This window comes from Roseovarius tibetensis, from assembly GCF_050896375.1.
Lineage (GTDB): Bacteria > Pseudomonadota > Alphaproteobacteria > Rhodobacterales > Rhodobacteraceae > Roseovarius > Roseovarius tibetensis.
Map to the genome: position 1 here is coordinate 170,653 of NZ_JBPBBB010000003.1, position 52,710 is coordinate 223,362.

The following is a 52,710-nucleotide window of genomic DNA, read 5'->3' on the forward strand; positions in this document are numbered from 1 at the left end:
GATCACGTCCAACGCTGTTTTCGTGTTGAGGTCATCGGCCAGTGCGGCGACCAATTCGTCAGGCGGAGCTGTTTCCTCAACATCTCCGCTAGCAAGAATGTACCACCGCTTCAGCCGCGTCTCCGCCTCTCTCGCCTTCTCGGCCGTCCAGTCCATGGGCTTGCGGTAATGCGTGCTCAGGAACACGAACCGGATCACCTCGCCCGGTATCCCCTGATCAAGCAGATCCCGCACCGTAAAGAAATTGCCCAGGCTCTTGGACATCTTCTTGCCCTCGACCTGCAGCATCTCGTTATGCATCCAGACCCGCGCGAACTCGCCCTCGGGATGGGCGCAGCAGCTTTGCGCGATCTCGTTCTCGTGGTGCGGGAACATCAGGTCATTGCCGCCACCATGGATATCGAAACTCTCTCCCAGCAATTCGTAGGCCATCGCCGAGCATTCGATGTGCCAGCCGGGCCGTCCGCGCCCCCATGGGCTGTCCCAGCCGGGTTGATCCGTGTCCGACGGTTTCCACAGCACGAAATCCATCGGGTTGCGTTTATACGGAGCCACCTCGACCCGCGCGCCTGCGATCATGTCATCGACCGTGCGGCCCGAGAGCGCGCCGTAGTTCTCGCGCCAGCTATCCACGGCGAAAAGCACATGGCCCTCGGCCTCGTAGGCGTGACCCGTCTCGATCAGCCCCGCGATCATCGTCACCATCTGCGGGACATACCGGGTTGCGCGCGGCATGTGGTCGGGTTCGAGCGCGCCCAATTCCCCCATGTCATCGAGAAACCATTGCGTCGTCTCTGCGGTGATGTCGCCGATGGCGCGGCCCGTCTCGGCCGCGCGCGTGTTGATCTTGTCATCCACATCGGTGAAGTTGCGCACATAGGTGACGTGATCCGGCCCGTAGACATGCCGCAACAGCCGGTAAAGGACATCAAACACCACCACGGGCCGCGCGTTGCCAAGATGCGCCCGGTCATAGACGGTCGGGCCGCAGACATACATCCGCACGTCATCGCGTTCGAGCGGCGTGAACTCCTCCTTGCGACGGGTCTTGGTGTTGTGCAGCCTGATGGTGGTCATTCTCGCCTCGCGCGCCTTGGTGTTGCGGACCTAGCAACTTCGGCGATCCTTGAAAATACGCAATCCAGACCGCGTGGACCTTCGGGGTCAAGGCGCGATCAGGATCCGCCCGACAGGCTCCAGCCCGTCATCCGTGCGCCGTGTGACGATGATCTCGCCGGACCGGACGAACCCGCCCGTCAGCGCGCTGATGTTCACCTGATGCGTCACGATGAGAACACTGGCCCCGGATGGAAGCGCGTCGAGAAGGCGCCGGGTGGCGGCGGTCTGGCGCGCGCGATCTCCGCGACCGGCGAAAAACGAATTGAGCGGCGGCTTTTCGACGACCTCTCCCATATCCATCAATTCGGCGGTCTCGCGCGTCCGGCACCATTGACTGGTCCAGACATGATCGAACGTGACACCCGCCTTGCGCAACGCCCGCCCCGTGCGGCGGGCCTGATCGCGGCCACGGTCGTCAAGATTGCGCTGCGTACTGCACGCGCCAAGCTCGAACGACGCCGGGTCGCCTGTCCCGGGCGCAAGGGCGTGGCGCATCAGTGCGACGGTGCCTTTTTCCTTGAGCATAGCTAGGTCATTGGCAGTCGCGAACGTGGCGTGCACCACGAACAAGGCTACCAGCAGAACGCGCATCGTGATGATCCCTTCCAATCCGGATGACAAGGGCCGCGCAGAGACGGCTCAGTCAGACGTTTCCACGATCACGAGATCACGCTCTGACGCGCCGCGCGCATGATCAAGCGCCTGTTGATAATCCGGGCTGCGATAGCAGGTTTCGGCCGCCTCGACGCTTGGAAATCGCGCGACGACATGGCGCGCGCGCTCTGTCCCCTCAAGCTGGACGTAGCGCCCGCCGCGCGCGACGAAGGCACCGCCGTGCTTTGCTATGGCAGGCCCGGCCAGGGCGGCATAGCGCCCATAGGCCTCGTCATTCGTCACGGTCACATGGGCGATCCATAGGGCTGGCATCGGCTGTCTCCTGTCTGATCAGATATCGTCGACGATGACGACGTCACGCTCGCTTGCCGACTGTGCCAGCGGCAAGATCCGGCGATATGCGTCGGACTTGTACCAGTCGATCGCGGTTTGACGGTCGGGGAATTCGATTATCACATGCCGCTCGGGCGCGTTGCCCTCGATAACGGTCTGCGGGCCGCCCTTGACCAGAAACCGCCCGCCGAATTCCTCGGCCAACGCCACGGTCTGGCGCGCATAGGCCTGATAGACCTCGGGGTCGGTCACGGTGATCCGCCCGATCAGATACGCGCTCATTCAGGCCTCCTCTCGGGTCAGGACCGCTTCAGCGGCCTTGATCGCGGCGTCCGCGGCACCGATGTCACTGCCGCCTCCCTGGGCCATGTCGGGCCGACCGCCACCGCCCTTGCCACCAAGCTCGGGCACGGCAGCCCGAACGAGATCGACCGCCGACATTCGTGGCGTCAGATCATCGGTCACGCCGGCCGCGACCGCCACCTTGCCGCCGGTATCGGCGATGAGAAGGATGGCACCGCTGCCGATCCGCGCCTTCATCTCGTCGATGAGCGGCGGCAGATCGCGTCCCTGAACGCCGGAAAGCACCTGTGACAGGAAAGGTATTCCGCCGATCTCACGAGGCTGGCCGCCATCACCCTGCCCCGCACCACCGGCCATGGCCAGTTCGCGGCGCAGTTGCGCAACCTCGTTGGCGAGGTCGCGACGCTCGTCCATCAGGGATTTTACCCGCTGGGGCACATCCTCGGGCCTGATCTTGAGATCGCTGGCGACCTGACCAAGACGCGCTGTCTGACCGCTGAGATACTCAAACGCGGTCGCGCCGGTCAGCGCCTCGATCCGCCGGACACCCGCGCTGGACGCCGAGTCGGCAAGCACGACGAACACACCGATATCGCCGGTCTGGCGCACATGCGTGCCACCGCAAAGCTCGATCGAATAGGTCCGTCCGTCGGTTCCCTTGCCCGACCCCTCCAGCGTGCCCATGGAGACGACGCGCACCTCGTCCCCGTATTTCTCGCCGAAAAGCGCCTGCGCACCGAGATCACGGGCGTCGTCGGGTGCCATGATCCGCGTCTCGACCGGCGCGTTCTGACGGATATAGGCGTTCACCTCGGCCTCGACGCGGGTCATTTCCTCGGCGCTCAGGGGTTTGGCATGGCTGAAATCGAAGCGCAGACGGTCCGGCGCGTTGAGCGAGCCGCGCTGCGCGACATGCTCGCCAAGGGTGCGGCGCAGCGCCTCGTGGACGAGATGCGTGGCCGAGTGATTGGCGCGGATCGCGGTGCGGCGATCGTGATCCACGGACAGTCTGGCCGCCTGTCCGGTCTTGATCTCACCCTCGGTGACCTCGGCGACATGAATAAAGACCCCGGCGACCTTTCTGGTGTCGGTGATGCGCGCGCGGCCAGTATCCGTCGAGAGCGTCCCGGTGTCGCCCACCTGCCCGCCCGCCTCGGCATAGAAAGGCGTCTGGTTGAGAACGATCGCGCAAGAGACACCCTGCGCCACATCTCGCGTCACGGTCCCATCCATGACAATCGCCGCGACTTCCCCTTCGGCCGTTTCCGTGTCGTATCCCAGAAAATCCGTCGTGCCCGTGTCCTCGGCGATGTCGAACCAGACCGCCTGATCAGCCGTCTCGCCGGACCCGGCCCAGGCCGCCCGCGCCTTGGCCTTCTGCTCGGCCATGGCGGCGTCGAACCCGTCGGTATCGACCGTAAGCCCACGCTCGCGCAGCGCATCCTGCGTGAGATCAAGCGGAAACCCATACGTGTCGTACAACTTGAACGCCGCCCGACCCGGCAACGCGGAGCCGTCCGGCAACGTATCAAGCTCTTCATCCAGAAGCCGCAACCCGCGGTCGAGCGTCTGCTTGAACCGCGTTTCCTCGATTCGCAGCGTTTCCTCGATCAGCGGCTGTGCACGACCAAGCTCGGCAAAGGCCTGGCCCATCTGCCCGACAAGCGCGGGCACCAGCCGATGCATGACCGGGTCCTTTGCGCCCAGCATGTGCGCATGACGCATCGCCCGGCGCATGATCCGGCGCAGCACGTAGCCGCGCCCCTCGTTGGACGGCATCACACCATCGGCGATCAGGAACGAGGTCGCGCGCAGATGGTCGGCGATCACCCGGTGATGCACCTTGCCGGGACCGTCGGGATCGGCACTGGTGGCGTGCGCGCTCGCCTCGATGAGGTGGCGCATCAGGTCCGTGTCGTAGTTGTCGTGCTTGCCCTGCAACAGCGCACCGATCCGCTCCAGCCCCATGCCAGTATCGATCGACTGCATGTCGAGATCCCGCTGCGTGCCGTCCGCGAACCGTTCGTTCTGCATGAAGACGAGGTTCCAGATCTCGATGAAACGGTCGCCATCCTCGTCCGCGCTGCCGGGGGGGCCACCCCGGACTTCGGGCCCGTGATCGTAGAATATCTCGGTACACGGTCCGCACGGGCCGGTCGGGCCCATCGACCAGAAATTGTCGTCCGTCGCGATGCGGATGATCCGATCGTCGGGCAGGCCCGCGTATTTCTTCCAGATGTCGGCGGCCTCGTCATCGGTGTGGTAGACCGTGACCAGCAACCTGGACGGATCGAGCCCGAAGTCGCGGGTCAGCAGATCCCACGCATACGGAATTGCCTGTTCCTTGAAATAATCCCCAAAGCTGAAATTTCCGAGCATCTCGAAAAAGGTGTGGTGACGCGCGGTATATCCCACATTGTCGAGGTCGTTGTGCTTTCCGCCCGCCCGCACGCATTTCTGGCTGGTGGCCGCGCGGGTATATCCCGGATGCTCGACCCCGGTGAAGCAGTTCTTGAACTGCACCATGCCCGAGTTGGTGAACATCAGGGTCGGATCGTTTCTTGGCACCAAGGGCGAACTGTCGACGATGGTGTGATCGTGTCGCTCGAAGAAATCGAGAAAGGTGGAGCGAATGTCATTCAGCGTGGGCATGGGGAACTCTTTATCGGGGCATGTGTCTGTCCTGCGTCAGGTCAGACTTAGCCGCGGCAAGAGAACATGTCCACCGCCACGACCGAGGCCCCGCCGCAGCGCGGGCCTCGGTCGCGGGGCCGGACGCTTCAGCCTTCGAGAATGTCGCTGTCACCGCCCTTTGTCTCTTCGGGCATATCGAAGTCCAACCCGTGGGCGGCGCGTATCTTGTCCTCGATCGCCAGCGCCACGTTCGCATGGTCCCTGAGATATTTCTTGGCATTCTCGCGGCCTTGACCGATCCTCTCGTCGCCGTAACTGAACCAGCTGCCGGACTTGTCGACCACGCCTGCCTTGACACCCATGTCGAGCAGCTCTCCGGTCTTCGAGATCCCCTCGCCATACATGATGTCAAATTCCACCTGCTTGAACGGCGGGGCGACCTTGTTCTTGACGACCTTGACCCGGGTCGAGTTGCCGACAACCTCGTCCCGGTCCTTGATCGATCCGATACGTCGAATGTCGAGCCGTACAGAGCTGTAGAACTTGAGCGCATTGCCGCCCGTCGTCGTTTCGGGGCTGCCGAACATCACACCGATCTTCATGCGGATCTGGTTGATGAAGACAACCGTGCATTTGGTTCGGCTTATGGATCCGGTGAGCTTTCGCATGGCCTGGCTCATGAGGCGGGCATGAACGCCGACGCTGCTGTCGCCCATTTCGCCCTCAAGCTCGGACTTCGGGGTCAACGCCGCGACCGAATCGACCACGACCATGCTGACCGCCCCCGAACGTACCAGCGTATCCACGATTTCAAGCGCCTGCTCGCCGGTATCGGGCTGCGAGATCAGCAACTCGTCAAGATCGACACCCAGCTTGCGCGCATAGATCGGGTCAAGCGCGTGTTCCGCATCGACAAAGGCGCAAACGCCGCCTTTTTTCTGTTCCTCGGCGACGCAGTGCAGCGTCAGCGTCGTCTTGCCCGAGCTTTCCGGGCCATAGACCTCGACCACGCGGCCCTTGGGAATACCACCAATGCCAAGCGCGATATCAAGGCCGATCGATCCCGTCGAGGTGGCCTCGATGTCGGCGATGACATTGTCACCGCCCATTCTCATGATTGACCCCTTGCCAAACTGGCGTTCGATCTGGGCCAGAGCGCTGTCGAGCGCCTTTTGCTTGTCCGCGTTCTTCTTGTTATCCATGGAAAGTAAATCTGCCGTTGCCATTCATTCGCCTCCTTATTCCACATCCGCTCAAACGCGGCAATGATTGCGGACGTTCACGCCTTGTTCTACCCGTTATGGGGGTGTTCCCGGGACAGATCAAGGAAATTGTCGATACTGGCAGTTTTCCCGTTAAGGGTTAATAACTCGTGTAATTCATTGGCGAGACAGATGATTCAGACTGACGGAGCGAGATCATGCTAGTATTCGCAAAGCAGAAACTTGTCCTGTTGGCGGTTCCGAAGACAGGCAGCACGGCCTACGAGACCGCTCTCGCGCCACTGGCATCGATGGTCGTCAGTGCCCCCCCCGAGTTGAAGCACGCACCGGTTTTCCGCTACCATAGGTTCTTCCGGTCCATGATCACACGTTTCCTGGGCGAGAATGTGGACGTGGTGGCCGTGATGCGCGAGCCGGTCGACTGGCTGGGCAGCTGGTACCGGTACCGCCGGCGTGCAGCCCTCGACGGTGCGGCCAACAGCACGCAGGGCATCAGCTTCGATGAGTTCGTCTCGGCGTATTGCACGGGACGGCCGCCGGCATACGCCAGGGTGGGCTCCCAGGCGAAATTCCTCGAACCGCACCGCAATGGCACACGGGTGACGCATCTATTTCGGTACGAGGATCAGGCCGGTTTCAGAGCTTTTCTCGAGGAACGGTTGGGGACCACGATCACTACCGCGGCCGAGAACATCTCGCCGGAGATGCCGTTGTCGCTGACAGCGAGGACCAAGGCTCGACTGCGCGAGACGCACGCAGAAGATTTCGCGTTGTGGGAGAATATTGCCCGGCACGGGATCTACCGCCCATCACGGCAAGCGCCCGGACGGCACGACGCCGGGTAGGCGGTGACCGGTGCCTTCGCCCTGTGTCATCTATTACGCCGTCTGGCGTTGAACTGTATCCGTCAACTCCTTGAGGGAAAACGGTTTCGGCAGAAAGACCGAATTTGGAATGCTGACTTGTACCTCGCCGAAGGTCTCTTCGGCATATCCCGACATGAAGACCACCTTGGCCTTCGGTCGGCTGACCAGCGCCCGTTGCACCCAGCTTGGCCCGTCCATACCCGGCATCACCACATCCGTCACGAAGACATCGACGTGTAGCGCCTCGTCTTCGAGCAGGGCAAGCGCATCTTCGGCCGATTCGGCCTCGTGGACCGTGAACCCCTTCAACTGCAGGGCCCGACTGGCGAACGCCCGCACCGGCGCCTCGTCTTCGACCAGAAGAACCACGCCGCTGGCAAGTCCGGCCTGTGACACGTCCTCGGCATCGGTCTGCTCGACCGGCTCCGGCCGGTCATGAGCCGGGAAAAGCAATTGGAACACGGTGCCTTGCTGCGGCACGCTATCGAGAAAGATGAAGCCGCCAGTCTGCTTGATAATGCCGTAGGCCGTGGACAACCCAAGGCCGGTTCCTTCGCCGGCGCGCTTCGTCGTGAAGAAAGGCTCGAACACTTTCTGGGCCTTGTCCGGCGGGATGCCAACCCCCTCGTCGATGATCCTGACCGACACGTATCGCCCCGGCGCCACCACGGCCCTGTCCCGGCGCAAAGGCTTCGCCAGCGTCACGTTTTCGGTCAGGATACGAATGTCACCGCCCCTTGGCATCGCGTCCCGCGCGTTGACGACAAGGTTCATGATCACCTGTTCCAGCTGTCGCTTGTCCGCGCGAATGGCCGAAAGGGCGGGATCATGCTTCAGTCCGAGGGTCACCTTTTCCCCGACCAGACGGTTCAGAAGGTGGGTCAGGTCCGCAAGTGTCTCGCGCAGGTCGATCAGTTGCGGGCGCAGGGTCTGCTTGCGCGAGTAAGCCAAGAGCTGACTGACAAGGGCCGCCGCGCGATTTGCGTTCTGGTTGATCTGCATGAGATCGGCATAATCCGGGTCGCCCTGGTCGTGGCGCAACAGCAGCAGGTCGCAGTGCCCCGTGATCGCGGTCAGCAGGTTGTTGAAATCATGGGCCACGCCCCCGGCAAGCTGCCCGATCGCCTGCATTTTCTGGCTTTGAACGAACTGCGCCTCAAGCGATTTCAATTCCGTCGCATCATTCATCACCGCAATGAGGACGATCTTGCCATCTTCCATCGCACGATTGAGCGTGACCTGGACGAAAACCTCGCGATCGTCGCGGCGCACGCGCAGAAATTCGGCATGGACCGTACCACGTTCCGACGCGGCGTCGTCGATCCAGTCCTTGATCGAGCGGCCAAGCCCTTCGAGGGTATCACCCAGACGCATGTCATGCGTGCTGTCGACACCAAGAAGGGCACGCGCCGGCCGGTTCGACTGTACGAGCATGCCGTCCTGTTCGACCTTGAGCAGCGGCACCGGCAGTTCTTCGAACAACGCCCAGCCGTCAACGCCGAGATCGGCCGCGCGCGGGGTCGGGATCAGGTGGACCGCGCGCTGACCACTCGCCCCCTCACGTTCGATCAGCAAACAGTTGACCGGACCGTCCGGCGTCGCGACCACACAGGGATCACCCGAGCGCGATGATCGCTGCGGGCACACGTCGTCAAGGGTGGGCACATCATCGCCAAGCATACCGCGTGCCGCCGGGTTCAATCCCAGCACGGAATTGTCACGCCCCACGGTCAGCATCGGGAAGGCATCATGTTCGGCCTCGCCCTCGGGCAGGGACGCGGACGGACCCTGTTGGAACCGCCAGAGAAAACGTCCCTCACCGACACGATGCACACCGATCCGCAAAAAACCTTCACATACCGGAAGATGCCTGACGGCAGCCCCTTCGATGCGCGCGTCCCTTTCCATCTCGCGCAGGATCCGGCACGGATTTGCAAAGGTTTCGCACAAGGCGACGTCCACCGTCGGAACCTGCGCGACCGGGAAGGCCCGCCGCGCGGACGGGTTCGCCCGCAGGACCGTTCCCTCGGTATCCGCAAGAATGACAGGCACCGGATCATCCTCGATCATCGCAGCCACCTGCAGGACATGGTCATCGGCGCGCAGGGACATATGGCGGCGCATGATCACCAGCCAGAACGCGCAGAACAGCAGGATCGCGCCTATTGCGGCAAACAGGGTCTGTAGGCGGGAATCGGTTACGATGACCGCCGCCCCGGAAAAGAGCAGCGCAATCAGGACAATAAGCCCGGATCTCGGTCCAAAGCGTCTTGCGGCGTGATATGCCGGGCGAGAGAAACTTCCTGCGAGCGCCAATGACGTGCCTTTCACCACATGGGAACACGTCGTCAGATGACGCAAAATCCTTAATCAGGATTTAATGCCGCCGGGAAAAACCCGTCAAGGTTGAACTGCATCGCTATCGGCCCGCCGCATCCGCGCCAGGAAAAAGCCATCCCCGGTCGGCGATATCGGCCAATGGCGCGTCTCGGTGACGGCCCACGCGGGATGCGTCTGGCAAAATCTGTCGATGATAGCCCGATTTTCCGCATCCAGCACCGAGCATGTCGTGTAGACAAGACAGCCGTCCGGCGCCACGAACCCGGCGGCATGTTCCAGAATGTCCGGCTGGATCCGGGTCAGCTCTGCCAGGCGCTCTGGCGTCAGGCGCCACTTGGCGTCGGGGGTGCGCCGCCATGTCCCGCTGCCCGAGCAGGGAACGTCACACAGCACCAGATCGAATGGCGCCGCCCCGGCCAGTTCGGCTGTCTCCAGCTGGCTAACCCGGACCCCGGCGCGGCGGGCGCGTGCGCGCAAATCCTTCATGCGGTGCGGGGCGCTGTCATGGGCGATCCATGTGCCATCGACGCGGGCCGCCATGGCGAGTGTCTTGCCCCCGCCCCCGGCACAGTAGTCGAGCACCCGCGAGGCTGGTGCGATCCCGAGATGCTCCATTGCGGCCTGACTGCTGCCGTCCTGAAGCTCGACAAGACCCTGCGCATAGGCCGCTGACTGGGCAATCTTTCGTTCCCCGTCGGTGACCTGAAGGGCGTTTCTGGCAATGTCGACCCGAACCGTGACGATACCGTCGCGCGCAAGATGCGCCTGCGCGTCCTCGACGCTGGCGAATCTTGCGTTGACACGAAGCGTCACCGGGGCGCGGTGTCGCAACGCCTCTGCCGACGCCGCCGCCATATCTCCGAGCGATGTCTCGAAATGCGGCCACAGCCAATCGGGCAGATCAAGCATCTCGGGGCCCGATGCGGCATTTCCGGTGCGCAGCTCTGCCTCGCTCAATGGCGCGGGCGCGTGGCCATCGCCGGTGAACAGCGTCGAAGGGTCCGTGCCCTGCATGCGCAGCGCCCCGATCATCCGGCACCGCCCGGTCATGCCACCCCCGAGGGCGGCACTGGATCGCCATCTGCGACGCACATCGAAGACATGATCGCGCACCGCCGCACGGTCCTTCGATCCGGCATAACGCGCGCCGCGCGCCCATGTCTGCAGGGCCTTTTCGGCGACTGTCCCCGTGCCGATCGCGTCAAGCACCTCTATCGCCGCCGCGACCCGCGCCCCCGGTGTCACGTCGCCCCCAGACATACCGGGGGCATGGCCGCCCAATCCTGTGCGAAACTGCAGCGTGTCATGTTCAATGTGATCTCCATGCGGCATGTCCTGCCCCGCGCGGGCGCTGTGCCGCGATAACCAGCCGGCGGCCACTGCGTCAATCGGTCCGTGCCGCATCGACGGTGGAAACAGCAGGAAACGGATTTTCCGTTCGGACACCGTCAGAGACGTGTCTTTGCCTTGCACCGGGACGGCCCGCGCTCTACTGGGCTGGCGTATGACACAGATATCCCATGACCGTCTTCTGATCGTCGACTTCGGCAGCCAGGTAACCCAGCTGATCGCGCGACGGCTGCGTGAACTGAACGTCTATTGCGACATTCATCCGTATCAGAACGTCACCGAGACGCTGCTGCAAGACATGTCGCCCAAGGCCGTGATCTTTTCCGGCGGACCCGACAGCGTCACCCGCGACGGCAGCCCGCGCCCGCCACGCGCCATCTATGATCTCGGCGTGCCGATCCTTGGCATCTGCTATGGTCAGCAGGTGATGATGCAGGATCTTGGCGGAAAGGTGGAGGCCGGAGAAACGGCCACGGCAGAGTTCGGGCGCGCCTTCGTCACGCCATCGGGGCTGGACAGCGAATTGCTGGAGGGCTGGTTCGCCGATGGCGCCGGCCGCGCACAGGTCTGGATGAGCCATGGCGATCACGTATCCGAAATCGCGCCGGGGTTCGAGATACTGGGCACGTCGCCCGGCGCGCCCTTTGCCATGACCGCGGATCGCGACCGACGCTTTTACGCGGTGCAGTTTCACCCCGAGGTGCATCACACGCCGGACGGCAAACGGCTGTTCGAGAACTTCGTGCGGCTTGCAGGGTTCACCGGCGACTGGACCATGGACGCCTACCGCGACGAGGCGATCGCCAAGATCCGCGCGCAGGTCGGCGACAAACGGGTGATCTGCGGCCTCTCGGGCGGGGTCGACTCGTCGGTCGCGGCCGTCCTTCTGCACGAGGCCATCGGCGATCAATTGACCTGTGTCTTCGTGGATCACGGCCTGCTGCGCCAGAACGAGGCCGTGGAAGTCGTGTCGATGTTCCGCGATCACTATAACATACCGCTGATCCACGCCGACGAGGCCGAACTTTTCCTGGGTGAGCTTGACGGCGTAAGTGACCCCGAGCAAAAGAGAAAAATCATCGGACGCCTGTTCATCGACGTGTTCCAGAGACACGCCGGCGACATCGAGGGGGCAGAGTTTCTCGCCCAGGGCACGCTCTACCCGGACGTGATCGAAAGCGTCAGCTTCTCCGGCGGGCCGTCGGTCACGATCAAGTCGCATCACAATGTCGGCGGCCTGCCCGAAAAGATGGGCCTGAAACTGGTCGAGCCGCTGCGCGAGCTGTTCAAGGACGAGGTCCGCGCCCTTGGCCGCGAACTGGGCCTGCCGGATCATTTCATCGGGCGCCACCCGTTTCCCGGCCCGGGACTTGCGATCCGCTGTCCCGGCGAGATCACCCGCGAAAAACTGGACATACTGCGCAAGGCCGATGCCGTCTATATCGACCAGATCCGCAAGCACGGCCTTTACGACGAGATCTGGCAGGCCTTCGTGGCGATCCTGCCCGTGCGCACCGTCGGCGTGATGGGCGACGGGCGCACCTACGATTTTGCCTGCGCCCTGCGCGCGGTGACCAGCGTGGACGGGATGACGGCGGACTATTATCCGTTCAGCCATGACTTTCTGGGCGAGACCGCGACACGGATCATCAACGAGGTCAGGGGCATCAACCGCGTTACCTATGACGTGACCTCGAAACCGCCGGGAACGATCGAGTGGGAGTGACCCATCCGACTCGAGCGGACCCGAGGTCGCGTGGGTTCGACGTGAGCAAATCCGCACCGGCTGACATGTCCGGGTTCGGTCGGTACGCGGCTCGCACCGGCTTGGAAACGCCCCGTGCCCGTGAGGGCGGGTTGTGGTCAAACCCGCTATCCGCCGCCCGTAATGTCAAGATCAGCAATGATTTGACCGCGCGCCCATCGGACCCGATCATGTGAACAGTGAAAGCGCGGGGCGCCCATGACCCTCAAGGACTGGATCATCAGCCGAAAAAAGGCCAAGGCCGCGCGTGATTTCGCGCGCGGAAAGATCGTGCAACGGAGTGTCGCCGATCACGCAGTGCAGACATTCGCCGCCGAGATGCGCGCCAGCATCGCGCCTGTGCCCCTGATCCGGGTCGGTGGAGACGGTGACGGGGGCTACCTGCTGGCAGATGACATGGACGGCGTGCGGCACTGCTTTTCGCCGGGCGTCTCGGTCACTGCCGATTTCGAAGCCGACATCGCGCGGACCTACGGGATAAGGTCCTTTCTGGCGGATGCCAGCGTGGACAATCCGCCGATCGACAATCCACTCTTCGACTTCGACAAGAGATTTCTTGGCGCCTTTTGCGATCAAACCTTTACCACGCTTGACGCTTGGGTCGGTGACAAGCTTGGCGACACGGCCGACGATGACCTGCTGTTGCAGATGGATATCGAGGGCGGGGAATTCGACGTGCTGATCGAAAGCGACTCTACGCTGCTGCGTCGCTTCCGGATGATGGTGATCGAGTTTCACGGCATGGAGCGCATCTTTGAGCACCACAGCCTGCCGTTGCTGCGCGCTCTCTTTGCGAAGCTGCATCATGATTTTGCCATCGTGCACATGCATGCCAACAATTGTTGTGGTCTTGCACGGTGCCGGGATGTTGCCATTCCACGCGTATTCGAGATCACCTATTTGCGGCGTGACCGGGTGGCGCGGTTCGCGAAAGACGGGCGCATCACCATTCCGCATCCGCTGGACCGCAGGAACGTGGCCGAATACGACGACCTCGAGATGCCGCGGGTCTGGTGGCACAGCTGAATGACGCAGGCGCCCGCCCCCCGCGTGGTGATCCGGCGGCGGTCCTGCGGGCCGCGCTGTGGATGCTGGGCGCGGTAGTGTCGTTTTCCTCGATGGCGGTGGCGGGGCGCGCTGTCAGCTTCGAACTCGATACCTTCGAGATCATGATGTATCGCAGCGTAGTCGGGTTCATCCTCGTGCTGGCGGTGTCGCGGATCACCGGCCATGCGCGCGGTATCACGATGCGGTCGCCTGGCCTGCACCTGATCCGCAATCTCAGCCATTTCACCGGGCAGAACCTTTGGTTCTACGCCATCACGATGATTCCGCTGGCGCAGGTCTTCGCGCTGGAATTCACCTCGCCGCTGTGGGTGCTGGTGCTGTCGCCACTGATCTTGGGCGAGCGGATGACGCGGGTGCGCGCCATTGCCGCCGTCATCGGCTTTTCCGGCATCCTGATCGTCGCGCGCCCCGGCCCCGAAACAATCAATGCAGGCACGCTGGCCGCGGCGGCGGCGGCGCTCGGCTTTGCCGGGTCGATCCTTGCCACCAAACGGCTGACGCGGACCGAGACACTGACCTGCATCCTGTTCTGGATGACGCTAACACAGATCGTGTTCGGCCTCGTCTGCGCGGGCCTTGACGGCGACATCGCCCTGCCCTCGGCCGTCTCGATCCCGTGGCTGTTCGTGATCGGCTGTGCCGGGCTGATGGCGCATGTCTGCCTGACCACCGCGCTGTCCATCGCGCCCGCCACGTTGATCACCCCGGTGGATTTCCTGCGTCTGCCGCTGATCGCGGTGATCGGCCTGCTGGTGTACGGCGAGGCGATCGACGCGCTGGTCCTGATCGGCGCCGCGGTGATCTTCGGGGCCAATTACCTCAACCTCTGGCACGAGACACGACACCGGGGATGAGTCCCCTGTCATTACCGCTGTCACTACCGCGGAAAGTGTGTCCGTTACGCCACCGTCAAACGTCATGCTGTCCGTGACGCGGCGTCAAAGATTGACCCCGAGAGATGTCACCGTAGGCTGCACTGACGTTTTCCGGAGGAGAGACCCCATGAAGCAACTCGCACTCGTCGCCACGGCAATCGCGGCAGCAAGCGGCACCGCGCACGCCGGCGGCCTGGATCGCAGCGGAACCCCGATCGGTATCATTTTCGAGACGGGCAACTACGCAGAGTTGTCCTACGGATACACCGATCCGTCGCTGACCGGCATTGATGCAATTGGCACGCCGATCCGGAACATCGCCAGTACCTTCGGCATCGTCGGTGCGGGCCTGAAGCTTGACGTCAGCGAGACGGTCTCGCTTGCCTTCATCCTCGACCAACCCTACGGTGTGGATGTGGAATACGGTCCGGAAACCCCTGTGCTGGGGGGCACGCTTGCGGATGCCGAAAGTTACGGGCTGACCACGCTGGTGCGCTACAAGGCGACGGACCGGATATCGGTCTATGGCGGGCCGCGCTTTGTGCGGGCCGAAGGCCAGGTCAACCTCGGGGGCCTCGCTTATGGTCCAGCTAACGGCTATCGATCGAATTACGCCTCGGATACCGGCACCGGCTACGTGATCGGCGCCGCCTACGAGATCCCCGATATCGCCTTTCGCGCGGCGCTGACGTACCATTCTGAAATCGACCTTGCATTCAACACCACGGAAACATTTCCGAACGGTTTTACCCCACCTAGCGGCATCACCAACACCACGCTGCCGCAGACGATCAAGCTTGCCGTGCAGTCGGGCATCGCGGAAGACACGCTCGCCTTCGGCTCCATTCGATGGGCCGACCACTCGGAATTTTCGCTCGTGCCCCCAGTATTTCAGACCAACCTCGCCGATCTGGACAACACCACGACCTACGAGCTTGGCGTCGGACGGCGGTTCACCGAACGGTTCTCGGCGCGGACGTCGGTGATCTACGAAGATGGCGGATCGGATGATCTGGTCTCGCCGCTTGCCCCCACAAACGGGTTCACCGCGCTGACCGTTGGCGGGCAGTATCAGGTGACCGAGGCGGTCGATATCTCGGGCGGGATACGCTACACTTGGCTCAAGGACGCGCGGCCGCAGACCGGCGGCGCGCCGCGCGGCTCATTTCGCAACAACGATGCGCTGAGCCTCGGTGTCAAACTGGGCGTGAGGTTCTGAAACACCGCCCCCGGAAATCGCGACCCTGTTCCCGAAAGGGGGCAGGGTTTTTTCGTGTCGCGCCGGGTTTGGTGTTTGACGCCCTCGTGCGGGGTTTGTAGCACCACCGCAAAAGGGGACACACGATGATCTATGACACCGCGCAGGAATGGCGCGAGGCGGCCCAAAAGCGTGTGCTGTTCTACGGCATGTCCGGTCTTGGCAAGACGCATCTTGCGACCTTGCTGCGGGATCAGGGGGATTGGTTCCATTATTCCATCGATTACCGTATCGGCACCCGCTACATGGGCGAGCTGATCGTCGACAACGCCAAGGCGCATGCCATGCAGGTGCCGTTCCTGCGCGAGCTGCTGCTGTCGGATTCGATCTATATCGGCTCCAACATCTCGTTTCACAATCTCGCACCCGTTTCGACCTATCTGGGCAAGCCTGGCGACCCGGCCAAGGGCGGCATGCCGATCGACGAATACCGCCGCCGGCAGGACCAGTTCCGCCGCGCCGAGATCAACGCGCTTAGGGATACCGGCTATTTCATCGAGCGCAGCCAACGGCTTTACGGCTATCCGCATTTCGTCTGCGATACCGGCGGGTCGATCTGCGAGTGGGTGGACGGTGACGATCCTGACGACCCGATCCTGACGGAGTTGTCGGCGCACTGCCTGCTGGTGCATATCGAAGGCTCCGAGGCACACACGGCCGAGCTGATCCGCCGCTTTGACCGCGCGCCCAAGCCGATGGCCTATCAGCCGGAATTCCTCGATGCCGCCTGGGACGAATATCTGCGCGAAAACAACTGCGCCGCCGACGAGGTCGATCCCGACAGCTTCATCAGGGCGACGTACGCGCGGGCATTGGCGCACCGGCACCCGCGATACCGCGCAATGGTGCCCTGGGGCGTCAGCATCACCGCCGACGAGGTGGCGTCGGTCCACACAAAAGCCGATTTTGAACACTTGATCGCCATTGCCCTCGAGCGTCGCCAACCGATATCTAGCTGACGCCGTCGCGCCAAGGATACACGCCCCATGCCGATCAAGATGCCTGCCAACCTGCCCGCCTATGACGTGCTGACGCGCGAGGGCGTGATGGTCATGGACCCCGATCAGGCCGCGCGGCAGGATATCCGGCCGCTGCGCATCGGCCTGCTCAACCTGATGCCGAAAAAGATCCAGACGGAAAACCAGTTCGCCCGCCTGATCGGGGCCACGCCGTTGCAGATCGAATTCGACCTCATCCGCATGTCAGAGCATCAGACCCGCAACACCGCCGCCGAACACATGGAAAGCTTCTACCGCCCGTTCGAGGACATCGCGGCGACCGGCAACAAGTATGACGGGCTCATCATTACCGGCGCCCCGATCGAGCATCTTGCGTTCGACGCCGTCACCTACTGGGACGAGTTGCGCCGCGTCTTCGAGTGGACGCAAACCCATGTGCATTCGACGTTCGGCGTCTGTTGGGGCGGAATGGCGATGATCAATCATTTTCATGGCGTGCAAAAGCACATGCTGGACCATAAGGCCTTTGGCTGTTTCCGGCATCGCAACATGGCCCCGGCGTCGCCCTATCTGCGCGGCTTTTCGGATGATTGCGTGATCCCCGTCAGCCGCTGGACCGAGATGCGGCGCCCCGAGATCGAGACCGTGCCGGGCCTGCGCATCCTTCTGGACAGCACCGAGGTCGGGCCCTGCCTCGTCGAGGACCCGAAGCATCGCGCGATCTACATATTCAATCACTTCGAATATGACACCGATACGCTGAAGCAGGAATACGACCGCGACGTCACCGCCGACGCAGAGATCACGCTACCGTTGAACTACTACCCCGACGACGACCCTGCCCGCCCCCCTCAGAACCGGTGGCGCAGCCATGCGCATCTGCTCTACGGCAACTGGATCAACCAGATCTACCAGACCACACCGTTCGACATGCATGCCATTGGCCTTTAAGTCCTTGACCCTTCTCGTCCTCGTCGCGGCTTGTGTCTGGGGCTGGACGCAGCATCGCGCGCGACTGCACGAGGCGCGGGCCGAGGCGGCCTATCCCCCCGAGGGCCGTATCGTGACCGTGGACGGCCACAGGGTGCACGGTGTCGTCATGGGCGGGGACGCGGGCGACGTCCCCGATCTGGTGCTCATCCACGGGGCATCGGGCAACACGCGCGACATGACCTTTTCTCTGGCGCCACGGCTGGCCGGGGATTTCCGGGTGATCGTGCTGGACCGACCCGGTCTCGGCTATACCGACAGGATCAATCGCACCGGTGCCACGGTGGTCCAGCAGGCAGAGCTGTTGCAAAAGGCGGCCGCGCAACTGGGCGCCGACAGGCCCATCGTCCTTGGCCACAGTTACGGCGGCGCGGTCGCGCTTGCCTGGGCGGTAACGCGCCCCGATCACATCGCGGCCCTCGTGGACGTCTCCGGTGCCGCCAAACCGTGGGAGGGCGGGATTTCGACCTATTATCGCGTGCTGTCGAACCCGATCCTCGGCCCGCTGGTGATCCCGTTCATAACCGCCTACGTCGATGACCGCCGCGTCGAAGAGGCCGTGGGCCGCATCTTTACCCCGCAAGACCCGCCCGAGGGCTATCTTGACCATGTCGGCGCGGGATTGACCCTGCGGCGGGACAGCCTGCGCGCGAACGCCCTGCAGCGCGCCAACCTGCTGGGCGAGATCGAGGCGCTGCACACCCGCTACGGCGAAATATCCGTCCCCGTGGAAATCCTCCACGGCACCGAGGATACGACGGTGGGTTTGTCGATCCACTCGATCCCGCTGGCCGATCAGATCGCGGGCGCACATCTGACGCCGCTCGACGGGATCGGCCACATGCCACAGCACGCGGACGAGGACGCGGTTGTCGCCGCCATCCAGCGCGCCGCGGCCCGCGCCGGATTGCGCGACGCCGACTGACCGGCCATACTGCCCTGTGAACGGTGAAGGTGTACGGCATGGAATTGCCTTTTGACGGCGCGATCAGCGCCTACTTCCAGACCGAAGCCCCCGCCGAGGTGCGCGACGCCATACGTCGCGCCGAACGGGACGATGTGCTGAACCCGGCCTTTCCTTATTCCAGCCTCATGTCCAAGAAGATCTATCAGCAGGATCTGCACGCGTTGCAGATCGAACTTGTCAAGCTGCGGCACTGGGCGCGGCAAACCGGCACCCGGATCGCAATCCTGTTCGAAGGCCGCGACGCCGCCGGGAAAGGCGGGACCATCGACCGGTTCCGCGCGCATCTCAACCCGCGCGGCGCGCGGGTCGTCGCGCTGCCAAGACCTTCGGACGTCGAAGCGACGCAATGGTATTTCCAGCGATATATCAACCACCTGCCCGCAAGCGGCGAGATCGTGTTCTATGATCGCAGCTGGTACAACCGGGGCGTGGTCGAACATGTCTTCGACTTCTGCACCCCCGACGAGCGCGAGCATCTTTTCGCACAGGTCCCCGATTTCGAGCGGATGCTGGTGCATGAGGGGATCATCCTGTTCAAGTTCTGGCTTGATGTCGGACGGGCCGAACAGTTGCGCCGTTTTCTCGACCGCGAGAGAGATCCGCTCAAGCAGTGGAAGCTTAGCTGGATCGACGTCGAGGGCCTGCGCAGATGGCAGGCCTACAGCACCGCGATAGGCGAGACGCTGATGCGCAGCCAGTCCGATCACGCGCCCTGGACCGTCATCCGGTCCGATGACAAGCGTCGCGCAAGGCTGGCCGCGATCCGCCAGGTTCTCGCCTGCATGGACTACACAAGGAAAGACGTGCGCGCGATCGGTCCCTTGGACAGATCCATCGCGGCCGGCCCGGAGATCTGGACCGGTTGATCGTCAAGACCCCGCAAAGGGGTCCGGGGCGTAGACGACGCCCGCGAGGTACAGCCCGTGCGGCGGGGCGACCGGACCGCACGCGGTACGATCGCGCGCGCGCAACGCCACGCCGACCTGCTCGGGCGACCACGCGCCCGTGCCCACACGTTCCAGTGTGCCGACGAAACTGCGCACCTGGCTGTGCAGAAAAGAGCGCGCGGCGAGATGAAAATGGATCTCGGGACCGGTCGAGGTTTCGACCGGCGTGATCTCCAGCCGGTCAAGCGTCTTCATCGGGCTGGCGGCCTGACAGATCGACGCGCGAAAGGTGGTGAAATCGTGATGGCCCAGCAAATGCGCGGCACCCGCCCGCATCGCCGCGACATCAAGATCGCGCTTTACCTGCCAGACGCGGCCGGCCTCGATGGTCGGTGGCGCGCGGCGGGTTGTCACGCGAAAGAGATAGCGCCGCCCCGTGGCCGAGAACCGCGCGTGCCAGTCATCCGCCACCCTTGCACAAGCGGTGATCGCCACCGGATCGGGTTTGAGATGGTAATTCAGCGCTTCGGCAAGGCGGTAGGGCTGCCATTCGCGCAGCAGGTCGCAATGCGCCACCTGCGCCAGCGCATGAACCCCCGCATCGGTGCGGCCCGCCGCCGCGATGCGGTGTGGCCCCGCCTCCAACCGGGCGAGCGCCGCCTCGATGGCCCCCTGCACCGACGGATGATCGGTCTGCCGTTGCCAGCCGGAAAAGGGTGCGCCGTTATATTCGACCTGAAGGGCGTAGCGGGGCATGGGGCCTGCCGGTAGGTTGTCTGCGGCTCCTTATTCACGGATCGGATGGGCCGGGGCAAGCCGAAACCGTGCGCGGCTTTTCCTTTGTGACGGCGCAGTGTAAGCCGACGCGTATTCAAACGCGGAGCATACGCATGGCCATTCCCCTTCCCGACACCACCCTCTTGCTGCAGATGCTGGGCTTGCTTCTGGTCATCGGCGCCGTCGCCGGGGTTCTCGCGGGCCTGCTTGGCGTCGGCGGCGGAATCGTTCTGGTCCCGGCCTTCTTCTACGCCTTCCAGACGCTCGGCTATGACGGGCCGCAACTCATGCAGATGTGCCTTGCGACCTCGCTGGCCACGATCATCGTGACCTCCGTGCGATCGGTTCTGAGCCATCATCGCAAGGGGGCCGTGGACTGGGCGATCCTGCGCGGATGGGCGCCGGGAATCGCGGTCGGGGCGATCCTTGGCGTGTTGGTGGCGGCCAGCCTGCGATCAACCACGCTTCAAGGGCTTTTCGGCGTCCTCGGGTTGGTCATCGGGCTGTATCTGGGTTTTGGCCGTGCGCATTGGCGGCTTGGCGCCGAGATGCCGAAGGGCGCGACCCGCGCGCTGGTATCGCCCTTCATGGGCTTTCTGTCGGTGCTAATGGGGATCGGCGGCGGCAGTTTCGGCGTCCCCCTGATGAGCCTTTATGCCGTGCCGATCCACCGTGCGGTGGCCACGGCGGCGGGCTTTGGCCTGACGATTGCGGTGCCGTCGGTGGCGGGGTTCCTGTTTCTCGAGATAGCGCCCGAAAACCGCCCGCCGCTCACCTTCGGCGCGGTCAACCTCGTGGCATTCACCGTGGTCATCGCGATGACCCTCGTCACCGCGCCATGGGGCGTGCGACTGGCGCATGCGATGGACCCGAAGCCGCTGAAACGCGTGTTCGCGCTGTTCATCACGGCGGTGGCGCTCAATATGCTGCGCAAGTCGGTCGGATGGTAGCGGACCTGCTGCAAAAAGGCTGGGCGCGTTTCCCGTCAGAGCCGGACCTGCTGGATTGGGCGACCAAGGCGCGCGCCGCCGCCCTCGCGCGCATGGCCGATCCGGCACAGCGTGCGCAGTGGTTGCAATGCGAGGGCACGTGGTTCGTCGGCGTCGACACGTTGCCCAATGACGCGCAAGGCCGGGTCGCGTCCTCGGCACCGCTTGGCGGCGCGGCGCTTGACGCGGCCCATGCGCTTTACGGGGGTCTGCCGCTGCACCCCGGTCAGGTCTCGGTGGTCTATCCGGGCTATCCCCGCCCCAGGGCCGGCGAGTCCGAGACCGCGTTCGGCTACCGGCGCAACAGGGATGCCGCGCATGTCGATGGGCTGTTGCCGGTCGGGCCGGCCAGACGGCGGATGCTGCGCGAGCGTCACGGCTTCATTCTCGGCCTGCCACTGACAGACGCCGACGCCGCGGCAGGCCCGCTGGTGGTCTGGGAAGGCAGTCATCACATTATGCGCGAGGCTTTCGAGACGGTGCTTGGCGGCCTCGACCCGGCAGGCTGGGGCGACGTCGACGTGACGGATGTCTACCGCGCCGCCCGCCGCGAGGTCTTCGCGACATGCCCGCGCGTCACCGTGCATGGCCCGCCCGGCACGGCCTATCTGGTGCACCGTCTTGCCCTGCACGGTGTCGCCCCCTGGGGCACCGATGCCCGCGCCCCGACCGAAGGACGCATGGTGGCCTATTTCCGGCCACAGTTCAGGGATAACGCGCAGGACGCCTGGTTGCGCCTGCCGTGACGGCGCGAACACGGGCCGCCGGTTCCGACGCCCGTTTGCCACGACCGGACAGGCAGGCGGCCACCGGCGACAGCCGTCCGTCGCGACCACTTTCATGCGCAACCCGGACCGCGACCGACAGGCGCAACCCTTGGGCGCGCGATGCACAATTGCCTTATTTTCGCAAAACGGCCCTGCGAATGGCTGTTTCCGGCGTAAAAGTCGCGCAAATCCGTGTTTTGAGAAGACCGGCATCATTCCCTTTGCTAGCTTTGCGTATCGGGCACGGTGACTCGCTCCCGATCAAGCAACCAACAAGGGAGAATTCGCGATGTCTGGAAATTTCGTCGTCGGCTACGACGGCAGCGTGGCCGCGCGCCGCGCACTGGAATTCGCCGTGGAGCGCGTGCGCGCGCAGGGCGGCACGATCGTGCTGGCCCATGTGCTGGAATGGTCGCCCTATTCGTTCTTGACGCCTGCCGAACTGGAAGAGCGGCACAAACGCCGACGCGAGGAAATGGAGCGCGCCCGCGACGCCATCACCTCTACCGTCGTGGCAGAGCTCAAGGATGCGGGCATCGAGGTCGAGACCGAGATCCGCTACGGCAAGACCGCCGACATCCTGAGCCGCGTCGCGAAGGAAAAGGATGCGGTGCAGATCATCATCGGACGCGACGGTCAATCGGCGCTTGGTGCACGGGTCTTCGGGTCTGTGGCGGGGGCCCTTGTGCAGACGGCACCCGTGCCCTGCACCATCGTGCCATGATCAGGAACTGAAAACAGGGATAAAAATAATGAAAAACCTTTCATTTTCCGCGGCGATCGCCGCGGTCGGGACGATGCTCGGCAGTGTGCCGGCCTGCGCACAGGACCAGGCCATGTCGCTCGATGACCGGGTCAATCAGATCTTCGCGGACTCGACGGGCTGGTTTGTCAGCCTGATCTTTTCCAACTTCCCCGGAACGGCCTTTCCGTGGATCGTCGGATGGCTGGTCGTCGGGGCCGTGGTTTTCACCATCTATTTCGGCTTTATCCAGTTCCGCGTGATCGGGCACTCCATCGCCCTGGTCAGGGGGGATTACTCCGATCCCAACGATGCCGGTGAGGTCAGCCACTTTCAGGCACTGGCCACCGCGCTTTCGGGAACGGTCGGGCTGGGCAACATCGCCGGTGTTGCGGTCGCCATCGGGATCGGCGGGCCGGGCGCGACATTCTGGATGATCCTCGCCGGTCTGATGGGCATGGCCACGAAGTTCACCGAATGCACCCTTGGCGTGAAATACCGCAACGAATACGAGGACGGGCGCGTCTCGGGCGGGCCGATGTATTATCTGACCAAGGGCTTTGCGGAACGCGGACTGCCCGGCGGCCAGATCCTTGCGGTTCTGTTCTCGATCTTCTGTATCCTCGGCGCGCTTGGTGGCGGCAACATGTTTCAGGCCAACCAGGCGCATCAGCAGATCAGCGGCGTTGTCGGGGACTATCCCGGATGGATCACGGGTCTGGTCTTTGCCGGTCTGGTCTTCGCGGTGATCGTCGGCGGGATCAAGTCGATCGCGCGCGTGACCGAGAAGGTCGTGCCGTTCATGGGCATCCTCTACGTCGGCACCGCGCTGATCATCATCGCGATGAACTATCACCTGATCGGTTGGGCCTTCGGGCAGATCTTCGCCGGGGCGTTCACCGGGCTCGGGGTCGCGGGCGGCTTTGTCGGCGCATTGATCCAGGGCTTCAAGCGGGCGGCGTTTTCCAACGAGGCGGGCGTCGGATCGGCGGCGATCGCGCACTCGGCCGTCAGGACGAACGAGCCGATCACCGAAGGCTATGTCGCCCTGCTGGAGCCGTTCATCGACACCGTCATCGTCTGCACGATGACGGCACTGGTGATCATCATCACGCAGCAACTGGTCGTCGATCCGACAAGCGGGCTGTACCTGCTGAACGAGGCGGGCACCGCCGTGCGGACCATCGGCGACACGTCTGGCGTCGGCCTGACCTCGGCCGCGTTCGGCAGCAAGATCAGCTGGTTCCCTTACGTCCTGGCGCTTGCCGTGGTGCTTTTCGCCTTCTCGACGATGATCACCTGGTCCTATTACGGCCTCAAGGCGTGGACCTTCCTCTTCGGCGAAGGCGAGACGAAAGAGCTGGTCTTCAAGGTCATCTTCTGTGTCTTCGTGGTGATCGGTGCCGCCTCGCAGCTTGGACCCGTGATCGACTTTTCGGATGCGGCGATCTTTGCCATGGCGGTGGTCAACATCATCGGGCTGTACTTCCTGATGCCAATCGTCAAACGCGAGCTGACCAGCTACGCAAGCCGTCTGAAATCGGGCGAAATCAAGAAGTTCAACTGACCCGACACAGCGGGATAAACAAGCGGGGGCAGGCCAATCATGGCTTGCCCCTTTTCGCCGCCGCAAAGGCTTCATACCTTTGCGTTATACGACGACAGGAATCCGAAGCAAAGAAAAGGAGACATGCATCATGGACAAGAAGACGTATCAGGAAAAAATGCAGGCCCAACTCGATCAATGGCAGGCGGAAATGGACAAGCTGAAGGCGCAATCGCGCGAAGCCTCCGCCGAAATGCAGACGAAATACCAAGAAGAGATCGAGACCTTGCGCAAGAAGCGCGACGAGATGCAGGCGCAATATGAAAAGGTCCAGGCCTCCAGCGTCGAGGCGTGGGAAGATTTCAAGAAAGGCGCCGATCAAGCCTGGGACAATATGGCCGAGGCCATGAAATCGGCTTGGAACCGGTTCAGCTAGGATCACGTCAGGGGGGCGACGGCGCGCGCCCTTACCCTTGTTTCAAACAGCTTCATTCGCCCCGTGACACGGGGCGATGTCACGGCCTTGCAGGCGACCGCCTGTCGTTTATGCTGCAACGCGGCGCAAATCAGACTTGCAATTTCCAGCCCGAAAGCCTGTAAATCCTGCAACGCAATCAGCAGGAGCCGGTCATGGATTTCGCCCTTTCGGAAGAACAGACGGCCATCTTCGGCATGGCCCACAGTTTCGGTCAGGACCGCATCGCACCGCATGCGCGCGACTGGGAGCGCACCGGCACGATTCCCAAGGATCTATGGCCCGAAATCGCGGCGCTCGGGTTCGGCGGGCTTTACGTCAGCGAGGAGGCGGGCGGCGCAGGACTTTCGCGGCTTGACGCGACGCTGGTCTTCGAGGCGCTGTCGATGGCCTGCCCGTCGGTGGCGGCGTTCCTGTCGATCCACAACATGTGCGCCAAGATGATCGACAATTTCGCCGATGACGCGATGAAGGCGCGCGTACTGCCACGTGCGCTGACGATGGAGACGGTTCTGTCCTACTGCCTGACCGAACCCGGTTCCGGGTCCGATGCCGCAGCCCTCAAGACCCGCGCCGTTCGCACCAATGAAGGCTACACGCTCAACGGGACCAAGGCATTCATTTCTGGCGGGGGATATTCCGACGCGTACATCGTCATGGTTCGCACCGGCGAGGCCGGCTATCGCGGTATCTCAACCGTCTATGTCGAAGACGGGACACCCGGCCTCAGCTTTGGCGGGCTCGAGGACAAGATGGGCTGGCGCAGCCAACCGACCCGACAGGTGAATTTCGACGAGTGCAAGATCACGGCCGGAGACCTCATCGGCGAAGAGGGCAAGGGGTTTTCCTACGCGATGAACGGGCTGGACGGCGGGCGGCTGAACATTGCCGCCTGTTCGCTGGGGGCCGCGCAGCAGGCGCTTGACATGACCGTGGCTTACATGGCCGAACGTCACGCGTTCGGCCAGTCCATCGACCAGTTCCAAGGCCTGCAATTCCGTCTGGCGGACATGGAGATCGACCTGCAGTCGGCCCGCACCTTTCTGCGCCAGGCGGCATGGAAGCTTGATGAAGGCGCCCCCGACGCGACCAAGTTCTGCGCGATGGCGAAAAAGCGCGTGACCGAGACCGGTAGCGCGGTCGTCAACCAATGCCTTCAACTGCATGGCGGCTACGGCTACCTCGCCGACTACGGGATCGAGAAACTGGTCCGCGACCTGCGTGTGCACGAGATCCTCGAAGGCACGAACGAGATCATGCGCCTCATCGTCGCGCGTCAGATGCTGGCGGACAAATGAGCGACGACATCCATATCCGGACAGAAGGCCACGCCGGGCGGATCACCCTGACACGGCCGAAATCGCTCAACGCCCTTTCCTACGAAATGTGTCTGGAGATCGAGACGGCGCTGGATGCGTGGCGGACCGACGATACGGTGGCGCTGGTCGTGATCGACGCGACCGGCGACAAGGCATTTTGCGCAGGCGGCGACGTGCAACAGCTTTACGAACGCGGGCGCGCGGGCGATTTCGCCTTCGGACGCCGGTTCTGGGCCGATGAATACCGTCTCAACGCGAAGATCGCCGAATATCCCAAACCTTATGTCGCGCTGATGCAGGGCTTCGTGATGGGCGGCGGCGTGGGCATTTCCTGTCACGGGTCGCACCGGATCGTCTGCGACAGCACGCGCATCGCCATGCCCGAATGCAGTATCGGGCTGGTCCCGGATGTCGGTGGCTCGTTGTTACTGGCGCGGGCGCCGGGGCGGCTGGGGGAATATCTTGGCACGACCGGCACGCGCATGGGACCGGGCGACGCGATCCATTGCGGTTTCGCCGACACCCATGTGTCCCGTGATGCGTGGGCCGAGATGACCGCGGCGCTCGTCGAGACGGGCGATGCGGACGTGATCGCACGGTACACGACCCCGCCCCCGCCCGGCGGCCTGCGAGACCTTGCGCCGCAGATCGACACGCATTTTCAGGGCGGCACGCTTGGCAAGATCGTGGACTCGCTGCGCGGCGAAGACAGCGACTTTGCGCGCGACACCCTCGCGGACATTCGGCGCAGGTCCCCGCTTTCGATGGCCTGCGCGATAGAGATGATTCACCGGCTGCGCGGTTCGGATGCGGATATTCGCCGAGCGCTCGACCTTGAATACCGCTTTACCTACCGGTCCATGGAACTAGGGGATTTCCTGGAAGGCGTCCGCGCCGCGATCATCGACAAGGATCGCAAACCGGCGTGGCGGCACGATCTGGACAGTCTGCCGGACGAGGATGTGTCACGCATGCTGACGCCACTGAACGATGACGTGCAAATATTCGACGAGGAGGACGCGACATGAAGATCGGATTCATCGGGTTGGGCAACATGGGCGCGCCCATGGCAAGCAATCTGGCAAAGGCTGGCCACACGGTGACAGGTTTCGACACGGCCGGCGTCAAGGTCGACGGAATCACCCCCGCCGCCAGCGCGGCCGAGGCCGCGACCGGCGCGGAGGTGGTCATCACGATGCTGCCCAACGGCCAGATCCTGCGCGCGGTCGCAGACGAGGTGATCCCGGCCATGGACGCAAGTGCCGTGCTTCTGGATTGCTCGACCGTGGATGTCGACAGCGCGCGTGACGTGGCCGCGCAGGCCCTGAAGGCCGGGCTGTCGGCACTTGACGCACCTGTCTCGGGCGGCGTCGGCGGTGCTGCGGGCAGCACGCTGACCTTCATGGTAGGCGGCGACGAGGCGGGCTTCAAGATCGCCTCGGAGCTATTTGATATCATGGGACAAAAGGCCGTGCATTGCGGGCCGGCGGGCAACGGGCAAGCGGCCAAGATCTGCAACAACATGATCCTTGGCGCCACGATGATCGTCACCTGCGAGGCGTTCGCGCTGGCCGACAAGCTGGGACTGTCGCGCGAGGCGATGTTCGATGTCGTCTCGACCTCGTCGGGGTATTCATGGTCGATGAACGCCTATTGTCCCGCGCCGGGGATCGGCCCGAAATCGCCCGCCGACAACGATTACACGCCCGGCTTCGCCGCGGAACTGATGCTCAAGGATCTGACGCTAGCCCAGCAAGCCGCAGAGACGGCGGATGCCGATACGCCGATGGGCCGCGCGGCCCGCGAGCTATATGCGCAATTCGTCGAGAACGAGGGCGGCACCGGGCGCGACTTTTCCGCGATGCTACCGCGATTCGAGACGCGCGGCCGAAGCTAGGGCACCGCGACAGAAAGAAACGGGGCGGCGCATGGCGCCGCCCCGAGACCCGGAAAACTCGTTACCGCAGATCGCGGAATCCGTCCGCGTCACTCTGGCTTGGGCGGCAGGATAACGCGGTCGACGACATGGATCACGCCGTTGGACTGCTGGACATCGGCGATGGTGACGTTGATCACGCGCCCGCGCTCGTCTTCGAGCATTATGTCGTTGCCCGAATAGGTCGCCTTCAATTCGCAGCCGCCAAGCGTCGGCACGATGTGCATGCCACCGTCATCGTCGATCATGCCCTTGATCGCCATCGCCATGGCATCGGCACCGACCACGTGGCAGGTCAGGATCTGCGTCAGCTGATCGCGGGCGCCGGGTTCCAGCAGTTTCTCGACCGCGCCCTCGCGCAGCATCCCAAAGGCCTCATCTGTCGGGGCAAAGACCGTGAACGGTCCCTCGCCCGACAGGGTCTCGACCAGCCCCGCGGCCTTGACCGCCGCAACCAGCGTCTCGTGATCGGCGGAATTGACTGCGTTTTCGATGATGTTCTTCTGGGGCGACATCTCGGCACCGCCGACCATCGGGTTGTCCATCGCCGCGACGGCCATTGTCGCGGTCATTGCCAAGGCGCCTGTTGCGGCCAAAATCCTGGTACGTGTCATGTCGTGTCTCCTAAGTTGGATCATGTTGCCCAAAGCCCGTACAGCCTCGGGTCGCCAGCAGACACGCAAGCCGGCGCGAAATAGTTTCAAACTTTTTTCCAGATCAGATGTCGCGCACCGGTCCGACCGCAAGAACCTCGCCCGTGGGTGCGCCGGTGGGCGAGCCGCCCGCGGGCTCGTCCGAAATCGCAAGGACCGATCCGTCGAACCGGTCGCGCAGGCCGTCCGGCACCGGAAGCACGCCTCGCGACTCTTCGGGCATCACCCCGAGCGAGACAGGCGCCGCCTCTCCGGCGATCAACCACAGCTCCAGCGCGCGGCCTTCGGCGGGGCCGCCCGCCTCGCGTTGCACAAACAGCCTGCCGGTGACGTCGTCATATATCGCCTGCACAACGAGGCTGCGATCCTCGGTGGCCAGTTCCGCGACATACGGCGCATCGACCGGTGGCAGCGGCGCCCGTTCGAACAGGCCGCCAAGACCGATAGCGAGGACCAGAACGATCGCTGCCGCCAGCCCGCCAGCCCATGGCAGAAAGCGCCTGTACCACGGCGCGCGTGGCGCGACACCGAACAGATCCGCCTCGATGCTCTTCCAGACTCGGGCGGGCGGGTGCTGCGGCGCGATATCCAGGGTCATCCCCGTCAGGTCCTCGGCCCATTGCGCGTAAACCGCGCGCAGGTCGGGGTCCCGGGCCAGGCGCGCCTCGAACATGGCGGCCTCTTCTGCCGAGAGCAGACCGAAGGCATATTCCCCCGCGAGGACGCGGTCGTCCCGTTCCGGCTGATCCTGATCGCTCATCGCGTCAGACACTCCCGTAGCTTCAAGAGACTGCGACGCAGCCATGTTCGCATCGTGTTCAGCGGCACGTCGAAACGCGCCGCAAGATCTGCATAGGTCTCACCCTCAAGGTAGGCGCGGCGCACGGCCTCGGCATGATCCGTTCCCAACTCCCCGAAGCAGGCGACAAGGCGCCCGCGTTCGGAGGCGGCGATGGTCGCGTCCTCGGGCCCCTGCCCCGGATCGGCGAGGCGGTCCTCGATCTGCGCATGATCCTCGCTTCGGCGCAGTCGGCGCAGACGATCCACGGACGCATTGCGCGCAATGGTGATAAGCCACGTCATCGGGCTGAACCCGTTGACATTATACCGCGCCGCATTGTCCCAGACCTTGACGTACACCTCCTGAAGCACCTCTTCGGCCTCGGCGCGGTCAGACAAGACACGCAAGGCAATGCCGAAGAGTTTCGCCGAGGTGCTGTCATAAAGCGCGCGGAACGCCGCGCGGTCCCCTTGGGCCACGCGCAGGATCAGGTTTTCGATATCGCTGCGCGTCGCCATGAAGCCGCCAAGTTCCTCGTTCACGGACATTCTATCACGCAAAGCCCGTATGACCAGTGGTCAACAGGGTCCGCGCCGGGCCGATATTACCCCTTCCCCTTGCCCTTCTGCGCGATATGTTGCAACACGCGGCATGTGAAACGACCCGATGAAGGACCGGCGATATGGCTGACGGCACGATGGACATCAACGCGAAACCGACCGAGGAGATTTCCGTCCGCGATACGTTCGGGATCGACAGCAACATGGTCGTCAAGGGATTTTCCGAACCGACCGAGCGCGTGCCCGAATTCGACCCGACCTACAAGTTCGATCCCGACACGACCCTCGCGATCCTCGCGGGGTTTTCACATAATCGCCGGGTGATGATCCAAGGCTACCACGGCACCGGCAAGTCGACCCATATCGAACAGGTCGCAGCAAGGCTGAACTGGCCCTGCGTGCGCGTCAATCTCGACAGCCATATCAGCCGGATCGACCTGATCGGCAAGGACGCGATCAAGCTGCGCGACGGTGTGCAGGTGACCGAGTTCCACGAGGGCATCCTGCCTTGGGCGCTGCGCAACCCCACGGCCATCGTTTTCGACGAATACGATGCGGGCCGCGCCGACGTGATGTTCGTCATCCAGCGTGTGCTCGAGGCCGACGGCAAGCTGACGCTGCTGGACCAGAACGAGGTGATCACGCCCAACCCCTATTTCCGCCTGTTCGCGACCGCCAACACAGTGGGTCTCGGCGACACAACGGGTCTCTATCATGGCACCCAGCAGATCAACCAGGGCCAGATGGACCGCTGGAGCCTGGTGGCGACGCTGAACTATCTCAGCCATGATGCGGAGACCGCGATCGTGCTGTCGAAGAACCCGCATTACAACACCGCCGAAGGGCGTAAGACCGTCAGCCGCATGGTGACCGTCGCCGACCTGTCGCGCACCGCCTTCATGAACGGCGAGTTGTCGACGGTTATGAGCCCGCGGACGGTGATCGCCTGGGCCGAGAATGCGCAGATCTTCCGCGATGTGGGCTATGCCTTCCGGCTGACATTCCTCAACAAATGCGACGAGCTGGAACGTCAGACCGTGGCTGAATTCTACCAGCGCTGTTTCGACGAGGAACTGCCGGAAAGCGCCGCGAATGTGAGTGTGCGCTAGATCCGCTGGCGCAGGGGACCCGCAATGAACAAACCCACCGACAACCCGGCCGACCCGTTCAAGAAGGCGCTCGCCAACGCGACCAAGGTGATGGCCGACGATTCCGATCTGTCGGTCAGCTATTCGGTCGATCCCAGCGGGGTTTCCGGCGACGCGATGCGGCTGCCGCAGATCTCGCGCCGCATGTCCAAGGAGGAAGTGCTGATCGCGCGCGGGACGGCGGACGCGCTGGCGCTGCGCCACAAGTTCCACGATGCCGGCCTGCACGCCCGCTACAGCCCGCAAGGCGACATGGCCCGAGAGCTTTACGAGGCGATGGAGACCGCCCGCTGCGAGGCCGTCGGCGCGCGTGAAATGCCCGGCACGGCCACGAATATCGACGCGCGGATCGGGCAGGATGCGGCCCGGCTGGGATACGATCAGATGACTGCGGCCGCCGACGCCCCGCTGCCGGCCGCTGCGGGCTACCTGATCCGTCACCTCGCAACGGGCCGCGACATGCCGGCCGGCGCGCAGAACGTGATGGAGCTGTGGCGCGACTTCATCGAAAAGCAGGCCGGCGGCACGCTGGAAAACCTGCAGGATACGCTAGCCGATCAGACCTCCTTTGCCAAGTTCGCCCGCCGGATCATCGAGGATCTGGGCTATGGCGACCAGTTGGGCGACGACCCCGACGACTCGCAGGATGACGAGGACGACGAGGCCGAGGACACCGGCGAAGATCAGGACGAGCCCGATAACAGTGGCGAAGACGACAGCCAAGAGGACGAGGCCGACGCCGATCCCGAACGCAGTCAGGATGAACAGCAGGACGCGGCGCAGTCGCAGGTCAGCATGGACGATCTGGCCGATGACGAGATGGACGACGAGACCGAGCTGCCCGAGGGCGAGGCCCCGCTGGAGCCGCCGACACCACAGCCAGTCTCGGATGCCGATCCCACCTACACCGTGTTCGACGCCACCCACGACGAAGAGGTCCGCGCCGAGGATCTGGCCGAACCGATCGAGCTTGAACGCCTGCGCGCCTATCTCGATCAGCAGCTCGACCCGCTGAAGGGGGCCGTGTCGCGGCTGGCCAACAAGCTGCAACGCCGGCTTCAGGCGCAACAGAGCCGGTCCTGGGAGTTCGACCGCGAGGAAGGCATCCTGGATGCCGGGCGGCTAGCCCGTGTGGTCGCCAACCCGACCACCCCGCTCAGCTTCAAGGTGGAAAAGGATACAGAGTTTCGCGATACGGTCGTGACACTGCTGCTGGACAATTCCGGCTCGATGCGGGGGCGGCCAATATCCATCGCCGCGATCTGCGCCGACGTGCTGGCGCGCACGCTCGAACGTTGCTCGGTCAAGGTCGAAATCCTCGGTTTTACCACCCGCGCGTGGAAGGGCGGGCAAAGCCGTGAAAAGTGGCTGGCCGACGGTCGCCCGCAACTGCCCGGACGGCTGAACGATTTGCGTCACATCGTCTACAAGTCCGCCGACGCGCCGATGCGGCGGACGCGCGACAACCTGGGCCTGATGATGAAGGAAGGGCTGCTGAAGGAGAATATCGACGGCGAGGCGCTGGAATGGGCGCACAGGCGGACGGTGGCCCGCAAGGAAGCGCGCAAGATCCTGATGGTAATCTCCGATGGTGCCCCGGTGGATGACAGCACGCTGTCGGTCAATCCCGCCAATTACCTTGAAAAGCACCTGCGCGACGTGATCGCCATGGTCGAACGCCGCCGCCAGGTCGAATTGCTGGCGATCGGCATCGGCCATGACGTGACGCGCTATTACGACCGTGCGGTAACCATCACCGATGCCGATCAACTGGCCGGCGCGATGACCGAGCAACTGGCCGCGCTGTTCGACAACGATCCCCGCGCGCGGGCCCGGTTCATGGGCTTGCGCAAGGCGATATGATCCGGGCGGCGCCGGACGCCGGCGCCGATTGCGATCACCGTCCCCCGGCCCGGCCGCCCGCGCGCCCTGTGCGGTGCAGGTGGACCGGGGGCCGCTGACGCCGAAACGGCTTGATTTCCCCCGACACGCGGCGCATGCACGGGCCAACGCGCCAGCAGGATACCCGCACCGCACGATGCCCATCACCCTCAAGACCCTTGGCGACCTCGACGCGCGGCCCTTCGACGAGATCATCGATGTACGCTCGCCATCGGAATATGCCGAGGATCATGTGCCCGGCGCGATCAACCTTCCCGTCCTGTCGGATGATGAGCGCGCGCGCGTCGGCACGATCTACGTGCAGCAGGACAGGTTCCTTGCGCGCAAGGTCGGGGCCGCGCTTGTCGCACGCAACGCGGCCCTGCATCTGGAAACCACGCTTGCGGATCGTGATGGCGGCTACCGCCCGCTGGTCTATTGCTGGCGCGGCGGGCAGCGGTCGGGATCATTCACCGGCATCCTGCAACAGATCGGCTGGCGGGCGGACACCATTGCGGGCGGCTATCGCAGCTATCGCCGGCTGGTCTCGGCGGCGCTTTACGATTCGCCGTTCCCCGCGCAAATCATACTGATCGACGGCGGCACCGGCACCGCCAAGACGCGGCTTCTGGGTCACCTTGAGCATGAGGGCGCACAGATCCTTGATCTCGAAGGTCTGGCGGCGCATCGGGGGTCTGTCTTCGGGTCCATGGCGCACCCGCAACCCGCGCAAAAGGGGTTCGAAAGCAGGCTGGCCGATCAGGTCAGACGGCTCGATCCCGCGCGCCCTGTCTTTGTCGAGGCCGAGAGCACGCGCATCGGCCGGATCAACCTGCCACCCGCACTGGCTGTGGCGATGAAGGCCGCGCAGGCCGTGCGGATCACCGCGCCGCTTGGCGCGCGTGTCGGGCACCTGATGGCAGAGTATGAGGATCTGGACCCGGCGCAGATCGAGGCGACGCTGGGACGGCTCGTACGCTTTCACGGGCACGAGGTGGTGGCGGAGTGGCGCGATCTGGCCGCGAGGGGTGACCTTGCGGCGCTGGTCGAGGCGCTGATCACGCAGCATTACGACCCGCGCTACACGCGCATGACGACGCGGCATGACGGGCCGACGCTGGAACTGGCGGACCTCACGGACGCAACACTCGCCGCGACCGCGCGACGCCTGATCGCCGGGCACGGCTGACGCGGGCTAGACCGCGCGTATCTCTGCCGGGCCATCGATCACGCGCCCGATGATCGCCGCATCGTGACCGGCGGCGCGCAGGGCCTCGATGTGCGCCGCAGCTGTCTCGGGGGCGACCGCCGCCAGCAACCCGCCCGCCGTTTGCGGATCGTGCAACAGCACCGCGCGCGGGCCGTCCCCTGCCCCGATCACCGGGGCCGCACGACGGTTGGCCGTCCAGACCGTCGACCGTATGTCTTGCGCCGCAAGCCCCTCGGCCCCGGCAAAAATCGGGATCGCGGCCAGATCGAGATGCGCGGCAACACGGGATGCGCGGCAGATGGCGGCAAGATGCCCGGCCAGTCCGAAGCCCGTCACATCCGTCATCGCATGGGCATCGCCAAGGATCTCTGCCGCGTCGCCCTGGGGCTTTGCCAACACTGCGAGCAGCGCCACGATGTCGCCACCTTGCGCCAGCCCGCGCATTTCCGCGGCCAAAAGCGTGCCCGACCCGATCGGCCGCGTCAGGATCACCGCGTCACCTGCCCGTGCGCCACCGGTGGAAATCGCCGGCCGGTCCAGCAGCCCGGTCAGTGTGAACCCGATGCTCAATTCTGCCCCCATGTTGGAATGCCCGCCGACGATCTCGGCCCCGGCCCCGCGCAAGGCCGCCCCGGCCTGCGCCATGATCTCGGCCATCGTGCGGGCCTGCAACGGCTCGGACATGCGCGGCAGGGTGATCGACACCAGTGCGGCCTGCGGACGCGCGCCCATGGCCCAGATATCGCCAAGCGCATGCAGCGCGGTGATCCGCGCCATGCGCCCGTAATCCAGAATGAACGCGCGCAGATGATCGGTTGTCAGGACCTGCCGCACCCCGCCCATCTCCAGAAGCGCCGCGTCATCGCCCGGCCCGGTCAGGATGTCGGGGCGCGTGCCATGGGGTTGCGCCGCCAGCGTGTCGGCCAGCACCGACGGCGCCACCTTGCTGCCGCATCCCCCGCAAAGCGGATCGTCTCCGGTCTCTTCGTCAAGGGCCGTGACGCGCGGCGGCTTTGGTGCCGGCATCGACGGAAGCGCGGTGAACTGCGTCATGAACCGGCGGTCGATCCGGTCTTTCCAGTGCCAGAGCAACGGCCCCGAGACGGTCAACCCCGCCTTCTCGGCCAGCGCCGATTTTTCGCCAAGCGAGACAAGCTTCAGATAATGGCGTTGCGGTCGGAAGCGACGCAACCGGCCCCCGGAAAGCGCCGCGCGCAGATTGTCCCGCAGCACCGGCGCGGCACGCACCGCGAACACGCCGGCCTTTGGACGCGGCGCATGGCTCAGATGCGCGCAATCGCCGGCGGCGAACAGCGTCTCGGTGCCCTCGACCCGCAGATCGGGACCGACGCGCAGAAAGCCGTGATCCGTCACCGGCAGGCCGCTCTCGGCGATCCAGGGATGGGCGCGCGCACCTGCGGCCCCCGCCGTGAACGCGGCGTTGATCCGTCTGCCATCGCTCAGGATGACCTGCGTATCCGTAATCTCGGCCACTTGCGCATCGGTCATGACGGTCACGCCCATCTCCCCGAGTGCGCGCAGCAGGCGGGTCCGGGGCCCCGGCGTGTCGGGAGTGATCTGCGCGCTGCGCTCGATCAGGGTGATTTCGGCGCTTTCCGGGGCTGCACCGGCCCGTTGCATCGCCTGCCGCAGCCGATGCGCCATGGCCATCGCCAGTTCGACCCCGGCAATCCCGCCACCGACCACCGCTATGCGCGGCGCGGCGTCACCCGCCGTCACGCGTGCCACGAACCTCTCCCAGGTCTGGGCAAACGGACCCAGCGGCTTGACCGCCATGCCATGCGCGGCAAAGCCGGGCAGTTCGCGCATCGCGGAATGGATGCCGACATCGACGCTGGCCACATCATAGGCAATCTCGCCATGGCCGTCGACGGCGATACGCCGCGACCTTGCGTCGATCTCCGTGACCGCCCCGATCAGAAGACGCGCGCCCGCAAAGCGCGCCAGCCGCACAAGGTCGATCTCCAGCGCATCACGCCGGTAATGCCCCGCCACCAGCCCCGGCAGCATGCCGGTATAGGGGGCCATCGGGTTCGGGTCGATCAGGGTAAGCCGCGCCCCCGGCACGGGGTCCATGCCCCACATCCGCAGCACGAGGGCATGCGCGTGCCCGCCCCCGACCAGAACCAGATCGCGCGACAGAGACGTGGGTGATGACATCATGACAGGGTCCTCCGAACAGCATCATGGGCATACGCCATCGCGACCGCCGCGAAAAGCGCGACACGAGCGCCCGGCCAGCGTCAGAACGGGAAGAAAAGCGGAATGACCAGAACCGCGACCACTGCGAAAATCGCATTGAGCGGCAGCCCGACCACGATGAAATCCCGGAACTTGTACCCCCCCGCGCCGTAGACGAAGGTATTTGTCTGGTATCCGATGGGTGTGGCAAAACTGGCCGAGGCCGCGAACATGACGGCGATGATGAACGGCCGGGGATCGAACCCCAGTTCCAGCGCAATCGCGATGGCGATCGGACCGACGAGGACGGCGACGGCATTGTTCGACACCATCTCTGTCAACACCGAGGTCATCACGTAGACGGCCGCAAGCACCGCGATGGGGCCCAGACCGCCGACCAGATAGATCACCGACTCGACCACAACGCGGGCCGCGCCCGTCTCCTCCATGCCCATGCTCATGCCGAGCATGCCGAAGATCAGGAACAGGATGCGCCAGTCGATCGCATCGAACGCCTCGTCCGGGTCGAGACAGCGCGTCAGCATCACCACAGAGGCCCCGATCACCGCCAGCCCTGCGATCGGCATGATACCGGCCGCGGCCAGCCCCATCACGATGGCGATGATGCCAATGGCCAGCGGGGCCTTGTCGCGGCGCACCGGGCGTTCGGATGTCGTGGTCAGGTTGATGATCCCGCCGTCATCCATCATCCGGCGCAGCCCCTCGGGCGGGCCTTCAAGCAGAAGCGTGTCCGCGAATTGCAGCCGCGTGTCCTGAATGTCGCGCGAGATGTTCTGTTCGTGGCGATGCACCGCCATCAGGTAGACACCGTATTTGCGACGCAGTTTGAGATCCTTGATCGGGCGCCCGCGCAGATGCGAATTGGGCCCAACGCTGGCCTCCATGGTGATGGTGCGGTCGGCGGTCACCGGCTCGAACCCGCTTTCGTCCATGTCGCGGAACTCGACCTCGCCATCGTCCTTGAGCCCGAGGATCTCGCCGGTATCGGTCTTGATCACAACGCGGTCCCCGGCCATGAGCGCGAGCTCCTTGAGGTGCCGGCGCATCGACACCTCGCCGCGCACCACGTCTAGGATGCGGGCCCCGGACTTGTTGAAGGGCAACTCGTCAAGGCTCTTGCCGATATAGCGCGATTCATGCGGTATCAGCAGACGCGCCAGAAACTTGCGCTTGCTTTCATGCCCCAGAACCGAGGCGAGCGATGCGCGATCCGGCAACAGGAACCGCCCCGCCAGCACCATGTAAAGCACCCCGACCGTGCACAGAACGAGACCCGGCAGCGTCATCTCGAACATCGACAGGGGCGGCTGACCCGCATCTGCGGCGACACCGCTCATCAGGATGTTGGTCGAGGTGCCGACCAGCGTCAGCGTGCCCCCGAAGATCGCCGAATAGGATAGCGGGATCAGCAGCCGCGACGGCGCCACCCCGAGCGAACCGGCCAGCGAAATGATCACGGGCGTCAGCAGGATGACCACGGGGGTGTTGTTCATGACGGCCGACGCGATCATCGAGCCGAACATCATCAGCAGGATCGTGCGCAAAAAAGAGCCGCGCGCCTGCTTGCGCAGGAAATCCCCGATCAGTTCCAGAACACCGGTGCGTTCGAGGGCCGCCGACAGTATGAACATCATCGCGATGGTGATCGGCGCGGACGAGCTGAAGACCGTCAGGAAATCCGAAGTCTGGATGATACCCGTCGCCAGCAGCACCGCCGAAGCGGCAAGCGCTGTCACTTCCGGCGGGTAGATCTCCTTGATGAAGAAGATGAACACCACCGCCAGAAGCACCAGAACGAAGATCTGTTCGAATGACATGCGCGGCTATCCAACCTTCGGGCCCTGTCCATATGGACGTGCACTTAACGATGGAGCCAGTCGGAATTTCAACCGTTAATTCGCAGGTTAGCCCGCATGGCGCGAAATTCGGCACATATCGCCCTGCCGGCAAGGGGTCTGCACCCGATCGCATGACGGCATGACCCGGCATGGTGCGGGACGCATCGGGTATCGTAAAACGGCGTCCCGCACGGGTCCGATCTGCATGGTCGCGGCCGTCGAAAGGCCGCGTTCAGGCGGTCAGCATGTGATAGAGCTGGTCCTTGAGGTTGGCACGCTTCTTGCGCATCTCGACTTCGGTCAATTCCTCGACCGGAGACACCAGTGTTTCCGCCCCGTGGATCTGCCGGTTGATGTCGTGATACTCATCGGCCAGCCGGGCGAAATGGGCGTCGGTCTGCTTCATTTCGCTGATCTTGTCGGCAAGGTCGGGAAACTCTTCATGCAGCTCGTGGGGGGTGTGGGACATCGTGCTAATCCTTGTTTGATGGTACCAGTGACACGGTAAGGGACCATGATGCGGATGGCCTTGATCGGGATCAAACGCGCGCCCGTCGGGCCTGCACTGCGTCACCTTCGGATCCCTATCGCCTGGCCCGCCGCCATCCCGCCGCGCGCGCCTCGGCCTCGGCACAGAACCAGCGTTCCCCGGCCTCGGTGCGGATGACGGTCCGGTCATAAAAGGCCTGCCCCGGCACATGATAAATCCGCGTGCCCGAGCGGCCGATATTGCCCTTGATCGTACAGGCGGGATCTGTCGGCGTAGCCGGGCGCGCGGATGGCGCGTATTGCGTCCGCCGGTATATGTCGGGCCGTACCATCCGCTGACCGTGCAATCCGCGTCCAGCCCGCCGTGCCGCCGTTTCATCCGGGTGATAGTCCATGGAATACGTGCGATACGCCAGTGCCAGCCCGTCCCGCACCATTATCCGGCCCAGATCCTGCCCGGCCAGTGTGCAGCGCGCCACCGTGCGCCCGTATCTATCCGTGTCCATCACCTCGCACCTCAGTTTGCGCGCGCCGATACGCGCCCGAACCTCGTGCGCGACCCAGCGGCCACAGTCCCATCTTAAACCGGCCCGGTCGGTGCACGGCTGCCCCAGTTCCGGCGCGTCGATCCCGTGCAGGCGCACGCGCGTGGTTCCGACGTCCAGCGTGTCGCCGTCCACGACGCGCACCTCGTCGCCAAACACCTGCCCCGATCCGGAAACAGGCCACAAGGACAGGACAAGAACAAGGATACATCGCACCATGCCGCCTTATGGAAGGCGGTAGCAGGGCACTCAAGACGAAAGGTGAACAAAAGGTTAATTTCACAAGGTCACGGCAGGATCACCGCTGCGTCACCTCCCAATCGGGATGCATCCAGGGCTCTGAATTATCTGCGGGCAGGCAGCGGCCAAGGACATGATCGGCGATCTTCTCGCCGGCCATGATCGAGGGCGCGTTGAGATTGCCGTTGGTGATCCGCGGGAAGATGCTCGAATCGGCCACGCGCAGCGCCTCCACGCCGATCACGCGGCCTTGCGGGTCGACCACCGCATCCGGGTCGTCGGCGCGCCCCATCTTGCAGGTGCCGCAAGGATGATAGGCGCTTTCGGCGTGTTCGCGGATGAACGCGTCGAGATCCTCGTCGCTTTGTACATCTGCGCCCGGCTGGATCTCGTGGCGTGTGTAGGGCGCGAAGGCAGGCTGGCCGAGGATCTCGCGCGTCAGGCGGATGCAGCGCCGGAAATCGATCCAGTCGCTGTCCTCGCTCATGTAGTTGAAGCGGATCACCGGATCATCGGCCGGGTCATTGCTGCGCAGGGTGACGGAGCCGCGCGAGGCGCTGCGCATCGGCCCGACATGCGCCTGAAATCCGTGCCCCTCGGCCGCGGCCTTGCCGTCGTAGCGCACTGCGATGGGCAGGAAATGAAACTGGATATCGGGATAGTCCACGCCGGGGCCCGAGCGGATGAAGCCGCAACTTTCGAACTGGTTGGAGGCCCCCGGCCCGCCCCGGCCCAGAAGCCAGCGCAGCCCGACCCAGGCCTTGCCCGGCAGGTTCCAGTATTTGTACAGACTGACCGGTTGGCTTGCGGCGATCTGGATGTAAAGCTCCAGATGGTCCTGCAGGTTGGCCCCCACGCCCGGACGGTCGGCGACGACCGGGATCCCGTGATCGGCCAGATGCGCGGCGGGGCCGACACCCGACAGCATCAACAGCTTGGGCGAGTTGATCGAGGACGCGGCAACGATCACCTCGGCGCGGGCGCGCACGATCTCGGTGCCGCCGCCACGTGCGATCTCGACACCTGTCGCGCGGCCGTCCTCGATCACCACGCGGCGGACAAAGCCGCGTATCAGATCGCAGGTCTCGCGCTTGAGGGCGGGCCGCAGATAGGCGTTGGCCGCCGACCAGCGCTGGCCCTTGTGGACCGTCATCTCAAACGGTCCGAACCCTTCCTGTTGGTGGCCGTTATAGTCATCGGTCGCGGGATAGCCGGCCTCGACGCCGGCCTCGATGAAGGCACGCACCAACGGGTTGCGCATGCGGCCGCGGCTGACATGCAGCGGGCCGTCCTGTCCGCGCCACGCCGGATCGCCCCCATGCCCGCCGTCATGCCAGCACTCCAGGCGTTTGAAATAGGGCAGCACGTCGGCAAACCCCCAGCCATCGGCCCCCTGATCGCGCCAGTGGTCGTAATCGCGCGCGTGACCCCGCACATAGACCATGCCGTTGATGCTGCTGGAGCCGCCGATCACCTTGCCGCGCGGACAGGCCAGTCGCCGCCCGCCGAGATGCGGCTCGGGCTCTGTCTGGTAGCCCCAGTCGTAGCGGCGCATGTTCATCGGATAGCTCAGCGCGCCGGGCATCTGGATGAACGGGCCGGCATCCGTGCCGCCATGCTCGATCACCAGAACGGAATTGCCGGCCTCGGCCAGCCGGTACGCCATGGCGCACCCGGCGCTGCCCGCGCCGACGATGACGTAATCGGCCTCCATCAGCGTTGCTCCTTGGGGCTGGCGGTGGATTTCGAGTATTTCTGGAAAGGTGAAACCATCATTCGCCTCGCGGGAAACGCTGGTTTTCCTCGACCTCGTTGAGATTCATGTGGTTGCGCATGTAGCGCTCGGACGCCTTTTGCAGCGGCTGGTAATCCCACGGGTAGTAGCCGCCCTCGCGCAGCGCCTCGTAGACGACATGGCGCCGCGCCTGGCTCTCGCGGATCTGGGCGTCGAACGCGTCGAGATCCCAGCGGGCGTCTGCCTCGGCGCGCAGCCGTGCCAGCGTGTCGGCATGAGCGGAATCGTCGGCGAGGTTGGTCAGCTCGTGCGGATCGGCGTCGAGGTCGAAGAGCTGCTCGGGGTCGAGCGCGCAACGCGTGTATTTCCAACGCGTGTCGCGCAACGCGACAAGCGGCGCATAGCTCGCCTCGGCGGCGTATTCCATCGCCACGGGGGCCTCGCGCGACCCGCCCTGCCCCAGCGGGACAAGCGACTGCCCCTCGACCCAAGGGTCGATCTCGGACATGTCGGCGCCGGCCAGATCGCAGAGCGTGGGGCAGACATCGATCGTGCTGACCGGGGCGGTGACGCGGCCGGGTGCCATGTCCGGGGCCGCGATCATCAGCGGCACGCGCGCCGAGCCCTCGTAGAAGGACATCTTGAACCACAGCCCGCGCTCGCCCAGCATGTCGCCGTGATCGGCCACGAATAGGATGATCGTGTCCTCGGTCTGCCGCGTGCCCTCCAGCGCCTCCATCACCTGGCCGATCTTGTCGTCGATATAGGAGATGTTGGCGAAATAGGCCCGGCGCGAGCGACGGATATCCTCGTCGGTGATCTCGAAGGAGCGCCAGTCATTGGCGTCGAAGATGCGTTGCGAGTGCGGGTCGTGATCGGTGTAGTCCATCGCCGGGACCTGCGGGAGCAAGTGCTCGCAGTCTTCGTAGAGATCCCAGTACTTGCGCCGCGCGACATATGGATCATGCGTGTGGGTGAAGCTTACCGTCAGGCACCACGGCCGCGGGTCGTGCCCGCGCCCCAGATCGTAGACCTTCTGCGCGCCGTGAAAGGCCACCTCGTCGTCGTATTCCATCTGGTTGGAGATCTCGGCCACGCCCGCGCCGGTGACGCTGCCGAGGTTGTGATACCACCAGTCGATGCGCTCGCCGGGCTTGCGGTAATCCGGGGTCCAGCCGAAATCGGCCGGGTAGATGTCGGTCGTCAGCCGCGCCTCGAAGCCGTGGAGCTGATCGGGGCCGACGAAATGCATCTTGCCCGAGAGGCAGGTCTGGTAGCCCGCGCGGCGCAGGTGGTGGGCGAAGGTTGGGATGTCGGCCGAGAATTCGGCGGCGTTGTCGTAGACGCGGCTACGGGACGGCAGCAGCCCGGACATGAAGCTCGCGCGCCCCGGCGCGCAGAGCGGGCTGGCGGTGTAGGCATTGGCAAAGCGGGTGGAGCGATCCGCCAGCCGCCTCAGGTTGGGCGCGTGCAGCCAGTCCGCCGGGCCATCCTCGAACAGCGTTCCGGTCAGCTGGTCCACCATGAAGATCAGGATGTTGGGCGTTTGGGTCATGGGGTCTCTCCCGGCAGGCTGGTGTCAAGGTAATGCAGCAGCACGTCGATCGCGGTCTCGGGTGCGATTCCGCCCTCGCCGAGCGCCTGGCGGATGTAGAGACCGTCGATCATCGCGGCGCAGCCACGGGTCAGGGTGCGCGCCTGATCCGCGTCGATCTGGCGGATCGCGTGATGCAGGTTCGAGCGCAGCCGCCGCTGGTAGATGTTCAAAAGCTTGCGGGTCGCATCGGACCGCTGCGCCTGGACATAGAAATTCAGCCAGGCCGCGACCATCTCAGGGCGGAACTGCGCGGGGGTGAAGCTGGCGCGGATGATCGCCTCGATCCGCTCGCGCGGGGTCTTCGCCATGATCAGCGCACCGCGCACCTCGGCGGCGTAAAGCGTCAGGATGTGGCGCATTGCCGCCACGAAGATCTGATCCTTCGATCCGAAATAATGATGTGCCAGTGCCGAGGACATGCCGGCCCGCCGGGCGATCTGCGCCACGGTCACGTCCAGAGAGCCGCGCGCGCCGATTTCGCAAATCGTGGCATCCATCAGCGCGGCCCGTCTTATGGGCTGCATTCCTACCTTTGGCATGTCCTGGTCTGTCTCCTGCTTGCCATATGTCGGCTAATGATATTTAATTGATCCGTCAATCAATAAAGCGGGACATCCTTTCGTGAGACGCACCTGTCGCTACACCAACGACGTTGTAATTCACTGCGACGTCATATTAGCGTAGTCTGATCACAACCGACCGTGACGGCAGATCGACCCATTGGCCCGACGCCGGCACAGAAAGGTCCGGACCAAAATCAACCAAGGGAGACGACCGATGACCATTCTCAATTCAGGCCGCATGAATCGCCGCGGCTTCATGGCGACCTCTGCCGGGGCTGCCCTTGCCGCGGGCCTTCCGCTGCGTGCGGCGGCCCAGCCAAAGCGAGGCGGGCACCTGCGTGCCGCGATCGGCCACGGGGCGACCACCGACACGCTGAACCCCGGCACCTACGAGAACAGCTTTACCACCTCGCTGTCCTACACCATCCACGGCCACCTGACCGAGGTCGCGCAGGACGGATCGCTGCGCCCCGAAGTGGCCGAAAGCTGGGAAGCGTCGCCCGACGCCAAGGTGTGGCGGGTCAAGATCCGCAAGGACATCACTTTTCATTCCGGCAAGCCGCTGGAACTGGCCGACGTTGTCAACTCGATCAACTTCCACCGCGGCGAGGACAGCACATCGGCCGCCGGGCCGATCGTTGCCCCGATCCAGGAGATCACGACCGAGGGCGACGACACCGTTGTTTTCACGCTTGATGGCGGCAATGCCGACTTTCCGTTCATCCTGGCCGACTATCACCTGGCGATCTGCCCCGCCGATGGCGACAGCATCGACTGGCGCTCGGGCGATGGCTGCGGCAGCTATGTGCTGCAGGACTTCAATCCGGGCGTCTCGTATTCGGTCGAGCGTCGCCCGGATCACTGGCGCGACGACGTGGCGTGGTTCGACAGTGCCGAGGTGCTCGCCATCGTCGATCAGAACGCCCGCACGACCGCGCTTGTGTCGGGCGACGTTCAGGTCGCGGACCGGCTGGACCTCAAGACCGTCAACCTGCTGGAGCGGCGGCCCAACATCCAGGTGAACGCGGTGGCCGGTACGCAGCACTACACCTTCGCCATGGACACGCGCGAGGCGCCCTATAACGACAACAATGTGCGCATGGCGCTGAAATACGGCATCGACCGGCAGGAAATGGTCGACAAGATTCTCTTCGGCTACGGGTCCGTCGGCAACGATCACCCGATCGGCCCGAACCAGCGGTTCTTCAACGACGAGCTGGAGCAGAAGAGCTACGATCCCGACAAGGCAAAGTACTACCTCAAGCAGGCCGGCCTCGACAGCGTCGACGTCACCCTGTCGGCAGCCGAGGCGGCCTTCGTCGGCGCGGTCGATGCCGCGGTCCTGTTCCAGAACTCCGCCGCCGAGGCCGGCATCAACCTGAAACCCTCGCGCGAGCCCAATGACGGGTACTGGTCCGATGTCTGGATGAAAAAGGACTTCGCGGCGGTCTACTGGTCCGGCCGCGTGGTCGAAGACCAGATGTTCTCGACCGCCTATCAGTGCGGCGCGTCGTGGAATGACAGTTTCTGGTGCAACGAGCGGTTCGATGAACTGCTGGTCAAGGCGCGCTCGGAACTCGACGAGGACAAGCGCCGTGAAATGTATTACGAGATGCAGGCGCTGGTCTCGAACCAGGGCGGCGTGATCGTCCCGATGTTCGCCAACTGGGTGTTCGGCAATTCCACGGACGTCGCCCATACCGAGGAGATGAGCTCGAACTGGGATGTGGACGGCATGCGCTTTGTCGAGCGCTGGTGGTTCGCCTGATCGGCCATGACCGCACCTTTGCCGGGGCCCGGTGGCAGCGCCAGCCGGGCCCCTGGCCAAACCGGGCCGCGCGCCCGACAAACCGATAACGGGAGACTCTATACCATGATTTTCAAGACCCCCCTGACCGCGCTCGCCCTTGCGACCGCCGCGGGCCCCGCCCTTGCCAATTGCGAGACGGTGACCTTTTCCGACGTGGGCTGGACCGACATCACCGCCACCACCGCCGCGACGACCGTGGTGCTGGAGGCCCTGGGCTATGACACCGAAACCAAGGTCATCTCGGTCCCGGTCACCTACCAGTCGCTGGCCGCCGGGGATATCGACGTGTTCCTGGGCAACTGGATGCCGACGATGGAAGGCGACATCGCCCCTTACCGCGAGGAAGGAACCGTCGACACCGTCCGCACCAACCTGACCGGCGCGAAATACACGCTGGCCACAAACGCGGTCGGGGCAGATCTCGGGATCACCTCGTTCGGGGACATCGCCGAGCATGCCGAGGCGCTGGACGAGACGATCTACGGCATCGAGCCGGGCAATGACGGCAATCGCCTGATCCTCGACATGATCGAGGCGGACGCGTTCGGCCTGTCGGGCTTCGATCTGAGGGAAAGCTCCGAACAGGGGATGCTGGCGCAGGTCAGCCGCGCCGACCGCCGCGACGAGCCGATCGTGTTCCTCGGATGGGAGCCGCACCCGATGAACTCCAATCACGACATGACCTACCTGACCGGCGGGGATGACTGGTTCGGCCCCGATCTGGGTGGGGCTACCGTGCACACCAACACGCGCGCAGGGTATGTCGAGGAATGTCCCAACGTGGGGCAGTTCCTGCAGAATCTCGAATTCACGCTAAGCATGGAGAACGAGATCATGGGCGCGATCCTGCAGGACGGGACCGATCCCACAGAGGCCGCGCGCACGTGGCTGCGGGCCAATCCCGACGCGATCGCCCCATGGCTCGACGGTGTGACGACCCGTGATGGCAACGACGCGATGCCGGCCGTCAAGACCGCGCTCGGGATGTAAGATCCCGTCGCACCGCCCCGCCCCGGACCGGGGCGGGGCACCCCGCGTTTTTCCGACAATCAAAAAGGGCATGTCTTCCCATGGACTGGCTGAGCGAGCACAAGATCCCCGTGGGCCAGTGGGCCGAGAATTTCTTTCGCTGGCTGCAGGACAACGCCGCCGGGTTTTTCGATGCGCTGTCGCTCATGATGGAATGGCTGATCGAGACCTTTCTGTGGGTGTTGCAGACGCCGCATCCGTTGATCATCGTCGCGGTCTTCGTGGCAATCACCTGGACGCTGCAGCGCAACTGGAAAACCTGCGTTTTCGTGATCCTCGGCTTCCTTTTCATCCTCAATCAGGATTACTGGGAAGAAACCACCGAAAGCCTGACGCTGGTGCTGTCGTCGTGCATCTTCTGCATGGCAATCGGCGTGCCCATCGGCATCGCCGCCGCGCACCGGCCGCGCCTGTATGACGCGATGCGCCCCGTGCTCGACCTGATGCAGACCCTGCCGCCCTTCGTCTATCTCATCCCGGCGATCGTGTTTTTCGGCATAGGCATGGTGCCCGGCCTGATCGCCACGGTGATCTTCGTGGTGCCTGCGCCGATCCGCCTGACACATCTGGGGATTTCGTCGACGCCGCAGCCGCTGCTGGAGGCCGCGCAAGCCTTCGGGTCCACGAACAGGCAGACGCTGCGGAAGGTGGAACTGCCTTACGCCCTGCCGCAGATCATGGCCGGGCTGAACCAGACCATCATGCTGTCGCTGTCGATGGTGGTGATCGGCGCGCTGGTGGGGGCCGACGGGCTGGGCGTGCCAGTGCTGCGGGCGATCAACACCGTCAATATCTCGCTCGGCTTCGAATCCGGGCTGATGATTGTCGTGGTGGCCATCGTGCTTGACCGGATGCTGCGCATGAAGGACCGAAAATGACCGATGTGAGTGTCAGATTCGACAATGTCTCCATCGTCTTCGGCGACGCGCCAGAGACGGCCCTGCCCCTGATGGATGCCGGACAGTCGCGATCCGAGATACAACAGGCCACCGGGCAGGTCCTCGGCGTGCATGATTGCGATATCTCGGTCGCGCCCGGCGAGATCGTCGTGCTCATGGGGCTTTCGGGCTCCGGCAAGTCCACGCTTCTGCGCGCCGTCAACGGTCTCAACCCCGTCACGCGCGGCAAGGTCGAGGTGCATGATGGCACGTCCATGGTCGACGTGACCCATGCCACCCCGGCCTCGTTGCGCCACCTGCGCCAGCAGCATATCGCGATGGTGTTCCAGCAATTCGGCCTGTTGCCATGGCGCACGGTCGCGCAGAATGTCGGGCTTGGCCTCGAACTTGCCGGCGTCCCGAAATCGGAACGCGCCAGACGGGTCGTGAACCAGCTCAACCTCGTCAGCCTGTCCGATTGGGCCGACCGCAAGGTGGGCGAGCTGTCGGGCGGCATGCAGCAGCGCGTGGGCCTCGCCCGTGCGTTCGCCACCGACGCGCCGATCCTGCTGATGGACGAGCCGTTCTCGGCCCTCGATCCGCTAATCCGCAATCACTTGCAGGACGAGCTTCTGGATCTTCAGGCCTCGCTCGGGCGCACGATCATCTTTGTCAGCCACGACCTTGACGAGGCGTTCAAGATCGGGGACCGCATCGCCATCATGGAGGGCGGGCGCATCGTGCAATGCGGCACCCCGCAGGATATCTTCACCAACCCCGCCACCGATTACGTGGCAGAATTCGTGGCCCACATGAACCCGCTTGGGGTGCTCTGCGCGCGCGACCTCATGGAACCGGCCACCGGCACACCGGCCGCCAGCGTACCGCCCGGTGCCGCGATCCAGACGGTGATGCAACAACTGCTCGGCGGCGACGTGACGTTGGGCGTGGTGCAGGACGGCGAACTTCTGGGTCAGATAACCCGTGATCGTATTCTGACGAAATTGCTCGATCCGCGCGGCTGAGACGCCGCGAGGCAGGCGCGGGGCCGTCGGTCATGGTGTCCCGAGCGCGGCTGTGGCGGCACAGACCTGATTGCGGCGCGCGTCATCCTCGTCGCCATACTGGGACGGATGTTATTCGACCTGCACCGCGGCGCGCAGCCATCATATCCGCGTGGCCGGAACCGGCGGTGTCACCCGCCGCTTCAACACCGCCTCGCGCCAACTGATAAAGCTGACCGCCCCCACGATGATGGTGCCGCCCAGAACCACGAACAGGTCGACGCCTTCGCCAAAGACAGTCACCCCAAGGATGACCGCCCAGACAAGCTGCAGAAAGGTCACGGGCTGGGTGACGGCAAGGGGCGCGGCCCGGAAAGCCAGCGTCATCGTGTAATGACCGCAGGTCGCGACACAGGCCACGCACGCAAGGATCCCCAGTTCCCACAAGGTCGGCGTCACCCATACCGCCCAGGCCACCGGCGCAAGCCCGACTGTCACCGTCAACGACAACATGGACACGACCACACCGGCGCTGACCCGTCCGGATATCATCTTGGCCAGCAAATAGGACCCGCCAAAGAACACGGCCGTGAACAGCATCGCGAGATGGCCCGGCCCGACCTCGCGAAAGCCCGGTCTCAGGATGACGACCGCCCCGCACAAGGCAACCACCACGGCCAGAACCCGGCGCGCCGCCAGACGCTCCCCCAGAAACAGTGCCGCGCCGAGGGTCACGTAGATCGGCGACAGGTAATTCATCGCCGTCACGTCGGCGATGGGAATGCGCGCCATCGCGTAGAACCACAGGGCGACGCCGGCGGTGTGAAAGGCGCCGCGCGCCGCGATCAGGCCCCATGTGCCGCGATCGGGCCGCAACGACCACATGGTGCCCAATATCGGCAGCACGAAGACCAGCCCCATTGCATAGCGCAGGAACGCTGCCTGCGGCGCGGGGACGCGTGTTCCCAGAACCTTGACCAGCGCCGTAACGGCAACGAACAGGATGCCCGTCACCACCATCCAGAAAACGCCCCACCCCGGACGCGCCGCCAGTTCGGGATATGTGCTCTGCTGTGGTGTCATTGTGGCATTAGCACATGGCGGCTATCACCTGTCGAGCGCGATAGGCCGCCAGATCCATGTTTTTAATGCAATACCCTGTCCCGCCTCGCGCATGGCTCAGCCGGTCAAAAGGCCGATCGCGATCGCCCACATGACCACCCCGACGCCCCCGTCAAGGACGCGCCAGCTTGTCGGGCTGCGAAACATGGGGGCCAGCAGGCGTGCGCCATAGCCGAGCGCGAAAAAGAACACGAAGCTTGCCGTCACCGCACCGGCGCCAAAGGCCAGCCGGTCGGGATACTGGGCCGAGACCGCGCCCAGAAGAACCACGGTATCGAGATAGACATGCGGGTTGAGCCATGTCAGCGCGAGGCAGGTCAGCACCGCCCGGCGCAGACTGGCCGCCCCGGTCCCGGCCTGCATCGCCGCTCCGCCGCGCCACGCGGCCAGGAAGGCGCGCGTGCCATAGACGGCCAAAAACGCGGCCCCGCCATAGCGCATGACGCGCTCCAGCCCCGGCACGGCCTCGGCCAGCGCGCCGAACCCGGCGACGCCAACCGTGACCAGCACGGCATCCGAGACCGCACAGACCAGCACCACAGCCAGCACATGCTCGCGCCTAAGCCCCTGTCGCAGCACGAAGGCATTTTGCGCCCCGATGGCGAGGATCAACCCCAGCCCGAGCGCGAAGCCTGCAATGGACGATTGCATCTCGGGCTACCCGCGCTTTGCTGGACGCGGTCTCACCTGGAAAATTTCTTGTGCTTCACGCGCTTGGGTTCCAGCGCATCCGCGCCGAGGCGGCGTTTCTTGTCTTCCTCGTAGTCGCTGAACGCGCCCTCGAACCATTCGACATGCGCCTCGCCCTCGAAGGCGAGGATATGCGTGCAGATCCGGTCGAGGAAAAAGCGGTCGTGGGAGATGACCACGGCGCAGCCGGCGAAATCCACCAGCGCATCCTCGAGCGCGCGCAGGGTTTCCACGTCGAGATCGTTGGTCGGCTCGTCGAGGAGCAGGACGTTGCCCCCCTCTTTCAAAAGCCGCGCCATGTGCACGCGGTTGCGCTCGCCCCCCGACAGAAGCGAGACCTTCTTTTGCTGGTCGCCGCCCTTGAAGTTGAAGGACGAGCAATAGGCGCGGGCGTTCACCTCGGCATCGCCCAGCTTGATGATGTCCTTGCCGTCGGCGATCGCCTCCCAGACATTCTCGTCGGGTTTGAGATCGTCGCGCGACTGGTCGACATAGGACATCTGCACGGTGTCGCCGTACTCGATCGTGCCTTCGTCCGGTTCCTCGTGGCCGGTCAGCATCTTGAACAGCGTCGACTTGCCCGCGCCGTTGGGGCCGATCACCCCGACGATACCGCCGGGCGGCAGGGCAAAGCTGAGATCCTCGATCAACAGCACGTCGCCCATGTGCTTTTTCAGCCCCTCGACCTCGATCACCTTGGACCCCAGGCGCGGGCCGTTGGGAATGACGATCTGCGCACGCGACAGTTTCTCGCGCTCTGACTGGTTGGCGAGCTCGTTATAGGCGTTGATCCGGGCCTTCTGCTTGGCCTGGCGCGCCTTTTGGCCCTGCCGCATCCATTCGAGTTCGCGTTGCAGGGTCTTCTGCTTGGACTTGTCTTCCTTGGCCTCACGCTCCAGCCGCTTGGCCTTCTGTTCCAGCCAGCTTGAATAATTGCCCTCGTACGGGATGCCGCGCCCGCGATCGAGTTCGAGAATCCAGCCGGTGATGTTGTCGAGGAAATAGCGGTCGTGGGTGACGATCAGGATCGTGCCCTTGTAGTCGATCAGATGCTGTTGCAGCCACGCGATGGTCTCGGCGTCAAGATGGTTCGTCGGCTCGTCCAGCAGCAGCATGTCGGGGGCTTCGAGCAGCAGCTTGCACAGCGCCACGCGGCGTTTCTCGCCGCCCGACAGTTTCGTCACGTCGGCATCGTCGGGCGGGCAGCGCAGCGCCTCGAGCGCGACGTCGATCTGGCTGTCGAGATCCCACAGGTTGTCGCTGTCGATCTCGTCCTGCAGGGCCGCCATTTCGTCGGCGGTCTCGTCGGAATAGTTCATCGCAAGTTCGTTGAACCGCTCCAGCTTGGCCTGCTTCTCGGCCACGCCCAGCATGACGTTGTCGCGCACGCTGAGGGTTTCATCAAGCTGGGGTTCCTGCGGCAGGTACCCGACGCGGGCACCCTCGGCGCGCCACGCCTCGCCCGTGAACTCGGTGTCGAGGCCGGCCATGATCTTCATCAGCGTCGACTTGCCAGAGCCGTTGACGCCCACGACGCCGATCTTGACGCCGGGCAGGAAATTCAGGTGGATATCCTCAAAGCACTTCTTGCCGCCCGGGTAGGTCTTGGAGACGCCCTGCATGTGGTACACGTATTGGTAGCTGGCCATGGGACTCCCTTTCTACAGGTCTTGTTCGTTCGGATAGCTTCTGACGCAAACGACGTCTATGGCTTAAACAGAAAACGGCGCCCCACAAGGGCGCCGCTACTAAAAAAATATTTAGTAAGTTAGAGGCGACGCCTCATAATCCCAAATGCTCCAACTGCCATGGCGAGAAGTGGGAGGCTTGCAGGGATAGGGACGGGAGAGGTCGGTGTACTCGCACTTTCAACGTTGAGCACGTCGAACGCCCACTCACCTGTGCGGCTATACCCACCAGCGTCACAGAAAATGTTAGCGGTACACCCGTTCAATGATGCCGTGAAGTTGCCCGCACCGTCTTGGGCGAACCCGTCTGAAAGGTTGGGTCCATTGGCAAAATTGTCATACTGCATCACCGATACTGTGTAGCTGCCAGCGGCAAGTGTTGACGACAACAAGGTGTCGTACGTTAGAGAAGTCACCGGGTCGGCGGGAACGCCAGATCCATCATCGTTTTGATTAATCAACGCGCCGGTCGAGTCGAACAACGCGAGGATCGGGTCGAAACCGCCTGCCGATACTACATTACCATCGGCTTGTGTTCCACCTGCATAGGAGTACGTGCGCAAAGTTACAGTTGACGACGCTCCCACTAGAAAGTTGAACAACTGGACATCATCGTCTTGATCAAACGTCCCAGTGAAACTAAAGTCTGCAGCCTGCACAGATCCTGCGCCGATAACGATTATCAACGCGGTCGCGCTCGCTTTAAACTGCTTTCACATTTTCATCTCTTATGCCTCCAAATACAACACCAAGACGGAATAGAATCGCATTGGACATTCGCGTCAACGATTCGTTAGCAACTTTTAGCGCGCCTTGAGTCCGACATTCCCCAAGTGGCCTACCATCTGACGTCAAGATCCCATGACGAGGCCAGCGGATCAAGCGTATTTGACCGCGAGCTGTATTCGCGGTCGCGGAAACGC

At 64.0% G+C, this 52,710-nt stretch carries 47 protein-coding genes (1 of these 47 only partly in view); 24 read left to right on the forward strand and 23 right to left on the reverse strand.

What is annotated here, in order from left to right:
* The 6 genes from cysS to recA all read right to left on the reverse strand — a co-directional run.
* A protein-coding gene (gene cysS / locus ACROSR_RS03800) for a cysteine--tRNA ligase (RefSeq protein ID WP_432682441.1) crosses the window boundary here: on the reverse strand, window positions 1-1,077 show its 5' portion. It extends 333 nt beyond the left edge of the window; 1,077 of the gene's 1,410 nt are visible here — the first part of the coding sequence; the start codon lies at window positions 1,075-1,077; its stop codon lies off the left edge, out of view.
* 87 nt (window positions 1,078-1,164) lie between these two features.
* Window positions 1,165-1,710: a histidine phosphatase family protein gene (locus ACROSR_RS03805; RefSeq protein WP_432682442.1), complete on the reverse strand. Its 546-nt coding sequence runs from the start codon at window positions 1,708-1,710 to the stop codon at window positions 1,165-1,167.
* A 48-nt stretch (window positions 1,711-1,758) separates the two neighbouring features.
* Window positions 1,759-2,046, reverse strand: coding sequence for a DUF1330 domain-containing protein (locus tag ACROSR_RS03810; protein ID WP_432682443.1), 288 nt, complete (start codon window positions 2,044-2,046; stop codon window positions 1,759-1,761).
* Between the two features lie 18 nt (window positions 2,047-2,064).
* Complete coding sequence (locus ACROSR_RS03815; RefSeq protein ID WP_432682444.1) at window positions 2,065-2,349, reverse strand: DUF1330 domain-containing protein; 285 nt, start codon at window positions 2,347-2,349, stop codon at window positions 2,065-2,067.
* Window positions 2,350-5,022, reverse strand: a complete 2,673-nt coding sequence (gene alaS / locus ACROSR_RS03820) for an alanine--tRNA ligase (protein WP_432682445.1) — start codon at window positions 5,020-5,022, stop codon at window positions 2,350-2,352.
* 128 nt (window positions 5,023-5,150) lie between these two features.
* Window positions 5,151-6,230 (reverse strand): recombinase RecA, encoded by a 1,080-nt coding sequence (gene recA / locus ACROSR_RS03825; protein WP_432682446.1) that lies wholly within the window; start codon window positions 6,228-6,230, stop codon window positions 5,151-5,153.
* A gap of 194 nt (window positions 6,231-6,424) precedes the next feature.
* On the opposite strand from recA, the gene ACROSR_RS03830 reads away from it, so the two are divergent.
* Window positions 6,425-7,072 (forward strand): gamma-glutamyl kinase, encoded by a 648-nt coding sequence (locus ACROSR_RS03830; RefSeq protein WP_432682447.1) that lies wholly within the window; start codon window positions 6,425-6,427, stop codon window positions 7,070-7,072.
* 33 nt (window positions 7,073-7,105) lie between these two features.
* Here the strand turns inward: ACROSR_RS03830 and ACROSR_RS03835 are convergent, their stop codons facing one another.
* Complete coding sequence (locus ACROSR_RS03835; RefSeq protein ID WP_432682448.1) at window positions 7,106-9,409, reverse strand: ATP-binding protein; 2,304 nt, start codon at window positions 9,407-9,409, stop codon at window positions 7,106-7,108.
* 84 nt (window positions 9,410-9,493) lie between these two features.
* Window positions 9,494-10,342 carry an RsmB/NOP family class I SAM-dependent RNA methyltransferase gene (locus ACROSR_RS03840; protein ID WP_432682488.1) on the reverse strand — a complete coding sequence of 283 codons (849 nt, stop codon included), beginning with the start codon at window positions 10,340-10,342 and terminating at the stop codon, window positions 9,494-9,496.
* 595 nt (window positions 10,343-10,937) lie between these two features.
* On the opposite strand from ACROSR_RS03840, the gene guaA reads away from it, so the two are divergent.
* The 8 genes from guaA (at window position 10,938) to ppk2 (ending at window position 19,531) form a co-directional block, all read left to right on the forward strand.
* On the forward strand, window positions 10,938-12,509 hold the full coding sequence (gene guaA / locus ACROSR_RS03845; protein ID WP_432682449.1) for a glutamine-hydrolyzing GMP synthase: 1,572 nt from the start codon (window positions 10,938-10,940) through the stop codon (window positions 12,507-12,509).
* Window positions 12,510-12,746: 237 nt separating this feature from the next.
* On the forward strand, window positions 12,747-13,574 hold the full coding sequence (locus tag ACROSR_RS03850; protein ID WP_432682450.1) for an FkbM family methyltransferase: 828 nt from the start codon (window positions 12,747-12,749) through the stop codon (window positions 13,572-13,574).
* Window positions 13,571-14,470, forward strand: coding sequence for a DMT family transporter (locus ACROSR_RS03855; RefSeq protein ID WP_432682489.1), 900 nt, complete (start codon window positions 13,571-13,573; stop codon window positions 14,468-14,470). The genes ACROSR_RS03850 and ACROSR_RS03855 overlap by 4 nt, the downstream gene beginning before the upstream one ends.
* Window positions 14,471-14,618: 148 nt before the next feature.
* A complete protein-coding gene (locus ACROSR_RS03860) occupies window positions 14,619-15,710 on the forward strand; it encodes an OmpP1/FadL family transporter (RefSeq protein ID WP_432682451.1) in 1,092 nt (363 codons plus the stop codon).
* Between the two features lie 125 nt (window positions 15,711-15,835).
* Window positions 15,836-16,708, forward strand: coding sequence for an ATPase (locus tag ACROSR_RS03865; RefSeq protein WP_432682452.1), 873 nt, complete (start codon window positions 15,836-15,838; stop codon window positions 16,706-16,708).
* Window positions 16,709-16,735: 27 nt separating this feature from the next.
* Entirely contained in the window at window positions 16,736-17,659 is a 924-nt protein-coding gene (gene metA, locus ACROSR_RS03870; protein ID WP_432682453.1) for a homoserine O-acetyltransferase MetA, read from the forward strand.
* A complete protein-coding gene (locus tag ACROSR_RS03875) occupies window positions 17,643-18,623 on the forward strand; it encodes an alpha/beta fold hydrolase (protein WP_432682454.1) in 981 nt (326 codons plus the stop codon). Before metA ends, ACROSR_RS03875 begins: the two co-directional genes overlap by 17 nt.
* Window positions 18,624-18,661: 38 nt before the next feature.
* Window positions 18,662-19,531 (forward strand): polyphosphate kinase 2, encoded by an 870-nt coding sequence (ppk2, locus tag ACROSR_RS03880; RefSeq protein WP_432682455.1) that lies wholly within the window; start codon window positions 18,662-18,664, stop codon window positions 19,529-19,531.
* Between the two features lie 3 nt (window positions 19,532-19,534).
* Here the strand turns inward: ppk2 and truA are convergent, their stop codons facing one another.
* The gene (gene truA, locus ACROSR_RS03885) at window positions 19,535-20,308 is read right to left on the reverse strand and encodes a tRNA pseudouridine(38-40) synthase TruA (protein ID WP_432682456.1); all 774 of its coding nucleotides are present in this window, start codon (window positions 20,306-20,308) and stop codon (window positions 19,535-19,537) included.
* Window positions 20,309-20,442: 134 nt separating this feature from the next.
* On the opposite strand from truA, the gene ACROSR_RS03890 reads away from it, so the two are divergent.
* From ACROSR_RS03890 to mmsB, 8 genes are all read left to right on the forward strand, one after another.
* Window positions 20,443-21,279 (forward strand): sulfite exporter TauE/SafE family protein, encoded by an 837-nt coding sequence (locus tag ACROSR_RS03890; RefSeq protein WP_432682457.1) that lies wholly within the window; start codon window positions 20,443-20,445, stop codon window positions 21,277-21,279.
* Window positions 21,273-22,064 (forward strand): phytanoyl-CoA dioxygenase family protein, encoded by a 792-nt coding sequence (locus ACROSR_RS03895; RefSeq protein WP_432682458.1) that lies wholly within the window; start codon window positions 21,273-21,275, stop codon window positions 22,062-22,064. The genes ACROSR_RS03890 and ACROSR_RS03895 overlap by 7 nt, the downstream gene beginning before the upstream one ends.
* Window positions 22,065-22,374: 310 nt before the next feature.
* Window positions 22,375-22,809 carry a universal stress protein gene (locus tag ACROSR_RS03900; RefSeq protein WP_432682459.1) on the forward strand — a complete coding sequence of 145 codons (435 nt, stop codon included), beginning with the start codon at window positions 22,375-22,377 and terminating at the stop codon, window positions 22,807-22,809.
* A gap of 28 nt (window positions 22,810-22,837) precedes the next feature.
* Complete coding sequence (locus ACROSR_RS03905; RefSeq protein WP_432682460.1) at window positions 22,838-24,394, forward strand: alanine/glycine:cation symporter family protein; 1,557 nt, start codon at window positions 22,838-22,840, stop codon at window positions 24,392-24,394.
* A 130-nt stretch (window positions 24,395-24,524) separates the two neighbouring features.
* A complete protein-coding gene (locus ACROSR_RS03910) occupies window positions 24,525-24,809 on the forward strand; it encodes a sll1863 family stress response protein (protein WP_432682461.1) in 285 nt (94 codons plus the stop codon).
* A 194-nt stretch (window positions 24,810-25,003) separates the two neighbouring features.
* A complete protein-coding gene (locus ACROSR_RS03915; protein WP_432682462.1) occupies window positions 25,004-26,146 on the forward strand; it encodes an acyl-CoA dehydrogenase family protein in 1,143 nt (380 codons plus the stop codon).
* Window positions 26,143-27,195 (forward strand): enoyl-CoA hydratase/isomerase family protein, encoded by a 1,053-nt coding sequence (locus tag ACROSR_RS03920; protein WP_432682463.1) that lies wholly within the window; start codon window positions 26,143-26,145, stop codon window positions 27,193-27,195. The genes ACROSR_RS03915 and ACROSR_RS03920 overlap by 4 nt, the downstream gene beginning before the upstream one ends.
* The gene (mmsB, locus tag ACROSR_RS03925; protein ID WP_432682464.1) at window positions 27,192-28,064 is read left to right on the forward strand and encodes a 3-hydroxyisobutyrate dehydrogenase; all 873 of its coding nucleotides are present in this window, start codon (window positions 27,192-27,194) and stop codon (window positions 28,062-28,064) included. The genes ACROSR_RS03920 and mmsB overlap by 4 nt, the downstream gene beginning before the upstream one ends.
* Window positions 28,065-28,153: 89 nt before the next feature.
* Here mmsB and ACROSR_RS03930 read toward each other — a convergent pair whose 3' ends face one another.
* The 3 genes from ACROSR_RS03930 to ACROSR_RS03940 form a co-directional block, all read right to left on the reverse strand.
* Window positions 28,154-28,717: a fasciclin domain-containing protein gene (locus ACROSR_RS03930; RefSeq protein ID WP_432682465.1), complete on the reverse strand. Its 564-nt coding sequence runs from the start codon at window positions 28,715-28,717 to the stop codon at window positions 28,154-28,156.
* A gap of 103 nt (window positions 28,718-28,820) precedes the next feature.
* Window positions 28,821-29,516, reverse strand: a complete 696-nt coding sequence (locus tag ACROSR_RS03935) for an anti-sigma factor (protein ID WP_432682466.1) — start codon at window positions 29,514-29,516, stop codon at window positions 28,821-28,823.
* Complete coding sequence (locus tag ACROSR_RS03940) at window positions 29,513-30,055, reverse strand: sigma-70 family RNA polymerase sigma factor (RefSeq protein WP_432682490.1); 543 nt, start codon at window positions 30,053-30,055, stop codon at window positions 29,513-29,515. The genes ACROSR_RS03935 and ACROSR_RS03940 overlap by 4 nt, the downstream gene beginning before the upstream one ends.
* 164 nt (window positions 30,056-30,219) lie before the next feature.
* Between ACROSR_RS03940 and cobS the strand changes: the two genes are divergently transcribed.
* From cobS to mnmH, 3 genes are all read left to right on the forward strand, one after another.
* Window positions 30,220-31,206 (forward strand): cobaltochelatase subunit CobS, encoded by a 987-nt coding sequence (cobS, locus tag ACROSR_RS03945; protein ID WP_432682467.1) that lies wholly within the window; start codon window positions 30,220-30,222, stop codon window positions 31,204-31,206.
* Window positions 31,207-31,230: 24 nt separating this feature from the next.
* On the forward strand, window positions 31,231-33,108 hold the full coding sequence (gene cobT / locus ACROSR_RS03950) for a cobaltochelatase subunit CobT (protein WP_432682468.1): 1,878 nt from the start codon (window positions 31,231-31,233) through the stop codon (window positions 33,106-33,108).
* 175 nt (window positions 33,109-33,283) lie between these two features.
* The gene (mnmH, locus tag ACROSR_RS03955) at window positions 33,284-34,315 is read left to right on the forward strand and encodes a tRNA 2-selenouridine(34) synthase MnmH (RefSeq protein ID WP_432682469.1); all 1,032 of its coding nucleotides are present in this window, start codon (window positions 33,284-33,286) and stop codon (window positions 34,313-34,315) included.
* A gap of 6 nt (window positions 34,316-34,321) precedes the next feature.
* On the opposite strand, the gene selD is transcribed toward mnmH, so the two are convergent.
* From selD to betI, 7 genes are all read right to left on the reverse strand, one after another.
* Window positions 34,322-36,520: a selenide, water dikinase SelD gene (gene selD / locus ACROSR_RS03960; RefSeq protein ID WP_432682470.1), complete on the reverse strand. Its 2,199-nt coding sequence runs from the start codon at window positions 36,518-36,520 to the stop codon at window positions 34,322-34,324.
* An 80-nt stretch (window positions 36,521-36,600) separates the two neighbouring features.
* A complete protein-coding gene (locus ACROSR_RS03965; RefSeq protein WP_432682471.1) occupies window positions 36,601-38,376 on the reverse strand; it encodes an SLC13 family permease in 1,776 nt (591 codons plus the stop codon).
* Between the two features lie 253 nt (window positions 38,377-38,629).
* Window positions 38,630-38,866 (reverse strand): HP1242/YdcH family protein, encoded by a 237-nt coding sequence (locus ACROSR_RS03970; RefSeq protein ID WP_432682472.1) that lies wholly within the window; start codon window positions 38,864-38,866, stop codon window positions 38,630-38,632.
* Window positions 38,867-38,981: 115 nt separating this feature from the next.
* Complete coding sequence (locus ACROSR_RS03975; protein ID WP_432682473.1) at window positions 38,982-39,617, reverse strand: thermonuclease family protein; 636 nt, start codon at window positions 39,615-39,617, stop codon at window positions 38,982-38,984.
* 112 nt (window positions 39,618-39,729) lie between these two features.
* Window positions 39,730-41,385 (reverse strand): choline dehydrogenase, encoded by a 1,656-nt coding sequence (gene betA / locus ACROSR_RS03980; RefSeq protein ID WP_432682474.1) that lies wholly within the window; start codon window positions 41,383-41,385, stop codon window positions 39,730-39,732.
* 58 nt (window positions 41,386-41,443) lie between these two features.
* Complete coding sequence (gene betC / locus ACROSR_RS03985; RefSeq protein WP_432682475.1) at window positions 41,444-42,961, reverse strand: choline-sulfatase; 1,518 nt, start codon at window positions 42,959-42,961, stop codon at window positions 41,444-41,446.
* Window positions 42,958-43,542: a transcriptional regulator BetI gene (gene betI, locus ACROSR_RS03990; protein WP_432682476.1), complete on the reverse strand. Its 585-nt coding sequence runs from the start codon at window positions 43,540-43,542 to the stop codon at window positions 42,958-42,960. The genes betC and betI overlap by 4 nt, the downstream gene beginning before the upstream one ends.
* A gap of 238 nt (window positions 43,543-43,780) precedes the next feature.
* Between betI and ACROSR_RS03995 the strand changes: the two genes are divergently transcribed.
* The 4 genes from ACROSR_RS03995 (at window position 43,781) to choV (ending at window position 48,308) form a co-directional block, all read left to right on the forward strand.
* Window positions 43,781-45,334, forward strand: a complete 1,554-nt coding sequence (locus ACROSR_RS03995; RefSeq protein WP_432682477.1) for an ABC transporter substrate-binding protein — start codon at window positions 43,781-43,783, stop codon at window positions 45,332-45,334.
* A gap of 105 nt (window positions 45,335-45,439) precedes the next feature.
* Complete coding sequence (locus tag ACROSR_RS04000; RefSeq protein ID WP_432682478.1) at window positions 45,440-46,366, forward strand: choline ABC transporter substrate-binding protein; 927 nt, start codon at window positions 45,440-45,442, stop codon at window positions 46,364-46,366.
* Window positions 46,367-46,446: 80 nt separating this feature from the next.
* Window positions 46,447-47,283 (forward strand): choline ABC transporter permease subunit, encoded by an 837-nt coding sequence (choW, locus tag ACROSR_RS04005; RefSeq protein WP_432682479.1) that lies wholly within the window; start codon window positions 46,447-46,449, stop codon window positions 47,281-47,283.
* The gene (choV, locus tag ACROSR_RS04010) at window positions 47,280-48,308 is read left to right on the forward strand and encodes a choline ABC transporter ATP-binding protein (protein WP_432682480.1); all 1,029 of its coding nucleotides are present in this window, start codon (window positions 47,280-47,282) and stop codon (window positions 48,306-48,308) included. The genes choW and choV overlap by 4 nt, the downstream gene beginning before the upstream one ends.
* 141 nt (window positions 48,309-48,449) lie before the next feature.
* On the opposite strand, the gene ACROSR_RS04015 is transcribed toward choV, so the two are convergent.
* From ACROSR_RS04015 to ACROSR_RS04030, 4 genes are all read right to left on the reverse strand, one after another.
* Complete coding sequence (locus ACROSR_RS04015; RefSeq protein WP_432682481.1) at window positions 48,450-49,370, reverse strand: DMT family transporter; 921 nt, start codon at window positions 49,368-49,370, stop codon at window positions 48,450-48,452.
* A 96-nt stretch (window positions 49,371-49,466) separates the two neighbouring features.
* Complete coding sequence (locus ACROSR_RS04020; RefSeq protein WP_432682482.1) at window positions 49,467-50,060, reverse strand: LysE/ArgO family amino acid transporter; 594 nt, start codon at window positions 50,058-50,060, stop codon at window positions 49,467-49,469.
* A gap of 32 nt (window positions 50,061-50,092) precedes the next feature.
* Window positions 50,093-51,748, reverse strand: a complete 1,656-nt coding sequence (ettA, locus tag ACROSR_RS04025) for an energy-dependent translational throttle protein EttA (RefSeq protein WP_432682483.1) — start codon at window positions 51,746-51,748, stop codon at window positions 50,093-50,095.
* Between the two features lie 119 nt (window positions 51,749-51,867).
* A complete protein-coding gene (locus ACROSR_RS04030) occupies window positions 51,868-52,473 on the reverse strand; it encodes a DVUA0089 family protein (protein WP_432682484.1) in 606 nt (201 codons plus the stop codon).
* Window positions 52,474-52,710 lie beyond the last annotated feature (237 nt).

Bases quoted from the DNA above. Each gene is read 5' to 3' on its own strand.
- ACROSR_RS03805 (WP_432682442.1), bottom strand. From the start codon at position 1,710: ATGCGCGTTCTGCTGGTAGCCTTGTTCGTGGTGCACGCCACGTTCGCG.
- ACROSR_RS03810 (WP_432682443.1), bottom strand. From the start codon at position 2,046: ATGCCAGCCCTATGGATCGCCCATGTGACCGTGACGAATGACGAGGCC.
- ACROSR_RS03815 (WP_432682444.1), bottom strand. From the start codon at position 2,349: ATGAGCGCGTATCTGATCGGGCGGATCACCGTGACCGACCCCGAGGTC.
- alaS (WP_432682445.1), bottom strand. From the start codon at position 5,022: ATGCCCACGCTGAATGACATTCGCTCCACCTTTCTCGATTTCTTCGAG.
- recA (WP_432682446.1), bottom strand. From the start codon at position 6,230: ATGGCAACGGCAGATTTACTTTCCATGGATAACAAGAAGAACGCGGAC.
- ACROSR_RS03830 (WP_432682447.1), top strand. From the start codon at position 6,425: ATGCTAGTATTCGCAAAGCAGAAACTTGTCCTGTTGGCGGTTCCGAAG.
- ACROSR_RS03840 (WP_432682488.1), bottom strand. From the start codon at position 10,342: ATGCTTGATCTGCCCGATTGGCTGTGGCCGCATTTCGAGACATCGCTC.
- guaA (WP_432682449.1), top strand. From the start codon at position 10,938: ATGACACAGATATCCCATGACCGTCTTCTGATCGTCGACTTCGGCAGC.
- ACROSR_RS03850 (WP_432682450.1), top strand. From the start codon at position 12,747: ATGACCCTCAAGGACTGGATCATCAGCCGAAAAAAGGCCAAGGCCGCG.
- ACROSR_RS03860 (WP_432682451.1), top strand. From the start codon at position 14,619: ATGAAGCAACTCGCACTCGTCGCCACGGCAATCGCGGCAGCAAGCGGC.
- ACROSR_RS03865 (WP_432682452.1), top strand. From the start codon at position 15,836: ATGATCTATGACACCGCGCAGGAATGGCGCGAGGCGGCCCAAAAGCGT.
- metA (WP_432682453.1), top strand. From the start codon at position 16,736: ATGCCGATCAAGATGCCTGCCAACCTGCCCGCCTATGACGTGCTGACG.
- ACROSR_RS03875 (WP_432682454.1), top strand. From the start codon at position 17,643: ATGCCATTGGCCTTTAAGTCCTTGACCCTTCTCGTCCTCGTCGCGGCT.
- ppk2 (WP_432682455.1), top strand. From the start codon at position 18,662: ATGGAATTGCCTTTTGACGGCGCGATCAGCGCCTACTTCCAGACCGAA.
- truA (WP_432682456.1), bottom strand. From the start codon at position 20,308: ATGCCCCGCTACGCCCTTCAGGTCGAATATAACGGCGCACCCTTTTCC.
- ACROSR_RS03890 (WP_432682457.1), top strand. From the start codon at position 20,443: ATGGCCATTCCCCTTCCCGACACCACCCTCTTGCTGCAGATGCTGGGC.
- ACROSR_RS03895 (WP_432682458.1), top strand. From the start codon at position 21,273: ATGGTAGCGGACCTGCTGCAAAAAGGCTGGGCGCGTTTCCCGTCAGAG.
- ACROSR_RS03900 (WP_432682459.1), top strand. From the start codon at position 22,375: ATGTCTGGAAATTTCGTCGTCGGCTACGACGGCAGCGTGGCCGCGCGC.
- ACROSR_RS03905 (WP_432682460.1), top strand. From the start codon at position 22,838: ATGAAAAACCTTTCATTTTCCGCGGCGATCGCCGCGGTCGGGACGATG.
- ACROSR_RS03910 (WP_432682461.1), top strand. From the start codon at position 24,525: ATGGACAAGAAGACGTATCAGGAAAAAATGCAGGCCCAACTCGATCAA.
- ACROSR_RS03915 (WP_432682462.1), top strand. From the start codon at position 25,004: ATGGATTTCGCCCTTTCGGAAGAACAGACGGCCATCTTCGGCATGGCC.
- ACROSR_RS03920 (WP_432682463.1), top strand. From the start codon at position 26,143: ATGAGCGACGACATCCATATCCGGACAGAAGGCCACGCCGGGCGGATC.
- mmsB (WP_432682464.1), top strand. From the start codon at position 27,192: ATGAAGATCGGATTCATCGGGTTGGGCAACATGGGCGCGCCCATGGCA.
- ACROSR_RS03930 (WP_432682465.1), bottom strand. From the start codon at position 28,717: ATGACACGTACCAGGATTTTGGCCGCAACAGGCGCCTTGGCAATGACC.
- ACROSR_RS03935 (WP_432682466.1), bottom strand. From the start codon at position 29,516: ATGAGCGATCAGGATCAGCCGGAACGGGACGACCGCGTCCTCGCGGGG.
- ACROSR_RS03940 (WP_432682490.1), bottom strand. From the start codon at position 30,055: ATGGCGACGCGCAGCGATATCGAAAACCTGATCCTGCGCGTGGCCCAA.
- cobS (WP_432682467.1), top strand. From the start codon at position 30,220: ATGGCTGACGGCACGATGGACATCAACGCGAAACCGACCGAGGAGATT.
- cobT (WP_432682468.1), top strand. From the start codon at position 31,231: ATGAACAAACCCACCGACAACCCGGCCGACCCGTTCAAGAAGGCGCTC.
- mnmH (WP_432682469.1), top strand. From the start codon at position 33,284: ATGCCCATCACCCTCAAGACCCTTGGCGACCTCGACGCGCGGCCCTTC.
- selD (WP_432682470.1), bottom strand. From the start codon at position 36,520: ATGATGTCATCACCCACGTCTCTGTCGCGCGATCTGGTTCTGGTCGGG.
- ACROSR_RS03965 (WP_432682471.1), bottom strand. From the start codon at position 38,376: ATGTCATTCGAACAGATCTTCGTTCTGGTGCTTCTGGCGGTGGTGTTC.
- ACROSR_RS03970 (WP_432682472.1), bottom strand. From the start codon at position 38,866: ATGTCCCACACCCCCCACGAGCTGCATGAAGAGTTTCCCGACCTTGCC.
- betA (WP_432682474.1), bottom strand. From the start codon at position 41,385: ATGGAGGCCGATTACGTCATCGTCGGCGCGGGCAGCGCCGGGTGCGCC.
- betC (WP_432682475.1), bottom strand. From the start codon at position 42,961: ATGACCCAAACGCCCAACATCCTGATCTTCATGGTGGACCAGCTGACC.
- betI (WP_432682476.1), bottom strand. From the start codon at position 43,542: ATGCCAAAGGTAGGAATGCAGCCCATAAGACGGGCCGCGCTGATGGAT.
- ACROSR_RS03995 (WP_432682477.1), top strand. From the start codon at position 43,781: ATGACCATTCTCAATTCAGGCCGCATGAATCGCCGCGGCTTCATGGCG.
- ACROSR_RS04000 (WP_432682478.1), top strand. From the start codon at position 45,440: ATGATTTTCAAGACCCCCCTGACCGCGCTCGCCCTTGCGACCGCCGCG.
- choW (WP_432682479.1), top strand. From the start codon at position 46,447: ATGGACTGGCTGAGCGAGCACAAGATCCCCGTGGGCCAGTGGGCCGAG.
- choV (WP_432682480.1), top strand. From the start codon at position 47,280: ATGACCGATGTGAGTGTCAGATTCGACAATGTCTCCATCGTCTTCGGC.
- ACROSR_RS04015 (WP_432682481.1), bottom strand. From the start codon at position 49,370: ATGACACCACAGCAGAGCACATATCCCGAACTGGCGGCGCGTCCGGGG.
- ACROSR_RS04020 (WP_432682482.1), bottom strand. From the start codon at position 50,060: ATGCAATCGTCCATTGCAGGCTTCGCGCTCGGGCTGGGGTTGATCCTC.
- ettA (WP_432682483.1), bottom strand. From the start codon at position 51,748: ATGGCCAGCTACCAATACGTGTACCACATGCAGGGCGTCTCCAAGACC.